The sequence below is a fragment of the Microbacterium sp. ISL-59 genome (assembly GCF_018613945.1).
Classification (GTDB): Bacteria; Actinomycetota; Actinomycetes; order Actinomycetales; family Microbacteriaceae; genus Microbacterium; species Microbacterium oxydans_B.
Genome location: NZ_JAGGPG010000004.1, coordinates 297,454 through 353,037 on the forward strand (window position 1 = coordinate 297,454; position 55,584 = coordinate 353,037).

54 protein-coding genes, 1 tRNA gene and 1 pseudogene (2 of these 56 cut by a window edge) are annotated in these 55,584 nt (G+C 70.5%); 28 read left to right on the top strand and 28 right to left on the bottom strand.

From position 1 onward, the window contains the following. The 3 genes in view from J7E45_RS14960 to J7E45_RS14970 are tightly spaced (at most 10 nt apart) and all read right to left on the bottom strand, a layout consistent with a single transcriptional unit that may run on beyond the window. On the bottom strand, positions 1-91 hold the 5' end (the start) of the coding sequence (locus J7E45_RS14960; protein WP_215070341.1) for a LysR family transcriptional regulator substrate-binding protein. The gene continues 650 nt to the left of window position 1, outside the view; 91 of the gene's 741 nt are visible here — the first part of the coding sequence; it begins with the start codon at positions 89-91; its stop codon lies beyond the left edge, outside the window. Positions 92-101: 10 nt separating this feature from the next. After that, positions 102-410: a hypothetical protein gene (locus tag J7E45_RS14965; protein WP_215070343.1), complete on the bottom strand. Its 309-nt coding sequence runs from the start codon at positions 408-410 to the stop codon at positions 102-104. Then, positions 410-2,023, bottom strand: a complete 1,614-nt coding sequence (locus tag J7E45_RS14970) for a PspC domain-containing protein (RefSeq protein ID WP_215070345.1) — start codon at positions 2,021-2,023, stop codon at positions 410-412. The genes J7E45_RS14965 and J7E45_RS14970 overlap by 1 nt, the downstream gene beginning before the upstream one ends. Before the next feature lie 114 nt (positions 2,024-2,137). Here J7E45_RS14970 and J7E45_RS14975 point away from each other — a divergent pair, with 114 nt between their 5' ends. Next, positions 2,138-3,385 carry an ATP-binding protein gene (locus J7E45_RS14975; RefSeq protein WP_215070347.1) on the top strand — a complete coding sequence of 416 codons (1,248 nt, stop codon included), beginning with the start codon at positions 2,138-2,140 and terminating at the stop codon, positions 3,383-3,385. After that, positions 3,378-4,037 (top strand): response regulator transcription factor, encoded by a 660-nt coding sequence (locus J7E45_RS14980; RefSeq protein WP_215070350.1) that lies wholly within the window; start codon positions 3,378-3,380, stop codon positions 4,035-4,037. The genes J7E45_RS14975 and J7E45_RS14980 overlap by 8 nt, the downstream gene beginning before the upstream one ends. 44 nt (positions 4,038-4,081) lie before the next feature. Here the strand turns inward: J7E45_RS14980 and J7E45_RS14985 are convergent, their stop codons facing one another. The 3 genes from J7E45_RS14985 to J7E45_RS14995 all read right to left on the bottom strand — a co-directional run bounded on the left by J7E45_RS14985 (position 4,082) and on the right by J7E45_RS14995 (position 5,755). Beyond that, positions 4,082-4,489 carry a DapH/DapD/GlmU-related protein gene (locus J7E45_RS14985; RefSeq protein ID WP_091029257.1) on the bottom strand — a complete coding sequence of 136 codons (408 nt, stop codon included), beginning with the start codon at positions 4,487-4,489 and terminating at the stop codon, positions 4,082-4,084. A 217-nt stretch (positions 4,490-4,706) separates the two neighbouring features. Beyond that, positions 4,707-4,859: a hypothetical protein gene (locus J7E45_RS14990; RefSeq protein ID WP_215070352.1), complete on the bottom strand. Its 153-nt coding sequence runs from the start codon at positions 4,857-4,859 to the stop codon at positions 4,707-4,709. Between the two features lie 161 nt (positions 4,860-5,020). After that, a complete protein-coding gene (locus tag J7E45_RS14995; RefSeq protein WP_215070354.1) occupies positions 5,021-5,755 on the bottom strand; it encodes an alpha/beta fold hydrolase in 735 nt (244 codons plus the stop codon). Between the two features lie 73 nt (positions 5,756-5,828). Here J7E45_RS14995 and J7E45_RS15000 point away from each other — a divergent pair, with 73 nt between their 5' ends. Next, positions 5,829-6,530 (top strand): YafY family protein, encoded by a 702-nt coding sequence (locus J7E45_RS15000; RefSeq protein WP_215070356.1) that lies wholly within the window; start codon positions 5,829-5,831, stop codon positions 6,528-6,530. Positions 6,531-6,570: 40 nt separating this feature from the next. On the opposite strand, the gene J7E45_RS15005 is transcribed toward J7E45_RS15000, so the two are convergent. From J7E45_RS15005 to J7E45_RS15025, 5 genes are read right to left on the bottom strand one after another with little or no spacing between them, the layout of a single operon-like run. Then, the gene (locus tag J7E45_RS15005; RefSeq protein ID WP_215070358.1) at positions 6,571-7,344 is read right to left on the bottom strand and encodes a DNA-formamidopyrimidine glycosylase family protein; all 774 of its coding nucleotides are present in this window, start codon (positions 7,342-7,344) and stop codon (positions 6,571-6,573) included. Continuing rightward, positions 7,344-8,192 (bottom strand): EI24 domain-containing protein, encoded by an 849-nt coding sequence (locus J7E45_RS15010; protein WP_215070360.1) that lies wholly within the window; start codon positions 8,190-8,192, stop codon positions 7,344-7,346. Before J7E45_RS15010 ends, J7E45_RS15005 begins: the two co-directional genes overlap by 1 nt. 19 nt (positions 8,193-8,211) lie before the next feature. After that, positions 8,212-8,478, bottom strand: coding sequence for a Txe/YoeB family addiction module toxin (locus J7E45_RS15015; RefSeq protein WP_215070362.1), 267 nt, complete (start codon positions 8,476-8,478; stop codon positions 8,212-8,214). Next, complete coding sequence (locus J7E45_RS15020) at positions 8,475-8,723, bottom strand: type II toxin-antitoxin system Phd/YefM family antitoxin (protein WP_091029280.1); 249 nt, start codon at positions 8,721-8,723, stop codon at positions 8,475-8,477. The genes J7E45_RS15015 and J7E45_RS15020 overlap by 4 nt, the downstream gene beginning before the upstream one ends. Positions 8,724-8,766: 43 nt before the next feature. After that, positions 8,767-13,371: an ATP-dependent helicase gene (locus J7E45_RS15025; protein WP_215070364.1), complete on the bottom strand. Its 4,605-nt coding sequence runs from the start codon at positions 13,369-13,371 to the stop codon at positions 8,767-8,769. 148 nt (positions 13,372-13,519) lie between these two features. Between J7E45_RS15025 and J7E45_RS15030 the strand changes: the two genes are divergently transcribed. From J7E45_RS15030 to J7E45_RS15040, 3 genes are read left to right on the top strand one after another with little or no spacing between them, the layout of a single operon-like run. Further along, positions 13,520-14,281: a DUF998 domain-containing protein gene (locus J7E45_RS15030; protein ID WP_215070366.1), complete on the top strand. Its 762-nt coding sequence runs from the start codon at positions 13,520-13,522 to the stop codon at positions 14,279-14,281. A 35-nt stretch (positions 14,282-14,316) separates the two neighbouring features. Continuing rightward, complete coding sequence (locus J7E45_RS15035) at positions 14,317-15,585, top strand: histidine kinase (protein WP_215070368.1); 1,269 nt, start codon at positions 14,317-14,319, stop codon at positions 15,583-15,585. Beyond that, positions 15,582-16,241: a response regulator transcription factor gene (locus J7E45_RS15040; protein ID WP_215070370.1), complete on the top strand. Its 660-nt coding sequence runs from the start codon at positions 15,582-15,584 to the stop codon at positions 16,239-16,241. Before J7E45_RS15035 ends, J7E45_RS15040 begins: the two co-directional genes overlap by 4 nt. Before the next feature lie 45 nt (positions 16,242-16,286). Here the strand turns inward: J7E45_RS15040 and J7E45_RS15045 are convergent, their stop codons facing one another. The 5 genes from J7E45_RS15045 to J7E45_RS15065 all read right to left on the bottom strand — a co-directional run bounded on the left by J7E45_RS15045 (position 16,287) and on the right by J7E45_RS15065 (position 21,891). After that, positions 16,287-17,978 carry an ABC-F family ATP-binding cassette domain-containing protein gene (locus J7E45_RS15045; RefSeq protein ID WP_215070372.1) on the bottom strand — a complete coding sequence of 564 codons (1,692 nt, stop codon included), beginning with the start codon at positions 17,976-17,978 and terminating at the stop codon, positions 16,287-16,289. A gap of 248 nt (positions 17,979-18,226) precedes the next feature. Next, positions 18,227-19,000 carry an ABC transporter ATP-binding protein gene (locus J7E45_RS15050; RefSeq protein ID WP_215070374.1) on the bottom strand — a complete coding sequence of 258 codons (774 nt, stop codon included), beginning with the start codon at positions 18,998-19,000 and terminating at the stop codon, positions 18,227-18,229. Beyond that, positions 18,997-20,046, bottom strand: coding sequence for an iron chelate uptake ABC transporter family permease subunit (locus J7E45_RS15055; RefSeq protein ID WP_308162146.1), 1,050 nt, complete (start codon positions 20,044-20,046; stop codon positions 18,997-18,999). The genes J7E45_RS15050 and J7E45_RS15055 overlap by 4 nt, the downstream gene beginning before the upstream one ends. Further along, entirely contained in the window at positions 20,043-21,092 is a 1,050-nt protein-coding gene (locus J7E45_RS15060; protein ID WP_215070376.1) for an iron chelate uptake ABC transporter family permease subunit, read from the bottom strand. The genes J7E45_RS15055 and J7E45_RS15060 overlap by 4 nt, the downstream gene beginning before the upstream one ends. A gap of 55 nt (positions 21,093-21,147) precedes the next feature. Further along, entirely contained in the window at positions 21,148-21,891 is a 744-nt protein-coding gene (locus tag J7E45_RS15065; protein WP_208617607.1) for an AraC family transcriptional regulator, read from the bottom strand. A gap of 153 nt (positions 21,892-22,044) precedes the next feature. On the opposite strand from J7E45_RS15065, the gene J7E45_RS15070 reads away from it, so the two are divergent. Beyond that, positions 22,045-23,037 carry an ABC transporter substrate-binding protein gene (locus J7E45_RS15070; protein ID WP_091029311.1) on the top strand — a complete coding sequence of 331 codons (993 nt, stop codon included), beginning with the start codon at positions 22,045-22,047 and terminating at the stop codon, positions 23,035-23,037. 1 nt (position 23,038) lies between these two features. Continuing rightward, entirely contained in the window at positions 23,039-24,793 is a 1,755-nt protein-coding gene (locus J7E45_RS15075) for a siderophore-interacting protein (protein WP_215070378.1), read from the top strand. Positions 24,794-24,863: 70 nt separating this feature from the next. On the opposite strand, the gene J7E45_RS15080 is transcribed toward J7E45_RS15075, so the two are convergent. Beyond that, the gene (locus tag J7E45_RS15080; RefSeq protein ID WP_308162148.1) at positions 24,864-25,520 is read right to left on the bottom strand and encodes an alpha/beta hydrolase-fold protein; all 657 of its coding nucleotides are present in this window, start codon (positions 25,518-25,520) and stop codon (positions 24,864-24,866) included. A 72-nt stretch (positions 25,521-25,592) separates the two neighbouring features. Between J7E45_RS15080 and J7E45_RS15085 the strand changes: the two genes are divergently transcribed. The 7 genes from J7E45_RS15085 to J7E45_RS15115 all read left to right on the top strand — a co-directional run bounded on the left by J7E45_RS15085 (position 25,593) and on the right by J7E45_RS15115 (position 32,946). After that, positions 25,593-26,198, top strand: a complete 606-nt coding sequence (locus J7E45_RS15085) for an NUDIX hydrolase family protein (protein WP_091029320.1) — start codon at positions 25,593-25,595, stop codon at positions 26,196-26,198. Between the two features lie 123 nt (positions 26,199-26,321). Then, a complete protein-coding gene (locus J7E45_RS15090) occupies positions 26,322-27,806 on the top strand; it encodes an APC family permease (protein WP_091029325.1) in 1,485 nt (494 codons plus the stop codon). Between the two features lie 30 nt (positions 27,807-27,836). After that, positions 27,837-28,607, top strand: coding sequence for a gamma-glutamyl-gamma-aminobutyrate hydrolase family protein (locus tag J7E45_RS15095; RefSeq protein ID WP_091029326.1), 771 nt, complete (start codon positions 27,837-27,839; stop codon positions 28,605-28,607). 23 nt (positions 28,608-28,630) lie between these two features. Next, positions 28,631-29,395: an SDR family NAD(P)-dependent oxidoreductase gene (locus J7E45_RS15100; protein ID WP_167634474.1), complete on the top strand. Its 765-nt coding sequence runs from the start codon at positions 28,631-28,633 to the stop codon at positions 29,393-29,395. Beyond that, positions 29,392-30,765, top strand: coding sequence for a glutamine synthetase family protein (locus J7E45_RS15105; RefSeq protein ID WP_215070383.1), 1,374 nt, complete (start codon positions 29,392-29,394; stop codon positions 30,763-30,765). Before J7E45_RS15100 ends, J7E45_RS15105 begins: the two co-directional genes overlap by 4 nt. Position 30,766: 1 nt before the next feature. Further along, a complete protein-coding gene (locus J7E45_RS15110) occupies positions 30,767-32,209 on the top strand; it encodes an aldehyde dehydrogenase (RefSeq protein ID WP_091029339.1) in 1,443 nt (480 codons plus the stop codon). Positions 32,210-32,223: 14 nt separating this feature from the next. Then, positions 32,224-32,946, top strand: coding sequence for a FadR/GntR family transcriptional regulator (locus J7E45_RS15115; RefSeq protein WP_091029342.1), 723 nt, complete (start codon positions 32,224-32,226; stop codon positions 32,944-32,946). Between the two features lie 21 nt (positions 32,947-32,967). Here J7E45_RS15115 and J7E45_RS15120 read toward each other — a convergent pair whose 3' ends face one another. Further along, entirely contained in the window at positions 32,968-34,035 is a 1,068-nt protein-coding gene (locus J7E45_RS15120; protein WP_215070385.1) for a low specificity L-threonine aldolase, read from the bottom strand. Between the two features lie 84 nt (positions 34,036-34,119). Here J7E45_RS15120 and J7E45_RS15125 point away from each other — a divergent pair, with 84 nt between their 5' ends. Further along, positions 34,120-35,568: an MFS transporter gene (locus J7E45_RS15125; RefSeq protein WP_215070387.1), complete on the top strand. Its 1,449-nt coding sequence runs from the start codon at positions 34,120-34,122 to the stop codon at positions 35,566-35,568. A gap of 9 nt (positions 35,569-35,577) precedes the next feature. Here J7E45_RS15125 and J7E45_RS15130 read toward each other — a convergent pair whose 3' ends face one another. Together J7E45_RS15130 and J7E45_RS15135 are read right to left on the bottom strand one after the other, a co-directional pair. Next, positions 35,578-36,237: an SDR family oxidoreductase gene (locus J7E45_RS15130; RefSeq protein ID WP_215070389.1), complete on the bottom strand. Its 660-nt coding sequence runs from the start codon at positions 36,235-36,237 to the stop codon at positions 35,578-35,580. A gap of 131 nt (positions 36,238-36,368) precedes the next feature. After that, positions 36,369-37,808 carry a DUF6421 family protein gene (locus tag J7E45_RS15135; protein WP_215070391.1) on the bottom strand — a complete coding sequence of 480 codons (1,440 nt, stop codon included), beginning with the start codon at positions 37,806-37,808 and terminating at the stop codon, positions 36,369-36,371. A 72-nt stretch (positions 37,809-37,880) separates the two neighbouring features. Between J7E45_RS15135 and J7E45_RS15140 the strand changes: the two genes are divergently transcribed. The 3 genes from J7E45_RS15140 (at position 37,881) to J7E45_RS15150 (ending at position 39,759) form a co-directional block, all read left to right on the top strand. Then, entirely contained in the window at positions 37,881-38,339 is a 459-nt protein-coding gene (locus J7E45_RS15140) for an Lrp/AsnC family transcriptional regulator (protein WP_091029359.1), read from the top strand. Positions 38,340-38,442: 103 nt separating this feature from the next. Beyond that, positions 38,443-38,733 carry a DUF4287 domain-containing protein gene (locus J7E45_RS15145; protein ID WP_091029363.1) on the top strand — a complete coding sequence of 97 codons (291 nt, stop codon included), beginning with the start codon at positions 38,443-38,445 and terminating at the stop codon, positions 38,731-38,733. Positions 38,734-38,784: 51 nt separating this feature from the next. Then, positions 38,785-39,759 (top strand): 1,4-dihydroxy-2-naphthoate polyprenyltransferase, encoded by a 975-nt coding sequence (locus tag J7E45_RS15150; RefSeq protein ID WP_215070393.1) that lies wholly within the window; start codon positions 38,785-38,787, stop codon positions 39,757-39,759. Between the two features lie 15 nt (positions 39,760-39,774). Here the strand turns inward: J7E45_RS15150 and J7E45_RS15155 are convergent, their stop codons facing one another. Together J7E45_RS15155 and J7E45_RS15160 are read right to left on the bottom strand one after the other, a co-directional pair. After that, positions 39,775-40,074: a DUF4229 domain-containing protein gene (locus J7E45_RS15155; RefSeq protein WP_091029369.1), complete on the bottom strand. Its 300-nt coding sequence runs from the start codon at positions 40,072-40,074 to the stop codon at positions 39,775-39,777. A gap of 9 nt (positions 40,075-40,083) precedes the next feature. Then, entirely contained in the window at positions 40,084-41,010 is a 927-nt protein-coding gene (locus tag J7E45_RS15160; RefSeq protein WP_215070395.1) for a hypothetical protein, read from the bottom strand. A gap of 404 nt (positions 41,011-41,414) precedes the next feature. Here J7E45_RS15160 and J7E45_RS15165 point away from each other — a divergent pair, with 404 nt between their 5' ends. From J7E45_RS15165 to J7E45_RS15185, 5 genes are all read left to right on the top strand, one after another. After that, a complete protein-coding gene (locus tag J7E45_RS15165) occupies positions 41,415-42,395 on the top strand; it encodes a glycosyltransferase family 2 protein (RefSeq protein WP_215070397.1) in 981 nt (326 codons plus the stop codon). Continuing rightward, on the top strand, positions 42,392-43,738 hold the full coding sequence (locus J7E45_RS15170) for an alpha-2,8-polysialyltransferase family protein (protein WP_215070399.1): 1,347 nt from the start codon (positions 42,392-42,394) through the stop codon (positions 43,736-43,738). Before J7E45_RS15165 ends, J7E45_RS15170 begins: the two co-directional genes overlap by 4 nt. A 26-nt stretch (positions 43,739-43,764) precedes the next feature. Further along, positions 43,765-44,925 carry an acylneuraminate cytidylyltransferase gene (locus J7E45_RS15175; RefSeq protein WP_251054294.1) on the top strand — a complete coding sequence of 387 codons (1,161 nt, stop codon included), beginning with the start codon at positions 43,765-43,767 and terminating at the stop codon, positions 44,923-44,925. Positions 44,926-45,018: 93 nt separating this feature from the next. Beyond that, positions 45,019-45,891 (top strand): N-acetylneuraminate synthase family protein, encoded by an 873-nt coding sequence (locus J7E45_RS15180; RefSeq protein ID WP_091029383.1) that lies wholly within the window; start codon positions 45,019-45,021, stop codon positions 45,889-45,891. Further along, positions 45,888-47,276 (top strand): DUF6716 putative glycosyltransferase, encoded by a 1,389-nt coding sequence (locus J7E45_RS15185; protein ID WP_215070403.1) that lies wholly within the window; start codon positions 45,888-45,890, stop codon positions 47,274-47,276. The genes J7E45_RS15180 and J7E45_RS15185 overlap by 4 nt, the downstream gene beginning before the upstream one ends. A gap of 9 nt (positions 47,277-47,285) precedes the next feature. On the opposite strand, the gene J7E45_RS15190 is transcribed toward J7E45_RS15185, so the two are convergent. Beyond that, on the bottom strand, positions 47,286-47,891 hold the full coding sequence (locus tag J7E45_RS15190) for a TetR/AcrR family transcriptional regulator (RefSeq protein ID WP_215070405.1): 606 nt from the start codon (positions 47,889-47,891) through the stop codon (positions 47,286-47,288). Between the two features lie 102 nt (positions 47,892-47,993). Between J7E45_RS15190 and J7E45_RS15195 the strand changes: the two genes are divergently transcribed. Together J7E45_RS15195 and J7E45_RS15200 are read left to right on the top strand one after the other, a co-directional pair. Then, positions 47,994-48,704 carry an SDR family oxidoreductase gene (locus tag J7E45_RS15195; protein WP_105710477.1) on the top strand — a complete coding sequence of 237 codons (711 nt, stop codon included), beginning with the start codon at positions 47,994-47,996 and terminating at the stop codon, positions 48,702-48,704. 9 nt (positions 48,705-48,713) lie between these two features. Then, positions 48,714-49,709 (top strand): NADP-dependent oxidoreductase, encoded by a 996-nt coding sequence (locus J7E45_RS15200; RefSeq protein ID WP_215070407.1) that lies wholly within the window; start codon positions 48,714-48,716, stop codon positions 49,707-49,709. A gap of 68 nt (positions 49,710-49,777) precedes the next feature. On the opposite strand, the gene J7E45_RS15205 is transcribed toward J7E45_RS15200, so the two are convergent. Continuing rightward, on the bottom strand, positions 49,778-50,557 hold the full coding sequence (locus J7E45_RS15205; RefSeq protein WP_091029401.1) for an ABC transporter permease: 780 nt from the start codon (positions 50,555-50,557) through the stop codon (positions 49,778-49,780). Further along, a pseudogene (locus J7E45_RS15210) lies at positions 50,554-51,617 on the bottom strand (ABC transporter ATP-binding protein). Before J7E45_RS15210 ends, J7E45_RS15205 begins: the two are co-directional and overlap by 4 nt. A 62-nt stretch (positions 51,618-51,679) precedes the next feature. On the opposite strand from J7E45_RS15210, the gene J7E45_RS15215 reads away from it, so the two are divergent. After that, positions 51,680-52,666 (top strand): YafY family protein, encoded by a 987-nt coding sequence (locus J7E45_RS15215; RefSeq protein WP_215070409.1) that lies wholly within the window; start codon positions 51,680-51,682, stop codon positions 52,664-52,666. 87 nt (positions 52,667-52,753) lie between these two features. Next, a tRNA-Met gene (locus J7E45_RS15220) sits at positions 52,754-52,829 on the top strand. Positions 52,830-52,856: 27 nt separating this feature from the next. On the opposite strand, the gene J7E45_RS15225 is transcribed toward J7E45_RS15220, so the two are convergent. The 3 genes from J7E45_RS15225 to J7E45_RS15235 all read right to left on the bottom strand — a co-directional run. Beyond that, positions 52,857-53,048 (bottom strand): hypothetical protein, encoded by a 192-nt coding sequence (locus J7E45_RS15225; RefSeq protein ID WP_029260876.1) that lies wholly within the window; start codon positions 53,046-53,048, stop codon positions 52,857-52,859. A 71-nt stretch (positions 53,049-53,119) separates the two neighbouring features. After that, a complete protein-coding gene (locus J7E45_RS15230) occupies positions 53,120-54,010 on the bottom strand; it encodes a siderophore-interacting protein (RefSeq protein ID WP_215070411.1) in 891 nt (296 codons plus the stop codon). Further along, positions 54,007-55,584 carry the 3' portion of an ABC transporter ATP-binding protein gene (locus J7E45_RS15235; RefSeq protein WP_215070413.1) on the bottom strand. It continues 240 nt past the right edge of the window, so only the last 1,578 of its 1,818 coding nucleotides appear in the window; the start codon falls outside the window, past its right edge; its stop codon occupies positions 54,007-54,009. Before J7E45_RS15235 ends, J7E45_RS15230 begins: the two co-directional genes overlap by 4 nt.

Consider the following 55,584-nt stretch of genomic DNA (forward strand, 5'->3'; position numbering starts at 1 on the left):
GGGGGAATCGCTCGGCAGGGGCGGCCTTGTTCCGGCGTACGGGCGTGCCGCGGCTTGCGCCCTTCGCGGGCCGTCTTCCCTGATTCGCCATGGGGTCAAGGCTACTCGGCGACGGGCGCGGCCACTTCCTGCTGCGGGCGGGATGCGGCCGCCAGCTTGCGCTGTGCGCGGCGGATGAGACCGGCGGCCCCGCCGACGAGCAGCAGCACGCCGGCGGTGAGCAGCACGATCGCGGTGATCGTCGTGGGCGTCATGGTCATCAGCGCATCCGCGATCGTCTCACGACGGGTGGCGTCGGCGAGCTGGCCGAGCGCGACGGCAGCGATGGCCGCGAACAACAGTCCCCAGATGATGGCGGCCCAGCGGGTGCGCGGCGCGGTGGTCGGCTCGGTGGTCGTGGGAGTGCTCATCACTGGTCTTCCTTCTTCGGCTCGACGACGGTGATGGAGATCTCGCCGCTGTTCTGATCGATGGTGACGGGTTGGATGGTGGTGGTCGACACGTTCTCCGCGGAGATGTTCTCGGCGACGACCGACTCCCCGTCGCGCCGCGTGCCCGCCCAGGTGCCGGAATCGATGATGTTGTAGTACTCGGCGTCGACGCGGGTCCAGGTGATATCCGCCGTGTCGACGGTCGCACGCAGCTGCAGCTGGACACCCGGATCGACGTAGATGTTGGTCGCGCCGGAGCCCTTCTCGATCACGATCGGCCGGGGCGCGTCGTCGTGCTGATTCAGCGACACGTTGAGCTCGCCGAACGGCTGCCGGACATGTTCCGCGCGGTAGTTCGTGACCGACGCCCAGCCGAGGCTGAAGCCCTGCAGGGAGGAGAACCCGCCGACCACGAGGCCGCCCACCAGTGTGAGCACGGTGATGAAGGCCAGGAAGCCGCTGCGTCGGCGGAACGCTCCGGCGACGATCATGCCGAGCGCCAGGATGAGGGCGGCGGCGAGCAACCCGAGGGCTGTGCCGACCACTTCGCCACCCGCGACAAGACCGACAGCGGCCCCGGTGATGATCGCGAGACCGAGGATCGTCGCGGCGAATGCGAAGCCTGCGCGCGGGTTCGATGCGCGGCGGATGCGTCGACGCTCGGCTGCCTCGGAGGCGAAGACGGCGGCCTCGGCCTGGCGCTCACGGCGCAGCTGATCGCGGGCGGCGCGCTCGACATCCTGCTGCTGGCGTCGCCACGCCTGGTCCTGTTCCTTCCACGCGGCGTGCTGGGCGCGCCAGGCCTCGAGGGCGGCGGGGTCCTGTGCGCCGGGGGGAAGGGGTGCGGGAGGTGCGGGCGGAATCGCCGCGGTCGTAGTCGGGTCGAGGAGCGGGGCATCGGCGAGGGCGGCCGGGGCAGGCGTGTCCGCGACCACGGTGTCGGCATCCGCCGCAGCGTATGCGCCGAGCGGGAGTGTGGCGTCCGTCCCCTCGGCGGTACCCGAACCACCGAGGGCGACGGACGCGGCCGGGGCCGCCTGATCTGCGGAAGCCATCGGCAGATCAGGCGTGGAAGCACCCGGGGTGCGGCTCGCAGCACGCACGATCAGGATGAGCAGGACGGCCACGAGGATGAGGCCGATGATCCAGCTCGTGAGAGAGAGGGCTGACCAGCCGTCGTAGCCGAGGCCGAAGAGACGGCCGGCGAGCGGAGCGGTCGGGAACAGGCCGATGACGGCCATCGCGAGGATGCCCCACTGCACCGGCTGGTAGTCGCGGCGGAGCAGATCGCGGACGTGCACGCGTCCGTCGACATCCGGCAGCAGCGCCCAGGCTGCGGCGTACAGGAAGATGACCGGCAGGCCGAAGAGGGCCGCGACCACGAGGACGCCGCGGATGATCAGGGGATCGATGCGCAGGCGGGCGGCGATGCCCGCCGAGACACCGCCGAGCCATCCCTCGGACCGGGCGACGCCGAGTCCGGCGACCCAGAGGAGGAAGCGCTCGGCTCCGCGAGGGATGCCGGTGCCCGGTGTGCCGGTGGCCGGAGCGGCGTGGTCGGCGGGGGGCGGTGGCGCAGTCGGAATCGTCATGCTTCGATCCTGGCGGCATCCGTCTGCTCCCTGCCATGGGGGGAACCCCTGAGCGACCCCTGATTCTGGGCCGGGGAGGACCCGGAGCGGGCACCCGGATGATTGGATTGCCACATGTCCTCTTCGGCGCACGCTTCTGCGCGACCCCCGCGCGTGGCGGCACCGCCGCGCCCGCCGCTGACCCGCGACCGCGACTGTCTGGTGGCCGGCGTGGGCGCCGGTCTCGCCCGTCACCTCGGCGTGCGCGTGGGGCTGGTGCGGGCGCTGTTCATCGCGCTGACACTGTGCGGTGGCGCCGGCATCCTGCTCTACGCCTGGTGCTGGGTCTTCATGCCGTGGGCCGAGGGCGAGAGCGCACCGACGAGGCGGATGCCGGTGGCCTGGCTGCTGCTCGCTCCTGCCGCCGTGGGGATGCTCGTCGTCCTGGTCTGGCGCGGGGGCAGCGACTGGCTGAGCGGGTCGATCCCGCCGGACCTCGCCGCGGTCGTGGTGGGCGGCGCGGCGGCGTTCGCGACCGGCGCCGGGCTGTGGGCCACCCTCATCGATCGGACGGACACGGCCCGCGGGCCGCGGCACACGATGACCGTGCGGGTCGTCGCGATCCTGCTGCTGGCGCTGCTGTTCACGGTGCTGCTCTCCTGGCCCATCGCTCGGTCGGGGGTGGCGCTCGTGCTCCTCCCGCTCGCCGGGCTCGCCGCCGTGGTCTCGTCGGCCCTGATCCCGCGCTGGCGCGAACTCTCCGGTGAGCGGGTCCGCCGCATTCGCGAGGAGCAGCGCAGCCAGATGGCCGCGCACCTGCACGACTCCGTGCTGCAGACGCTCGCGTTGATCCAGAACAGGGCCGGTGCCTCCAGCGAGGCCGCGCGTCTCGCCAGGGCGCAGGAGCGCGAGCTGCGGGCGTGGCTGTACGACGGCGACGCCCCAGCCGACAGCGACCTGCCGACGGATCTGCGTGACTATGCCGGAGCGCTCGAACTCGACTACCCGGTGCGCATCGACGTGGTGTCGGCCGGCCTCTCCGCCGAGCGCGCGAGTGGGGAGCTCGCGGCCGCGGCCAGAGAGGCGATCCTGAACGCGGCCCGGCACGCGGGCGGCGAGATCTCGGTGTACATCGAGGGCAGCGCGACCGGCGTCGACGTGTTCATCCGCGACCGCGGTGCCGGGTTCTCGCTCGACGACGTGCCGAGCGACCGCCTCGGGGTGCGGGAGTCGATCATCGGCCGGATGCGTCGCGCCGGCGGCTCGGGCGGCGTCCGCAGCGACGAGAACGGCACCGAGGTGCATCTGAGCATCAGGTCGGGCGTGCACCAGGATCGGCCCGGCGCGCGCCCCGCGCCCACCCGGGAGGAGAACCGTGGCTGACAGCATCCGCGTCGTGATCGTCGACGACCACTCGATCTTCCGCTCCGGTCTGCGTGCCGATCTCGATGCCAGCGTCGACGTGGTGGGAGAGGCGGCCGACGTGCCGTCCGCCATCGCGGTGATCGGCGCGACGCAGCCCGATGTGGTGCTGCTCGACGTGCATCTGCCGGGCGGCCCCGGCGACGACGCGACCGGGGGAGAAGCCGTGATCCGTGGCTCGGCGCCGACCACCGCGCGATTCCTCGCACTGAGCGTGTCGGATGCGGCGGCCGATGTCGTGCGGGTGATCCGTGCCGGTGCGCGCGGCTACATCACCAAGGGATCGTCCGGCATCGAGGTCAGCAAGGCCGTGCACGCCGTGGCCGACGGCGATGCGGTGTTCTCACCGCGGCTCGCCGGCTTCGTGCTCGACGCGTTCGGGGCCGTCGCGGGAGAGACAGCGACCGCGACGGATGAGCTCGACCGGCTCTCGGCGCGCGAGCAGGAGGTCATGCGACTGATCGCGCGCGGCTACGCCTACAAGGAGGTCGCCTCCGAGTTGTTCATCTCGATCAAGACGGTCGAGACTCACGTGTCATCCGTGCTGCGCAAGCTGCAGCTCTCGTCGCGGCACGAACTCACCGCGTGGGCATCCGAGCGGCGACTGCTGTAGTCAGGCCACGCGACGCGTGACGCGCTCAGGTCGAGCGCGGGGCGTCAGGCTGCGAGCCAGAGGCCCTTCTGGTCCGTCGCGATGGTGAGGCCTGCGGCGACCGTCTCGTCGTCGCCGATCCGGGCGCCACGGACGATGCGCGCTCCGGCGCCGACGTCGGTGCGGACACCCACGTACGCGTGGTCGCCGATCGCGGCTCCCTGGCCGATGTGCGCGTGCGCATCGACGAAAGCTCCCTCACCGACCACGGCGTCTTCGTCGATCCAGGCGCCGCGGGCGATGGTCGCCCCGGCGCCGATTCGCGCGCCCGGTTCGATATAGGCACCCGCCTCGATGTGCGCCTTCGGATGCACCTTCGCGCCATGCGCGACCAGACCTCGACCGTTCGCGTGCTTGCGGTACCGCAGCGTCGCGCCCTGGTCGTTCTCGATGTCGACGTAGTTCTTACCCACGATTCCTCCCGTGCTCCGGAGTTCTCCGGATATATCAACAACCACGGCAGGGGCGGATTCATTCCCGCGGATGGATGTGGGGAGCGCGGGGGTGAGTCCCCCGCCAATCACGTCTGTCGCCTAACGGGTAGCATGTTATTGGGCGGGGTCTAGCAAAGAAGAGAGGTTCGTCGGTGGACTCATCCAATGCTGAACAGCAGCCGCCTGAGGGATCTGCTCAGAACAGCGGCGTTCCGCCGAGGATGAGCACCAACTCCCCACCCGCCATCTTCATCGCCGGCCTTGTGAGCATGCCCGTCGCCTTCATGCTGTGCCTGCAATATGTACCCGCACCCCTCACATGGCCCGCCGCGATCACAAGCGTCATCATGCTCGGCTTCGCCACCCGCTGGCTCACTGCACGTCAAGTACGAAAAGAAGCAGATCGAGCGAAGCGCGCGAAGTCGATCCCCCCGGACTAGACAACTCCTGCGACGATCATGGCGTTCCGACAAAACCCGATCAGGCCTTCAGCGGGTGCAGTTGCACGCATCAGGAGACCGCCGAGGAACCGATCATCTTCGCGAGATCCGCAGGGCGGCTCCACATCGGCCAGTGTCCGGTCGGGAGATCGATGACCTCGAGGTCATCGAGGGCGTCGACCTCGGCGAACATGGGATGCCCGGCGCGGGCGAGTTCCAGAAGCTGTGCGCTGGGGATGGAGCAGCAGACGAGGGTGGTGGGGGCTCGGCGGCGCGCCTCGTTGGTGAGTTCCACGGGCTGCCGGAGCACCGCCCCGGGCTCGGGGACTGCTCGGGCACGGAAGCGCTCGAGCACGTCGGCGCTCAGACCTTCGAGGCTGGCTTGCTCTCCGAGGACCTCGAAGGGCGGCAAGGGCAGCTCTGCCACCGCGTCGGGGAGGTCGGGCGCGAAGACGCCTCCCGGTGAGACGGGGCCGGAGTCGACCCAGATGATCCGGCGGACGTGCTCCGGATGCCGGTCGAGGACGATGCTGAGCGGAGCGTTGGCCCCGCTGTGGCCCACGAGCACCACGGGCCGGTCCGCCGAGGCTCCCGCGCGCGCCATGGCCTCTTCGATCGCGGCGGCCTGATCGTCGAGGGTCCGGGACGATCGCTCGGGATCGTGCGGGTCGAGGCCGGGGAGGGTGATGGCGATCGCATCAGCGCCGAGGGACTCCAGGCCCTCGCGCACCTCGTCCCAGGCCCACGCGCCGAGCCAGTGACCCGCGATCAGGATGATGGTCGGATTCTGTGTTTCTGTCGTCATAACTCGATGCTGGCACCGCCTCCGGACAGGTGTATGGCACTATTTCTGTCATGAATTCAACGAGGTGCCGGCGGTGAAGCGGACCGAGCGGCTCCATGCCCTGACCGAGATGCTGCGCCGCAACGGCACGCGAGGATGCACCGCGGATCGGCTCGCCGCCGAGTTCGAGGTGTCCGTTCGAACCGTGAAGCGCGACCTCGCCGCGCTGGCGAGCAGCGGTGCGGCGGTGTGGTCGCGCCCGGGACCCGGTGGTGGCTACGGGTTGGCGTCGAGTGCGTCCCTGCCTCCCATCAGCCTGTCGCCGGCCCAGGCCGTGGCGCTCCTGGCGGCTGTCTCGGCAGCTTCTGACGCTCCCTACGCCGACCTGGCATCGGCAGGCGTGCAGAAGATCATGGACGTCCTCGATCCCCGCACACGGGAGAGGGCCGCCGACCTGGGGCGTCGAGTGTGGGTCGACGGATCGCCCCCTTCCTCCCGCGCCGTCCGGTCGGTGCTGGAGGAGGCGATGGCCGAGCAGCGGACGATCCGGATCCGCTACACCTCCCTCGCCGGTGTCACGACCGCGCGTGAGATCGAGCCCGTCATGTTCGCCTCCACGAACGGCCAGTGGTACCTGGTCGGCTGGTGCCTGCTGCGCGACGCGATGCGATGGTTCGTCGTGTCACGAATCGAGCAGGCCCGCATGACGAACGCCGCATGCAGCGGTCACTCCGTTCAGGAGGTAGGGACCCCGCCGGCGAATGCCCGGCCGGTGCACGGGCACCGCAGCGAGTGATCGACTCGATCGAGGCGTCTGTGGCACGGCGACGGCGCCGTCAGCGTTGGCAGACCGGGCACCAGAACGTGACGCGCTCGCGCGTCGGATCCGCGCCCTGCTCGCCGCGCCGGATGAGGGTTCCGCAGCGGCGGCACGGGCGTCCGGCGCGGCCGTAGACCCAGGTGCCCTGGCCCGGGCGATCGATGCCCGTGAAGGTGCGGTTGCGGCGATTGCGGTTGGCGCGGATGGTGCGCACTCCGAGGTCGAGGAGGGCGGCGACATCGACCTCGGGCGTCGGTCGCGTCGGCAGGATTCCGCGCAGGAACAGGAGTTCTGCCGCGTACTCGTTGCCGAAACCTGCGACGTTGCGCTGATCGAGGAGGGCGACATGAATGCTGCGGGTGTCGGCTCCGAGCCGCCGGATGGCCTCGGCTGCATCCCAGTCGTCCGCGAGCGGATCGGGACCCAGATAGCCGACGAGTTGGTCTTCGTCGCGAGTGGGCACGACCTCGATCTCGGCGATGTCGACCCCGACGGCATCGCGCTCGGAGGTGCCGACGATCGCACGCACCTTGAAGGCCGGATGCCGCCACTTCTCCCCGGGCCGGTACACGAACCACGCGCCGTCCATGCGCAGATGCGAATGCAGGGTGCTGTCGCCGATGCGCATGAGCAGATGCTTGCCGCGGGGAACGACGCCGTGCACGGGCTGCCCGGTCAGGTCGATCGTCGCGAAGCGAGGGACACGGAGGTCGAAACGCGTGACCTCCGCACCGGCGATGGCCTCGTCGAGGCGCCGCGCGGTGCGGAAGACGGTATCGCCCTCGGGCATCAGGAGGCTCCGGATCCCGCCCCGAGATGCGGGGGCGGCGGAAGCGGCGACGATACGGCGTTTGGTGCAGGCGGCGGAGGTGTCATCGTCGCTCCGGACGCCGACGGCGCCGAGGTGCCGGTGCGCGCGAGCAGGTCGCGCGCGAGCATCGTGCTGCCGGCGACGGCGGCCGGCATGATCGCGACGGCCCCACCGGGGATCAGGAAGCAGAGCTGCGTGGCGACGCCGAAGCCGAGCACTCGTGCGCGGCTGCCCGAGAAGAGCGCGGCACGATCGGCGGGGCTGAGGTCGCGCGCGTCGAAGGCGCGGCCGGTGAGCTCGCGCGCCAGCAGTCGGCCGGTCAAGACGACGCCGGCGACGGCGCCCAGGAAGCCGCCGATGCCGGGGACGAGGCCGATCAGCAGGACGGAGATGGCGATGAGGATGCCGAGGAGGACCAGTCGCAGCCCCTCGCCGAGCGTGGTCCAGAAGCTGCCGCCGTCGGCGGGCGCGGGTGAGCCGAGGTCGACCTCGACCGCGTGCCAGATGCGCTGGTAGAACGGGTCGCCGATGGTCAGGGTCAGTGCGCTGAAGACCACGCTGGCGAGAGCCAGAGCGGCAGCGACGACGACGAGGCTCACCGCGGTGCGCAGCAGACCGCGCCACGGCTCGATCCATCCGTCGGCGAACGGGGTGAGCCACGTGGACAGCGACGGCATGCCGATCACCAGCGGCACGAGCAGGGCGGCGAGCACGATGACGGCGATGATCGCCGGGATCAGGCCCAGCGCCATGAGACCGGGGCGGGTGCGCCACAGGCCGAATCCCCGCAGCAGGGTGCGGATGCCGGCGGCGAACTCTCGGATCATGGCTTCCAGCGTAGGTGTGTCAGTAGTGGTAGCGCGCCTGCAGGATGATGACCTGATGGTCGTTGGCTGTGTAGACCAGTCGGTTCGTCTCGTCGATGCGCCGAGACCAGGCTCCGGCAAGAGCGTGCTTGAGCGGTTCCGGCTTGCCGATCCCCTCGAAGGGGTCATCGCGCAGGAGATCGGTCAGAAGGAGGTTGATCCGCTTGAGAGTCCGGCGATCCTCGGTCTGCCAATGGACGTAGTCCTCCCACCCCTGCGGCGTCCAAACCAGCACTCGCGAGGTCATGCCTCGTCGAGTGGATGTTCTGCGACGTCGCCTGCCTGTGCGGCGGCGAGAGCGACAAGCAGCCGGTTGGCATTCGCGGGGGAGCGCAGAAGGTGGCTGGTCTCGATCAGGGAGTCGTACTCGGACTTCGACATGAGGACGGCGGCGCCTCGGCGGGAGACGATCTCGATCTCGGAATGATCGAGGTTAACGCGCTCGATCAGGCCGAAGAGGTCGCGGCGCGCTTCGCTCGTGGTGATGGCCATGTGCATCCCTTCTGGTACCACTTATGGTACCACTCTGGATGGATCAGACGACCTTGCGGAGGGTGTAGCCCCGCGGGGTGGCCACGAAGCCCGCCTCCTGCAGAGCGAGTGCGAGGTCGGTGCCGTAAACGCCTTCGCCGTTGATCTTCTCGACGGTCAGGGTGTCGAGTCGGCGGGCGCGTGCTGTGGCCGCGAGATCGGATGCGGCGGCGCGGAGCACTTCGCCGTCATCACTGAACGACAGCACCGTACGGCCGCCGCGTTCGAGGGAGAGCACGAGGACGCCGTCGACCAGCACGACCAGGCCGCCCGCCTTGCGGCCCGGGCGATGCGAGACCCCATCGAGCTTGGGCCAGCCGAGGGCCGCGCCATAGGGGTTGGCGGGGTCGGTGGCCGCGAGGGTCACGGCCTTGCGTGGCGGAGGATCGGCGAGTCCGGCGTAGGTGCGCAGCCGGTCGACCGTGCCGGAGGCGGCGAACTGCGCGGCCCCGAGCTTCTCGATCACGTAGCCGCGACGGCAGTGGCCCGCCTCTTCGAACCCGGCGAGCACGCGGTACGCCTGGGCGAAGCCACCGGGAACACCCTCGGCCTGCACGGCGCCGCGGGTGACAACGCCGTAGCGGTCGAGCAGGAGGCCCGCGGTGACGGTGGCGCGGCGGGCGGCATCCGTCTCGAGCGTCGGCAGCAGGGACCAGCGCCCGCCGATCGACGTCGGCCGAGGCGCAGGGGAACCGGTGAAGGACACCCCGCGATACGTCCGAGCGCGGGGAGCCCGGCGCTTGACCTTGTGCGCCTGCGAACCGCCGGCGAGGAGTGAGCGGATGGGGCCGAACGTGTCGTTCGTCACGTAGCCCGACCAGGTCAGCGACCACAGCGCCTCGAGCACGGACTGCTCGTTGTCGGCCGCGGCCATATCCTTCAGCTGCGCCGCGAAGTACGCGCCGCCGACGTCGAGCGCGATGAGGATGCGCGACTCCAAAGAGTCGGAAGCGATCTCGGCGTCGCGCTCCGGCAGCGTGAACGGCGCGAGGTCGACCGGATGCAGCGACACCCAGCCGTCGCGCCCCGGGAGCGTGCCGTGGCCGGACCAGATGACCTCGCCCGCTGCCGTGAGCTCGTCGAGCATGGCGGGGGCGTAGTCGCGCACCCGCGAGGGCAGGACCAGCGATTCCCACGCGCTCGCCGGGATCGGCACTCCGGCGAACTGCTCGATCACGTTCAGCACGCCGTCGACGCCCTCCAGCGGTCGGCCCACGTGCTGCCAGTCGGGCAGGAAGCGCGCATACGCCTCGGGAGAGACCGGCTCCACCGAGCCGCGGATGGCAGCGAGCGAGCGCATCCGCAGGCGTCGCAGCACCTCGCTGTCGCACCACTCGATCGCGTCGCCGCTGCCGGCGGCCTCGGGCAGGAAGTACCCGCTCGTGAGGCGCCCGCCGGTATCCAGCCGCTGCAGGGTGTGGCGGGCGACCGCGGCGCCGAGCCCGAACCGGGTGGCGACGGCATCCGTCGTGAACGGGCCGTGCGTGCGGGCGTGCCGGGCGACGAGGTCTCCGAGCGGGTCGGCCAGCGGTTCGAGGAACGCCACCGGGATGCCCGTCGGGAGAGCGACCCCGAGCGCATCGCGCAGTCGGCCCGCGTCTTCGATCGCGGCCACCCGGCTCACGCCGCCGATCGTCACCGGAATCGCGCGCCGGGCGGTGATCAGGTCGTTGAGCAGTGCGGCGGCGGTCGCGGTGTCGACGGCCTCGGCCTCCGCTTCGAGCACACTCGCGGGGTCGAGGCGAGCCGCGACCTCTTCCGCGTCGAGCGGTCCGAGCATGCGCAGCAGGTCGGCGACGCCTTCGAGTCCGCGGGCGCGGCGGTCCGGATCGAGTCGTTGCGCCTCCCGCTCGAACTGGGCGATCACCTCGGGGTCGAGCAGCTCGCGCAGCTCGACGGTTCCCAGCAGCTCGCCCAGAAGGGCGGGGTCGACCGAGAGCGCGGCGGCCCGACGCTCGGCGAGCGGCGAGTCGCCCTCGTACATGAAGGCGCCCACGTAGCCGAACAGCAGGTCGCGGGCATACGGCGAGGGCTGGCCGGGCTCGGTCTCGACGAGGCGGATCCGGCGATCGGCGATGTAGGTCGCGAGCTTGCGCAGCGAGGGCAGGTCGTAGACGTCTTGCAGCACCTCGCGCAGCGTCTCGAGGATCACCGGGAAGGTCGGATGCCGCCGCGCCACCTCGAGCAGCTGCGCCGACCGCTGCCGCTGCTGCCAGAGCGGCGTGCGCTTGTTCGGGTTCATGCGGGGCATGAGCAGCGCCCGCGCCGCGCACTCGCGGAACCGCGAGGCGAACAGCGCGGAGCCGCCCACCTCCTCGGTGACCAGGTGCTCCAACTCGTCGGGCTCGAACACGAACAGCTCGGCTCCGGGCGGCTCGGCTTCGGCATCGGGGATGCGCACGATGATGCCGTCGTCGCTCGCGACCGCCGATCCTTCGACACCGAGGCGCTCGCGCACCCGGGCGTTGATGGCCAGCGCCCACGGGGCGTGCACCTTCATGCCGTACGGGGAATGCAGGATGACCCGCCAGTCGCCGACCTCATCGCGGCCGCGCTCCACGGTGAGCGTGCGGTCGGTGGGGAGGGTGCCCGTCGCCTCGCGCTGCTCGGTCAGATGCGCCATCAGGTTCGCCCGCGCCTGCTCGTCGAGCCCGGCGTCGATCAGTCGCTGGGCCGCCTTCTCGGGGGTCGCCGCCGACACCTCTCGGGAGAACGCTCCGAGCGCCTCGCCGAGCTCGAAGGGGCGACCGATGCCGTCGCCGTGCCAGAACGGCACCTTGCCGGGTTGGCCGTACGCGGGGATCACGTTGACACGGTCATGGGTGATCTCGGCGATGCGCCAGCTGGTGGTGCCGAGCGTGAACACGTCGCCCACGCGCGACTCGTAGACCATCTCCTCGTCGAGCTCGCCCACGCGCGCGCCGGTCGTCTCGCCGGCCACGAACACCCCGAACAGGCCGCGGTCCGGGATGGTCCCGCCGCTGGTCACGGCGATGCGCTGTGCGCCCGGACGCCCGGTGAGGGTGCCCGCGTCGCGGTCCCACACCAGCCGCGGCCGCAGCTCGGCGAACTCGTCGGAGGGGAAGCGTCCGGCCAGCAGGTCGAGCGTCGCTTCGTAGGCCGAGCGGGGGAGCGACTGGAACGGCGCGGAACGACGGACCGTCTCGAACCACTCCTCGACGCTGATGGCACCGAGGGCGCTCGCGGCGACCGTCTGCTGGGCGAGGATGTCGAGCGGATTGCGCGGCACCTGGATCGCCTCGATCTTGCCCGCCAGCATCCGCTCGGTGACGATCGCGGTGTGCAGCACGTCGCCGCGGTGCTTCGGGAAGAGGGCGGCACGGCTGATCTCGCCCACCTGGTGCCCGGCGCGGCCGACGCGCTGCAGCCCGGAGGCCGCAGACGGCGGGGCCTCGACCTGGATCACCAGGTCGACCGCGCCCATGTCGATGCCGAGTTCGAGACTGCTCGTCGCCACGACACAGCGCAGCACGCCCGACTTGAGTTCTTCTTCGACCTGGGCGCGCTGCTCTTTCGACACCGAGCCGTGGTGCGCCTTGGCGAGCACGGGATCGGCGCCCGCGGTCGCCCCGGCCTGCGCCATCATCGCGGCAGGCACCGTCGCGGCCGGAAGCTCGACCCCGATCCGCTCGGAGTAGATCTCGTTCAGACGGCCGGTGAGGCGCTCGGCGAGCCGACGGGAGTTGGCGAACACGATCGTGGAGTTGTTCTGCAGGATGCGGTCGACGATCGCCTCTTCGACGTGTGGCCAGACCGACCCGGTGACCTCGCTGTACTCGGCATCCGCCGCCTCCCCTGGCACCCCGGGCGGCGGTGGCGGGTTGGTCATGTCGTCCATCGGGACGACCACCCCGAGCTCGAAGGTCTTCGATGCCGGCGGTGCGACGATCTCGACCGGGGCTGAGCCGCCGAGGAACCGCGCAACCTCGTCGATGGGGCGGACCGTGGCCGAGAGGCCGATCCGCTGAGCCGGGGTCTCGATGCCGTTGAGTCGGCGCAGCGCGTCGAGGCGCTCCAGGCTCACGGCGAGGTGCGCTCCGCGCTTGGTGGCGGCGACCGCGTGCACCTCGTCGATGATCACGGTGTGCACCCCGCGCAGAGTCTCGCCCGCGCGGCTCGTGAGCATGAGATACAGCGACTCGGGCGTCGTGATGAGGATGTCGGGCGGATCGGAGACCAGCTTGCGGCGGTCGCTCGACGTCGTGTCGCCCGAGCGCACGCCGACCGTCACCGCGGGGGCGGGCACTCCGAGCCGCCGGGCCGACTGTCCGATGCCGATCAGCGGGGACCGCAGGTTGCGCTCGACGTCGACGCCGAGGGCCTTCAGGGGGGAGATGTAGAGGATGCGGGTGCGCGGCTCGCCCTTGGCCGGTGGGGCGGTCTCGGTCATTCGCTCGCGGAACACGCTGTCGATCGCCCAGAGGAACGCCGACAGCGTCTTGCCGGAACCGGTCGGCGCAACTACCAGTGCGTGCTTGCCCGCGGAAATCGCGTCCCAGGCACCCGCCTGGGCGGGAGTGGGCGCGGGGAAAGCACCCCGGAACCAGTCCTGTGTGGCGGGGGTGAAGCGTTCGAGCACGTCGCTCATCCCTCCATCTTCGTCGAGGCCGGGGACATCGGGGCGAAAGGGGCGTGAGGAGAGCTGGCGAGGGGCGTCGTACTGAGGTACGACGCCCCTCCGGAGTGGGCACTTCGGGCCGACGCGACGCGGATGCCTCCGCTCATACCGTCTCCTTATGCCCACCGAACAGACCGCCTCCGCTCCTGCCCGAACCGCCCTCCGCGCTCTCATCGCGATCGCCGGAAGCGTCCTCGTCGCCGTCGCCCTGACGATCATCTGGATCGCCCGGCTGAGCATCGACCGCGTCCTCTACGTGAGCGGGCTCGGGGCTGCCGGCGAGCCGACGGCCGGGTGGTTCGAGCTCGCGCTGCTCCTGCTCGTCGCCGGCGGATTCTCGGTCGCCTGGGCCGCGCGCGGCCTGCGTTCGACGGCGCCGTGGCTGAGCGTCGGGTCGCCGTCCCTTTCGGTGGCGATCGCCTCGTCGCTGTTCCTCGTCGCCTCGCAGGTGCCGTGCACGACCGGATGCCCGCTGCCGGTCGGCCCCACGTTCACCTGGCAGGATCTCGTGCACACGACGGTCGCCGTGCTCGCTTTCGCGCTCGCCGCGTTCGCGATGCTGCAGGTGTCGTTCGTCAAAGACCGCCCGATGCTGCGGATCCTCTCGCTGGGCGCGGGCATCTCGACCGCGGTGATCGCCGCGGCCGGCGGCATCCTCTCGCTCCTGCAGTTCCGCACCGACATCGGCAGCATGCTCGAACTCGTCGCGACGACGATCGGGATGGGGTGGCTCGCGATCCTCGGCCTCGAGACGGCCGTCTCGCAGCGACCGCGTGCGGTGCGCAGGCAGACGTGGGAGCCGGTGCCACGGGGGCGCGCCGTCGACCGGACCGCCGTGCGTCGCCCCGCCACGGGAGCGCTCGTCGCCGTCGCCGGCTGACGGAACGCGACGAGTGCGGTGCGTAGAGTCGTCCCATGCGAGAGTCAGCACCCGCCGATGGCGAGGTCCGCGCGATGAATCTGCCGCGGCCTCCCGGAGTGGTGCGGCGGTTCTGGAGCCGGCATCCCTGGCTCTTCGACGGGCTGCTCGCCTTCCTCTATCTCCTCCTCAGCACCTTCCTGGCGCTGATCACCCCGCTGTCGTCGGGAGTCTGGTCGCCGGACGCGTCGATCATCGTCCCGCTCGTGCTCGGTGTGATCGCCGCCGCCGGACTGCTCCTGCGCCGCCAGCGGCCCTGGCTCACGTTCGCGGTGTTCGCCGTCGTCGCGGTCGTCGCCTTCGTGTCGGACACCCCGGCGGAGCCGTTCGGACTCGGCCTCGCGCTCTACGCCCTCTTCGTCTACCGGTCGAACCGCAGCGGATGGCTCGCGTTCGGAGTGACGGTGCTGGCCGGCGTCCTCGTCTTCCCGGCATTGGACTGGGTGCGTCGCGGCGCACCGGAGAGCGCCTTCACCTCCGTGCCGGGGAGTCTGCTGTTCCTCGTCGTGATGCTGATCGCGGCGCTCCTCGGGGTGACCGTGGGTGATCGACGCCGATACATCGGGGCGATCCTCGACCGCGCCAACCAGCTCGCGCGCGAACGCGACCAGCAGGCGCGTATCGCGACGCTGGCGGAGCGCGCCCGGATCACCCGCGAGATCCACGATGTCGTCGCGCACAGCGTCTCGGTCATGGTGTCGCTCGCCGACGGCGCGAGCGCCCTGGCCGAGAAGGATCCGCAGCGGTCTCGCAGCGCCATCCAAGAGATCGGCGAGGTCGGTCGACAGTCGCTCGTCGAGATGCGGCAGCTGCTCGGTGCTCTCGGTGACGACGGCGGCGACGGCGAGGAGCAGAGTCCGCTGCGGCCGAACCCCGGCCTCAGCGAGCTCGCATCGCTCGTCGAGACGTTCCGCGCCGCCGGGCTGCCGGTGACGGTGCGGATGGAAGGGGCCGTGCCATCGTCGCCTGCCCTGCAGAACACGATCCACCGCATCGTGCAGGAAGCCCTCACGAACGCCCTCCGCTACGCGAAGGAACCGCGGGAGGTTCTCGTGAACCTCGACTTCCGCGCCGACCTGTTCGTCATCGAGATCACCGACGACGGGCGGCAGGGGCCACCGGCGGCGTCGGTCGGGTCGGGACGCGGCCTCGTCGGCATCCGCGAACGCGCCCGCCTCGCGGGGGGAACGGTGGAAGCGGGCCCCGTATCCGGCGGCGGCTGGCGAGTGCGGGTGGAGATCCCCGAACAGGAGGAGAACTCATGAGTGAAGAGCAGATTCGCGTGCTCCTCGTCGACGACCACGAATTGATCCGTCGCGGGATGCGGATGGTGCTCGACGCCGAGGATGACATGCGCGTGGTCGGTGAGGCGGCGTCCGGCGCGGAAGCCGTGCACATGGCGGAAGATCTGCAGCCCGATGTGATCCTGATGGACATCCGGATGCCGGAGATGGACGGCATCGAGGCGACCAGACGCATCGTCCGTGGGACGCCGTCGAGCCGCGTCCTGGTGCTGACGACGTTCGACCTCGACGAGTACGCGTTCGGGAGCCTCCGGGCGGGGGCGAGCGGATTCCTGCTGAAGAACACGCCTCCCGCGCAGCTGCTCGCCGCCATCCGTTCGATCGCGGCGGGTGACGCCCTGGTCTCCCCGCGGGTCACCCGAGCGATGCTCGACCTGTTCGCCACCCGCCTGCCGCGGCAGACCGAGACGGTCGATCCGAGGTTGGACGTGCTGACCGAGCGTGAGCGGGAGGTGTTCCTCGCGATCGCGAAGGGCTTCAACAACACCGAGATCGGTGAGAGCCTCTTCGTCTCGGAGTCGACCGTGAAGACCCATGTCGGACGCATCCTTCAGAAGCTCGACCTCCGCGACCGGGTGCAGGCCGTGATCCTCGCTTACGAGGCCGGGCTGGTGTGAGGGGCCGGGCCGGGACGGATCCCGGGCCGGCACCGATCGCCCCGGTCATGACCCCAGCGAGGCCTCCTGCAGAGCCCCCTCGCCGTCGATCTCGAGCGTCAGATCGAGGTCGAGTCGGCGCAGGAACGCGTCGTCATGGCTGACGACGAGCACCGCTCCCCGATAGGAGCGCAGCGCCTCGACCAGTTGATCGACCGTGTCGACGTCGAGGTTGTTGGTCGGCTCGTCGAGCACCACGAGGTGCGGTGCGGGATCGGCGAGCAGCAGCTTCGCCAGCGCCACCCGGAAGCGCTCGCCGCCGGAGAGGGCGGACACCGGGCGCTCCGCCGTCGCGCCGCGGATCAGGAACCGGGCGAGCCGGTTGCGCAGCTCCTTCTCGGGAACCTGGGGCGCCGCGGCCGCGATGTTCTCGAACACCGACCGCTCCTCGTCGAGGCCGTCGACCCGCTGCGGCAGGTAGCCGATCAGGTCGGTGTGGGCCTCGATGTGCAGGGTCGGCCGTTCATTACTCCTCAATCCTTCGGCTGAATCGGCCGAAGAGCCCTGTTCCGGGCCGTCGGCCGTCGTTTCTGAGGAGTTGTGAACACCGCCCGCGACCAACCGCTCCAGCAGCGTCGTCTTGCCGGCGCCGTTCCGGCCGATCAGGGCCACACGCTCGGGACCCTGGATCACCCAGGCCCGCTCCTCGTCTCCGATCGTCGCGATCCGGCGGCTCCGGGACACCTGCGGATCGGGCAGCTCGATCTTCATCGACGAGTCCGAGCGCACGCGGCGCCCGGCCTCCTCGCGAGCGTTGTGTGCGGCCTCCTCCTTGGCGCCGACCTCGGTGCGGAGCCGGCCCGCCGACACCTCGGCCGCCATCTTGCGGCCGTGCGCGATGATCTTCGGTACCCGCTTCTCGATCTCGGCCTTCTTCGCCGTGCGGGCGCGGTGCGCGAGTTTGACCTCGGCTTCGATCCGCTGGCGCTTCTCCTTGCGGAGCACCTGTGCGGCGGTGACCTCGGCCTGCTTCGCAGCATCCTGCTCGGCATCCAGCCAGCTACGCCACTCGGAGTACGGACCGCCGAACACGCTCAGCGTCTGGGCATAGAGCTCGGCGGTGTCGTCCATCAGCTCCAGCAGCGACAGGTCATGACTGACGACGATGAGCGTGCCCTTCCACGCGCGCACCATCGCCGCGAGCTTCGCCCTGGCGTCGCGGTCGAGGTTGTTGGTCGGCTCGTCGAGGAGCGTGATCGGCGCGCGACGCAGGCGGATGCCGGCGATCGCCACGAGCACGGCCTCCCCTCCGGAGAGCTCGCCGATGCGGCGGTCGAGGAACTCCGGCGCGAGGCCGGCTTCGGCGAGCGACGCCTCGGCCCGCGCCTCGATGTCCCAGTCGTCTCCGACCGCGTCGAAGTGGGCGGGGTCGACGTCGCCGGCGCTGATCGCCCGCACGGCGTCGAGCGCCTCGGACACGCCGAGGAGCTCGGCGACCCGGCGGTCGACGTCGAGGGTCAGCTGCTGCGGGAGGTACGCGACCTCGCCGGACGCTGTGACGACGCCCGACGTCGGTTCGAGTTCGCCGGCCATCAGGCGCAGCAGCGTCGATTTGCCGGCGCCGTTGCGTCCGACGAGGCCGGTGCGTCCGGACCCGAAGGCACCGGACACGCCGTCGAGCGCGACCGACCCGTCGGGCCAGGTGAAGGTGAGCCGGTCGAGGATGACCGACGCGTGAAGAGTGGTGGGTTGTGACATGAGTGTCTCCTGTCGAGTGCGAGGGTGCACTGACACCGAGCCCCGGCCGGGCGTGAACGCGTCACGGATGCGGAGGGGAGGGTCTGCCGTGGAGTCGGCGATCGTCGGTTCAGCGCGCGGAAAGAGGAGCGCGGAGGCGACGGATCAGATCAAAGGACTTCCAGACACGGCGGACAGGACCCCCGACGATACCCGGGCGTGTCGGCGTTTCGCAACCCCGGGCGTGTCGCGTCCGAGGCGGCTTGGACTCAGCGACCGGGCAGCACGACGGGAGCGCCGGTGTCCGGGTCGGCGATCACGCGCGCCTTCAGGTCGAACAGCTCGGTGAGCAGCCGTGCATCGACGATGTCCCGCGGTGCGCCCTCGGCGACGATGCGCCCATCCTTCATCGCGATCAGGTGCGAGGCGTAGCGGGCGGCCTGATTGATGTCGTGCAGCACCACGACGACCGTGCGCCCCTCCTGGTGTAGCCGCGTGACGAGTTCGAGCACCTCGATCTGATGCCCGATGTCGAGGAACGTCGTCGGCTCGTCCAGCAGCAGGATAGGGGTCTCCTGGGCGAGCGCCATCGCGATCCACGCGCGCTGGCGCTGTCCACCGGAGAGCTCGTCGACGTTGCGCTCGGCGAGGTCGGTGACGTTCGTCGCCGCCATGGCCTCCGCGACCGCCCGCTCGTCTTCGGCCGACCAACTCGAGAGCACGCTCTGATGCGGGTAGCGGCCGCGTCCGACGAGGTCGGCGACCGTGATGCCCTCGGGGGCGAGCGGGCTCTGCGGCAGCAGTCCCATCCGCCGCGCCACCTCCTTGGTCGACAGGCGGGTGATGTCGCCGCCGTCCAGGAGCACGCGGCCTCCGGTGGCGGGGAGCAGTCGGGAGAGTGCGCGCAGCAGCGTCGACTTGCCGCAGGCGTTCGGCCCGACGATCACGGTGAGCTCGCCGTCGGGGATCCGCACGTCGAGTCCGTCGAGCACCCCTCGTCCGCCGTAGCCGGCGCGCAGTTCCTCGGTCGCGAGTCGTGTCATCGTCGTCCTCCTCCGGTGAAGCGCCTGCTCTCGCGCATGAGCAGCACGAGCAGATAGAGGCCGCCGATGCAGATCGTCACCGCGCCGGTCGGCAGGGTCACGTCGGGGATCGCATGCTGGGCGATCACGTCCGCGACCAGCAGCAGCACCGACCCGGTCAGTGCGGCCCCGACGAGGTCGACCGAGGTGCCGCGCCCGGTCAGCCGCTGCCCGATCTGCGGGGCGGCCAGGGCCACGAACGCGATCGGCCCGGCGGCGGCGGTCACCGCGGCGATCGCGGCGACGCCGAGCAGCATGAGCATGCCGCGCGTGCGTTCCAGCGAGATGCCGAGCATGGCCGCGGCGTCGTCGCCCAGCTCGAGCCGCCGCATCCGGCGCTGAGCGGCCGGGGCGCACAGCAGCACCGCGGCGATCGCGATCGCGGCGAATCCGAGAGTGGTCCAGTCGACCGCCGCGAGGGATCCCGCGCCCCAGACGGCCGCACGCAGCGCGAGGTCGACGTCGGCCCTGGTGCTGAACCACGTGTTCAGGGACTGCAGGAGCGCGCCCATCGCGATGCCGACGATGATGAGCCGGAACCCCTGCATGCCGCGGCGGAACGCCAGCATGTAGACGATCGTCGCGGTCAGCACGCCGCCGATCAGCGCCCCGGCGGCGTAGGCGGCATAGCCGGTCGCGCCGGTCAGCATCATCAGGATCACGCCCGAGTACGAGCCGGTGCTGAAGCCGATCACATCCGGGCTGCCCAGGGGGTTGCGGGTGAGGGACTGGAAGATGCTGCCCGAGATGCCCAGCGCCGCGCCGAACAGCAGCGCCGCGACCACCCGGGGCGCCCGCCACTCGATGACGACCTTGCGCACCGGCCCTTCGGACTGCCCGAGGAAAGCACCGATCACCTCACCGGCGCTGACTCCGTAGCTGCCGAGCGTCATCGCCCAGACCGCGAGGCCGAGGGCGAGGGCGGTGAGAGCCGCGCAGACCAGCAGCATCCGGCGAGTGGTGCGCACCGAGAGCGGGCCGGCGCGCAGGACGAGGGTCACGCTCACAGGGCCTTCGCCTTCCCGCCGCGGACGAGCGCGATGAGCACCGGTGCGCCGATCAGCGGCAGCATCACGCCGACCTGCAGCTCGGCGGGGATCACGAGGATCCGGCCGAGGATGTCGGCGCCGAGCACCAGGGCGGGTGCGAGCACGGCGGAGTACAGCGTGATCCAGATCCAGTCGGGTCCGGTGATCCAGCGCACGGCGTGGGGGACGACCAGTCCGACGAACACCAGGGGTCCGACGGCCGCCGTCGCCGCACCGCACAGGAGCGCGACGGCCAGGATGATCGCGACCCGTGTGACGCCGAGCCGTACCCCGACGGCCCGTGCGGTGTCCTCACCGAGCGCGAGGGCGTTCAGCGGACGCACGCAGAACGCCGCGATCAGGAGTCCGACGGCGATGGGCACGAGAACCGCGTCGATCGTGCCGCTCGGGCGATCGGCGAGCGTGCCCGCGCCCCAGAAGCGCATCCGGTCGAACGTCTCCGTGTCGATGAGGGCGAGTGTGTGCGAGAACCCGGTGAGCACGGCCGCGAACGCCACACCGACCAGGGTCAGGCGCACCGGAGACCCCGCACCCCGACCGGCGCCGGCGGCGAGGTACACGAGAGCGGATGCCGCGATGGCGCCGACGAACGCGAACGGCAGGTACTGGTCGATCCGGGTGATCCCGAGGAAGGCCACCGCGAGCGTGACCGCGAAGCCCGCCCCGGCGTTCACCCCGAGGATGCCGGGGTCGGCGAGCGGGTTCCGGGTGAGAGCCTGGATGAGCGCCCCCGAGACTCCGAGCGCGGCGCCCACGAGGAGGCCGAGCACCGTGCGGTCGACGCGGGCGCTGGTGACCGTGACCTGGCTCACCGATCCGTCCGGGGCCACGAACGCCCGCCAGACCACGTCGAGCGGCAGTGCGGCCGATCCCACGACCACGCTCAGCACGCACAGCGCGGCGAGGAGCAGCAGCGAGACGACGAGTCCGAACACCCGGCGCCGGGTACGCGTCTGCCGAACGCCGGCTCCGGTGGCCGGCGCGGTGTGCGTGGCGGTGGTCATGGGGCTCCTCTGAACGCCGAAACGCTAACAGCTTCCGGCGGTCGCGCCGTGCGGTTCAGGCGTCGGCGAGGGCGCCGCGGGCATCGGTGGTGAGGCGGTCGGCGGGGATCCCGGTCTCTCGGCTGAGGGCCTTCACGAGGCCCGCCCTCGTGCGGAAGCCCGAGAGCCGTGCCGCCGCGGTCAGATCGCCGCCCCCGACCAGGTGCGCGACGGCGGCGTTCATGCGAGCCCGACCCCGCCAGCGCGAGAACGACCAGCCCGTCTCGGTGACGAAGATGCGCTGCACCTGGCGCGCGCTCATCCGATGGCGCGCCGACAGTTCATCGAGGGGGAGCGGCAGGCGCAGAGCATCCTTCGCGAGGCGTCTGGCGGCCGGATGCTCGGGGTACACGACCGGGAAGTAGGGGCGCGACACGGTCTCCAGCACGCGGGCGATCGCCCGGCGGAACGGCAGGATCTGCTCGTCGGTGCTGGGCGCTGCGACGAGCGCGGTGGTCATGACGTCGACGAGCGCGGGGACGACGCCGAGCACACGGACGCGCGTCGAGGGCGCTGCGGCGTCCTCGAGGATCGGCCCCAGCACCGTCCCGCCCTCGCGGACGCGGACCGCGTGCGGGACGTGCGGCTGCAGCCACGCGGCCTCGTGCCGGCCGAGCGGGATGTCGACGCCGTCGACGGTCAGCACGGCCGAGCCGGTCACGACGTAGACGACGTGCGGCTCGTCGTGCTCGTGGGTGTCGTGTCCGAGGAAGCGGATCGAGTTCTCCGGGACGGTGCCGGCGAGAGCGGTGGATCGCACGCTGTTCCCCTCCGAGACATGTCGCATCCGTCCGTGTCGATGTCGCATGCGTCACGATTCGACCGGTTAGTGAGAATAGCCTTACCTTACCCGAGCAGCGCCGTCCGCCGCCTGCCCGCCGGTCCCTGCACCCGTCGAACCCGAGGTCTCTCCATGTCCAGATCCGTCCGTCTTCTCGCCGCGCTCCCCGTGGTCGCCCTGTTCGCCCTGGCGTCGTGCGCCGCCGATCCCGCCCCCGAGTCGGGAGCCGGCGCGTCCGAAGAGGCGACGACCCGCGTCGTCACCACCGAGCAGGGTGACGTCACCGTCCCCGCCGATCCGCAGAAGGTCGTGGTGCTGAACTACGCACTCGCCGGCTACCTCTACGACCTCGACGTGCCGGTCGCGGCAGTGACCTCGGAGGACTTCGGCTACGAGGCGTCGTACTCCGACTTCTGGGCAGAGGATGCCGAGAAGCAGGGCACCGAGTTCATCACGTGGAGCGGCGACGGCTTCGACCTCGAGGCGATCCTCGCACTCGAGCCCGACCTGATCGTCGGCGGTGGCATCGGCTTCCCGCTGTTCCTCGCCACCGACGCCTACGACGACCTCAGCGACATCGCGCCCACCGTGCTGGTGAGCGGCGACAAGGCGACCTGGCAGGACCAGTACTCGTTCCTTGCCGAGGACGTCTTCGGCAAGGGCGAAGTGTACGACGAGGCGCTCGCCGCCTACGAGGACCGCGTGGACGAGGTCGCCGCGAACATCACGGTGCCGGCCGCCCCGGCCGCGTTCCTCTCGATCCTCCCCGACGGCACGGTGTACGTCGCCCGCGAGGACATGGGCCTTCCGGTGGTGTTCGACGCCGTTGGCATCGAGGCCGCGCCGCTCTTCGCCGACGGCGACTACGAGCCCTACACCCCGGGTGGAGACTCGTTCGAGCTGTCGACCGAGCAGGTCGGCCAGGTCATCACGCAGCCCACGGTCTTCATCACCGGCTTCAACACCGACATCGGCGACGTCGACACGCTGTCGGAGAACCCGGTCCTCGCCGCGCTCCCGGCGTTCCAGAACGACGCGGCCTACGTGCTGCCGTATTGGGTCGCCCGCGGCGACTACGACGAGGCGCTGGCTCTGCTCGACATCATCGAGGAGCTGTTCGGCTGAGATGGCACAGCGCGCATTCACCTCGCATCCGCTGGTCGTGCGCCGAGTGACCGTGCGCCGCATCGAGGAGATCACTCCTCGGATGCGGCGCATCGTCGTCGGCGGAGAGGGCCTGGGGGAGACCGTCGTCGACGGGCACACCCACCGGGCCTTCGCGGCCCCGGGATTCGACGACCACATCAAGCTGATCTTCGCCGCAGACGGCGACCTCGATTCGGCGCTGCCGATCCAACTCCCGCACGGCATCGAATGGACCGCCGCCGAGAACCGGCTCGCCCGCGACTACACGCCGCGCTGGGTGGATGCCGAGGCCGGCGAGATGGCGCTCGACTTCGTGCTGCACGGCGACGGACCGGCAGCATCCTGGGCGCAGGGGGCCGCGATCGGCGACGAGCTCTGCTTCGTCGGACCGAAGTCGTCGCTGCGACTGCCGGAAGAGCTCGACTGGATCGCGCTGATCGCCGACGAGACGGGCCTGCCCGCGGTCGGTCGGTTCCTCGACGAGCGTCCGACCGACGCGGCGGCGCACGTGCTGCTGCTGGTCGAGGACGACGTCGCCCGCCAGGAGCTGAACCTGCGCCCCGGCGACACCGTGACCTGGGTGACGGCACCCGGCGGCGACGCGGCGGCGGTGGAGGAGGCCGTCCGGAACCTCGCGCTTCCGGCCGACGGCGAGGGCTACGCCTGGGCCGCCGCGGAGAGTCGTGCACTGCTGCCGGTGCGACGCTACCTGCAGCGCGAGCGGGGCCTCGCGAAGGACCGCCTGAACATCACCGGCTACTGGCATGCGGAGACGGTCTCGGTGGGGGACGACGCGTCGGCGCCGGAGATTCCACCCGTGGTCGAGCCGGCGTCTCCCGTGCCGTGGCTCGTCGTCAGAGCGGCCGTCCGACTGGGTGTGGTGGATGCCCTCGCCGACGGGCCGCTCCCGCTGTCGACGCTCGCCGCGAGGCTCGGGGTGGCTCCGAGGTCGCTCGAGGCGCTGCGCGGCATCCTCACCTCGGCCGAGGTGATCGCCGGCGACGTCGACGCTCTCTCCCTCGGCCGCTTCGGGGAGGAGCTGCTCGAGGAGCATCACCGCGAGGAGTTCGACGGCCTGGAAGCGGAGGCCGTGCTGGCGCTGCGCGATCTCGATCACGCGCTGCGCGAGGGCGTGTCTCCCTGGCAACGGGCGTACGGCGACTCCCTCGCGGCGCAAGCGCAGACGGATGCCGCGCACGTCGAGACACTCGTGGAGGATGCCGGCCGACTCGCGTACCTGCTCGACGGCTTCGTCGCGAACCCGATGTGGGACGAGGTCTCCCACCTGCTCATCGTCGGTCCGGGTGCTCCTGCGGTCCTCGGCGCCTTCGAGGACGGGGGCCGGGGCGGCATCGACATCGCGCTCCACGAGAGCGGCCTGGTGCGCGACGCGATCGTCGAAGATGCCGGTGGGTCCGCGACCGTCTGGGACGGCCGACTCGTCGATGTCGCGGTGGCCGCTCTCGCCCTCGCCCATCGCACCGATGCCGAAGCGGTCGCGCTGCTCGACGAGCTCGCCCCGCACACGTCGCGCCTGATCCTGCTCGAGTCGAGCAGGCCCGATGCGCTCAGCCCCGACGCCGAGGAGCATCAGGTCGTCGGCTTCGCGATGACCGGTGCGCCGTTCCGCTCCAGCGAGCGGCTCGGCGAACTGGCCGCGGCGGCGGGATGGACGTGGGAGCGGGCGGAGCCGCTCGGCTGGGGGATCGAGGCGACCGTCCTCGTCCGCGCCTGAAACGGTCTCGGCGGCGGCACCGCGCTCCTCGGAGGGTGCGCAGCGGTGCCGCCACCGAACGCCGACCGGCTCAGCTCTTCGCGATCCCGTCGATCCACTTCGTGAGGAAGCGGTGCACGTCGGTCAGCTCTTCTTGGGAGATGCTGTGCGTGAGCCCCGTGTAGACCCGGCCGGACAGGTCGGAGTGGCCGGGCAGCCACTGCGCGGTGTGATCGACCAGCTCGGGCGGGATGACGTCGTCGTGCGTGCCGCGCCCCCAGAAGACCGGCGGGCGCAGCTCGGCCAGTGCCTCATCGTGCGGCAGTTCGCCGGATGCCACGTAGCCGCTGAGCGCCGCGACCGCGCCGAAGCGCTCCGGTGCGAGTCGGAGAGCCTGCAGCGACACCGCCGCGCCCTGTGAAAAGCCGAGCAGTGCGACCGAGGGAGCATCTTCTGCCGCGGCGTCGAGCCAGCGCAGGAAGGCCTCGGCGGCGACCGTCACCGCCTCGGGGCTGCGTCCGTCGAGTCCCTCGATCGCGTACCAGGACCGCCCCGGCATCGGCCACGGTGGTGCGAGGGGAGCGGCGACGGATGCGACGGCGATGCCCTCGGGGAGGTAGGGGACGAGCCCGAACAGGTCGTGCTCATCCGCCCCGTAGCCGTGCAGCAGCACCAGCAGCGGCATCCGTCCGCGGTCGGAGGTCGACCAGCGGGTCGCGGTGTCGTCGATCGTCAGGTTCTCGCTCACACCGTCATCCTGCCAGGGACGACCGACGTGCACGCGGTGTCGGTCGGGAGAGACGGCTGGTAGAAAGGACACATGTCGGTCCGCACACCTGATCCCGATCCGGAGCCCGAAGACGATGGTCTCGGCGCGTTCTCGGATTCGAACCCGCCGGCGCCCGACGGCAACCCGGGCTGGCTGAGCGAGTTCGAACTCGAAGAGGCGCGGCGCCGACTGCCGATGCTCTACGTCGAGGCGATCCCGGTGCGTACCGACGGCTCCGGGCAGGTCATCGAGATCGGCATCCTCCTGCGTTCCACCCCGATGGGGGAGATGACGCGCACGATCGTGTCGGGTCGCGTGCGCTTCGGCGAGACCATCCGCGACGCCCTGTTCCGGCACGTCGAGAACGATCTCGGGCCGATGGCGTTCCCGATCATGCCACCGCAGCCGCTGCCGTTCACGGTGGCCGAGTACTTCCCGATGCCCGGTGTGAGTGCGTTCCACGACGACCGGCAGCACGCCGTGTCGCTGGCGTTCGTCGTGCCGGTGACCGGCACGTGCGAGCCGCGTCAGGATGCCCTCGAGGTCACCTGGTTCTCGCCGGAGGCCGCGGGGTCGGATGCGGTCGCCGCCGAGATGGAGAACGGACGAGGCACCCTCATCCGTCAGGCTCTCGCCTACCTCGGCCTGCTCCGCTAGTCGCCTCCGCACCCTGCACTCCCTCCGGCCGCCCTGGGCCTTTCCGAGGGTGACTCTTGCGTCGACGAATCTAATGGGCTAGAAAGTAGACCATTAGTCCAATCGGCAAAAGGATGCTTCGACATGGATGCTTCGACAACGACGTCGCGCAGCACGGCAGCACCCCAGGAGCGCAATCTCCGCGGGAACCTCGGGGCGGTGTCCGTCACCTTCATGGTGATCGCGGCAGCAGCCCCGCTCACGGTCGTCGGCGGGCTCGTGCCCATCGGCTTCCTCGTGGGCAACGGCATCGGCTTCCCGGTCATGTTCCTCGTGGCCACCGTGATCCTGCTGCTGTTCTCGGTGGGCCTCACAGCGATGAGCCGCTTCCTCCCCAAAGCAGGATCGTTCTTCGTGTTCGCGACCCACGGGCTCGGTCGCACGCCCGGGCTCGCCACCGCCTACCTCGCGCTCGTCTGCTACACGACCGTGCAGATCGCGGTGTTCTCCTACCTGGGCGCGACGATCAGCTCGAGCATCGTCCTCCTCGGTGGCCCCGAGATCCCGTGGTGGCTGCTCACCCTCGCCTCCGTGGCGCTCGTCGGCGCGCTCGGCTATCGGCAGATCGAGCTCAGCTCCCGCGTCCTCGTGGTCGTGCTGCTCGCCGAGATCGGCATCGTCGTGCTGCTGGGGATCGTCATCCTCGTCACCGGCGGCGCGGAGGGTGTGACCTTCGGGTCGTTCCTGCTGCAGAATGTCCTCTCCGGTGCTCCCGCGCTCGGCCTGATGTTCGCGATCGCGAGCTTCATCGGGTTCGAGTCGACCGTCGTCTACCGCGATGAGGTGCGCACGCCGGAGCGCACGATCCCCCGTGCGACCTACGCGTCCGCGATCGTGATCGGCGTCTTCTACGCCTTCGCCGCCTGGGCCGTCGTGGTGGGTGTCGGCGAGGGAGCGATCATCGAGGAAGCGGCCGCCGACCCGACCACGCTGATCACCCGTGTCACCGAGCAGTACCTCGGCCCGGTCGGCTCGATCGCCGTCGCCGTGCTGTTCCTCGGGAGCATGTTCGCCGCGGTGCTGTCGCTGCACAACGTGCTGACCCGTTACCACCACGCCATGGCCAACGCCCGGGTGCTGCCCGACCGCGTCGGCACGGTGCACGCGCAGCACGGTTCGCCGCACGTCGCCTCGATCGTGCAGGTGGCGACCTCGGGCATCGCGATCATCGTGCTCGCCCTGATCGGCTTCGCGCCGGAGAACATCTTCTCCTGGTTCGCCGGCATCGGGACGCTCGCGATCGTGATCCTGATGGCGGTCACGTGCCTCTCGGTCGTGGTCTACTTCGCCCGCACCCGGGTGCTGCGCAGTCCATGGCACACCGTGATCGCCCCGATTCTGGGCTTCGTCGGTCTCGCCGTTTCCGCCGTTCTCATCGCCGCCAACTTCCCGCTGCTCGTGAGTGACGTCGACGCCGAGGGGAACCCCGCCTGGGGCCCGATCAGCATCACCCTGGTCGGAGTCGTGGTCATCGCCCCGGTGATCGGGCTCGTGCAGGCCGCGATCATGCGCGCGAAGGCGCCCGAGGCGTACGCCCAGATCGTGCGCCGATTCGACGAGAACGCCTGACCCTCGACACACCCGCCCCGCACCCGAAGGATGGACATCATCAGCACCCCCGCCCTGCCCCGACCCCTGATCGGCATCTCCGGACGACGCTTGCGCGGCGCGGCGATCGGCGCTCCGCACGGTTTCGCCGACGCTCCGCTCGAGGCCTACCTCAGCGAGTACTCGACCTCGGTGCTGCACGCCGGCGGGCTGCCGGTGCACCTGCCGATGGATGCCGTGCCGGCCGAGCTCGTCGAGCGCCTCGACGGCGTCGTGATCGTGGGCGGTGACGACGTCGATCCTCGCCTCTACGGGCAGACCCCGGGACCGTTCACCCCTCTGATCGACCCGCAGCGCGACGCGTTCGAAGCCGGGCTGATCGAGGCCGCCATCAGCGGCGGCATCCCGCTGCTCGGAGTCTGCCGCGGTGCACAGCTCCTCAACGTCGTCCGCGGCGGCACGCTCCATTCGCACCTGCCGCCGGGCGAGGGGGAGTCGCACGGTTCCTACGCCTACCCGCGCGCCCATCGGGTGCACGAGGTGCGCACGGCGCCGGGCAGCGTCGCCCAGACGCTCTATGGCGAGACGACCCGTGTCAACTCGTTCCATCACCAGGCGGTCGATGTGCCCGGCCGCGGAGTCGTGGTGACCGGGTGGGCGCCGGACGGCGTCGTCGAGGCCATCGAGCTCGAGGGTCTTCCGGTGATCGGGGTGCAGTGGCATCCCGAGACCTTCGGAGCCGACCCGGTCTTCGGGTGGCTGGTCGCACAGGCCGCCGCCCGTGCGACGCTCACCCCCTCCGCCACACAGAACATCGCCTAGGCGTCACCGAACAAGGAGAAGAAATGCGACACGCAGACAAGAACGCCCTCATCACGGGCGCAGGCTCCGGCATCGGGCGGGAGACGGCCCTCCGGCTCGCCGGTGAAGGAGCGCGCATCCTCGTGACCGACGTGTCCGCCGATGGTGCGGCCGAGACGGTCCGCCTCATCGAGGAGGCAGGCGGCACCGCCCTCGCGGCCGTGGTGGACGTGCGCTCGCGGGAGCAGATCCGCGCGGCGGTCGACGTCGCCCGTGCGGCGTGGGGGGCGCTGCACCTCCTGGTGAACAACGCCGGGGTCGTCACCGAGCACTCGTTCGAGACCCTCACCGAGGAGGCATGGGACTTCGTCTTCGACATCAACCTCAAGGGACAGTTCCTCGTCGCGCAGGAGGCCGCCCCGCTCATCGCCGAGTCCGGCGGCGGGGCGATCGTGAACCTGTCGACCGTCGAGGCCCTCGTCGTCGTGACGAGCACCGGCACCGCGCAGCCTCACTACAACGCGAGCAAGGGCGGCGTGCCGATGCTCACGAAGGCGCTCGCGGTCGAGCTCGCGGCGAAGAACATCCGCGTCAACTGCGTGGCGCCCGGCCCCATCGCGACGGACTTCTTCGACTACGAGAGCGTCACGAGCCCCGAGGCTCTGGAGTTCATGAAGCAACGCCTCCTGGTGCCGCGGGTGGGCGTGCCCGCCGACATCGCCTCCGCGGTCTCCTGGCTGCTCAGCGACGAGGCGTCCTGGATCGACGGCATCCAGCTCCCCGTCGACGGAGGGTGGCTGACGCGATGATCGACGACGTGCGCCTGGCTCCGGACGAGCTGGAGGCTGCCGGCATCCGCACCGTGATCGTCGCGACGCCCGACCTGCAGGGTCGACTCGTCGGCCGCCGCATCCCGGTCGAGGGCTTCGGCCGCGTCGTGGAGAACGGTGTCGACATCTGCACCTGTGCCTGGGCGTGGGACATCGACCAGGGCCTCGAACTGATCGATGCGAACAAGTTCGCGCTGTGCGGCATGCACAACGGCGTCCCCGACGTGACGCTGATCCCCGACCTCGAGACCCTCCGCCCTGCGGCCTGGCTCGAGGGTGTGGCCATCTGCCTCGCCGACCCGGTCGACGTGCACACGCACGAACCGATGCCGCTCTCGCCCCGCGTGCTGCTGAAGCAGGAGCTCGCTCGCATCCGGGAGCTCGGGCTCACCCCGCTCGCGGGGACGGAGCTGGAGTTCTATCTGTTCCGCAACGACCCCAGGGAGCTGCGCCGCTCGGGATTCCGTGACCTCGACCCGACCACCCTCACGCCGTCGGACTTCATGATCCACGAGGGCAATCTCTACGAGCCCTTCTTCCAGAAGCTGCGCGCCGACCTCCGCGCCAGCGGCATCCTCGTCGAGGCCGCGCAGAGCGAATGGGGACTCGGGCAGTGGGAGATGACCTTCGAATACGGCGACCCGCTGGAGATGGCCGATCGGCACGCGCTCTACAAGCTGGCGGTGCGCGACACCGCCGCTCGCGCCGGCATGTCGGCGACGTTCATGGCGCGGCCGCTCAATGACCAGCCCGGATCCTCCTGTCACGTGCATGTCTCGTTCGTCGACCAGGAGGGCACGGCGGTGTTCTGGGACGAGTCGGCTTCCGATCGCCTCAGCGGACGGATGCGGTCGGCGATCGCCGGCGCGCTCGAACACGCACCCGCGCTGATGGCCTGGTACGCGCCGACCGTCAACTCCTACCGCCGCAGCAACTCGTCCGACGTGGCGGGGAGCGGGCAGACCTGGGGCTTCGACAACCGCACCACGACGGTGCGCGTGGTGGGGCACTCGCCGCAGGCGCTGCGCTTCGAGTTCCGCCTGCCCGGCGCCGACACGAACCCGTACTTCACCCTCACCGGGGTCCTGGCGTCGGCGCGCGACGGCATGGAGAAGGACACCGTGCTGGGCGACGCCGTGGTCGGAAGCGCCTACGACCTTCCCGCCGACGGGGCCATGCCCGCGGATCCTCGTCAGGCGAGCATCCTGTTCGGCGAGAGCCCGCTCGTGCAGGAGCTGCTCACTCCCGAGCTGATCTCGCACCAGCAGGTGCTGCTCGACCACGAGTGGACGACGTTCATGGCCCGCGTCACCGACTGGGACCTGCACCGCTACTTCGATCGGATCTGACATGACGTACCCCGCCCTGCGCACCTGGATCGCCGGCGTCGCCGAGGACAGCCCCGAGAGCGACGGCACCTGGCTGCACGACCCGAACACGGGGGAGGCCCTGGTCGCCTCCGCGTCGAGCTCACTCGACCAGGTCGGCCGCGCCGTGACCGCGGCGCAGCAGGCGCACGACGACGGGCGCTGGCGCGGCCTCGCCCCCGAGCGCCGCGCGCAGAAGCTGGAAGCGCTCGCCGACTGGCTCGACGAGCGGGCCGAGGAAGTCGCGCGTCTCGACGCACTCAACAGCGGCGTGCCGATCTCCGTCACGCGGCTGTTCGGCGGGGCGAACGGCGCGACCCTGCGGGATGCCGCCCGGCGCGCGGTCGCGGTCGGCGACTCGCGGGCGCTCGCCGCCGAGCACGGACCCGTGCGACTGTATCGAGTGCCCTGGGGTCCCACCGCGCTGATCCTGCCGTGGAACGCCCCGTCGGCCATGGCGGTGAAGAAGACGGCGTTCGCGCTCGCCGCCGGTGCGACGGTCGTGCTCAAGCCCTCCTCGTTCTCGCCGTGGAGTGCGCAGCTGCTGCTGGAGGGTATGCACGCGGTCGGCATCCCCGACGGGGTGGTGGGTCTCGTGCAGGGCAGCGGGGGCGTCGGACGCAGTCTCGTCGCCGACGAGCGCATCGCTGCCATCTCGATGACCGGTTCGACGCCGACCGGGCGCGCGATCGCCGCGACGGCCGCTCCGCGCTTCGCGAGACTGCAGCTGGAGCTGGGCTCGAACAACGCCGCGATCGTCCGCCCCGATGCCGACCTGGAGCAGGCGGCGAAGGCGCTGACCGATGGTGTGCTGAAGCTGTCGGGCCAGTGGTGCGAGGCACCCCGCCGGGTGCTCATCGACCGTGCGCGCCGGGACGAGTTGGCAGGTCTCCTGATCGCCGAGTTCGGCCGCCGGGCGATCGGGTCGAGCCTGGACGATGCGACCGAGGTAGGGCCGGTCGCGTTCGCCGGGCGCCGCGACGAGCTCGCCGAGCAGCGGGAGCGGCTGGCGCAGGCCGGTGCCGAGCTGCTGCGCGTCACGCAGGTGCCCGCACAGGGATGGTTCTTCGAGCCGACGGTGGCGGTGCTCGACGGTCCCGGCCTCGCGGACGAGGTCTTCGGACCCCTGCTGCTCGTGGGCGGCTATGCCGACGAGGACGAGGCGGTGGCCCTCGCGAACACCGGGCAGGTCGGACTCGCCGGCTACGTGTTCGGCGCCGACGAGCACGCAGCGGCCGCACTCGGCACACGGCTCGTCGCGGGCGAGGTCAAGGTCAACGGCACGAGCGTGCTCGACATGTCGCCGGAGTCGTCGCAGAGCTTCTTCGGTGCGAGCGGGCTGGGAGGGCACGGAGACGCCGATGTGCTTGACTTCTTCGTGGGGAAGCAGATCGTGGGCTCCGACCGCCCGGGTCTGCCCCTCTGATCGGAGGAGCACGGATGAGCGAGCGTGACGACGCGCCGCACGACTTCTCCCGTGCCGCGCTGCAGCCGGTCTCCGGCTATCAGGCGGTCGCCGGGTTCCTGCGGCGCGAGATGGCGCTCGGCCGCATCCGCCCCGGCGATCGGCTCCCGCCGGAGCGTCGGCTCGCGGAGCAGCTCGGCGTCTCGCGCGAGACCCTGCGTCAAGCCTTGCGGATCCTCGAGGGCAGCGGGCAGATCGTGATCTCGCGCGGTGCGTCCGGTGGGGCGTTCGTGCAGGATGCCGCCCTCGACCCGCGGCTCATCCGCGAGGAGGTGCGCACGCGTTCGGCCGAGATCGGCGAGCTCACCGAGTTCCGCTCGATCGTCGAGTCCGGTGGGGCGGCGCTGGCTGCGAACCGCCGCAGTGACGCCGACCTGGAGGCGATGGCGCTGGCGCAGCGCGATCTCGCCGCCGCCGGCACGAAGGCCGAGTCCCGCATCGCCGACACCGACTTCCACATCGCCCTCGCCGAGGCATCCGGCAACTCCTTCGTCCGTGATGCGGTCGAGGAGGCGAGGGTTCGCATGTTCGAGCCCGTCGACCTGATGAGCTTCGACTTCGTGAAGGAATCGAGTTGGCAGGCGCACGAGCAGATCCTCGACGCGGTGCGTCGGGGCGACGCCGAGGCCGCGGATGCCGCGATGCGCGCGCACCTGCTCACCACGCGCGAGGAATTCACGCGCGTCGTCGAATCCTGACGCCCGAGGGGCTCGGGCAGGTCAGCGCGTGGTGAGGCGGGAGAGCTCGGCGACGAACGCGTCGACGTCGGCCTCTTCGGTGTCGAAGCCGCACATCCAGCGCACTTCCTTGCGCGCGGCATCCCAGTCGTAGAAGCGGAACGAGTCGCGAAGCTGGTCGGCGACGCCGTCGGGCAGGATCGCGAAGACACCGTTGGACTGGGTCGGCTGCGTGAAGTCGACGCCCTGGATGGATCCGTCGGCGATGCCGGCCTCGATCTCGGAACGCAGACGCGCGGCCATGGCGTTCGCGTGCTTCGCGTTGCGCAGCCACAGGTCGCCCTCGAGCAGCGCGATCAGCTGCGCCGAGACGAACCGCATCTTCGACGACAGCTGCATGTTGAACTTGCGCGAGTACTTCAGGCCGTCGGCCGCGTCGGGGTTCAGCACCACGATCGCCTCGCCGAGCATCGCGCCGTTCTTGGTGCCGCCGAAGGTGAGCACGTCGACGCCGGCGTCGCGGGTGAACGCACGCAGCGGCAGGTCGAGGGCGGCGGCGGCGTTCGACAGGCGCGCACCGTCGAGGTGCAGCTTCATGCCGCGCTCGTGCGCATGGTCGGCGATCGTGCGGATCTCGTCGGCCGTGTACAGCGTGCCGAGCTCGGTCGACTGGGTGATCGAGACCACCAGTGGCTGCGCGCGGTGCTCGTCGCCCCAGCCCCAGGCCTCGCGATCGATGAGTTCGGTGGTGAGCTTGCCGTCGTCGGTGGGGACCGTCAGCAGCTTGAAGCCGCCGATCTTCTCGGGTGCCGCTGCCTCGTCGACGTTGATGTGCGCGGTGGATGCCGCGATCACCGCGCCCCAGCGGGGCAGCATCGACTGCAGGCCGGTGACGTTCGCACCCGTGCCGTTGAACACGGGGAACGCCTCGACGCCCTCGCCGAAGTGCGCCTGGAAGACCTCCTGCAGGCGCGCGGTGTACGCATCCTCGCCGTAGGCGCTCTGGTGTCCGCCGTTCGCCGCCGCGATGGCCGCGAGGACCTCGGGGTGGATGCCGGAGTAGTTGTCACTGGCGAAGCCCCGGATCGCGGGGTCATGCTGGATGCTCACCGACCCAGCCTAATTGTCTGCATCGCCCTCGCGGTCCGGCGGAGGGTCTTCCGGATGTCGGATGCCGGATCTACCCTCATAGCCATGGAGCGCACCGCCGCCACTCGGGCATTCGGCAACGTCCTCGTCAACACGCTCATCGCCAACGTGACGACGAGCTTCCTCTGGTTCGCGCTCACCTTCTGGGTGTACATCGAGACGCAGTCCGTACTGGCCACGGGCATCATCGGCGGGGCGTACATGCTGTTCGTCGCGTTCTTCGCGATGGCGTTCGGCACGATCGTCGATCGCAATCGCAAGCACACCGTCATGGTGATCTCCAGTGTCATCTCCGCCGCCGCCTTCCTGGTGGCCGGGTTGCTCTATCTCTGGCAGCCCGAGGCCGCGCTGCTCGATCTGGGCGGCCCGTGGTTCTGGCTGTTCTCCGGGGTGATCCTGTTCGGCGGCGTGATCGAGCAGTTGCGCAACATCGCCCTGTCCACGACCGTGACGCTGCTGATCCCCGAAGAAAAGCGCGCGAACGCCAACGGACTCGTCGGCACCGTGCAGGGCATCGCCTTCCTCGTCACGAGCGTGTTCTCGGGGCTGTCGATCGGGTTCCTCGGCATGGGCTGGACCCTCGCGATCGCGATCGCCGCCATGGCACTCACGTTCGCGCATCTGCTGTTCATCCGCATCCCCGAGGGGACGCCTGAGCCCGACCCCGACGCATCGAGCGCACTCGACTTCCGCGGCAGCGTGCGGGCGATCCGACTCGCTCCCGGCCTGTTCGCGCTGATCATCTTCTCGACCTTCAACAACCTCATCGGCGGCGTCTACATGGCGCTCATGGATCCCTACGGGCTGACGCTCTTCGACGCGCAGACCTGGGGCTTCGCCCTGGCATTCGCCTCCACCGGCTTCCTGGTCGGCGGTGGCCTGGTGGCGAAGTTCGGGCTCGGCCCCAAGCCCATGCGCACGATGCTGCTCGTCGTGATCGCCATGGGGCTGCTGGGCTCGGTGTTCATGCTGCGCGAGTGGTGGCCGCTGTACGTGATCGGCATGTGGGCGTACATGGCGCTGGTGCCGCCGGTCGAGGCGGCGGAGCAGACCATCATCCAGAAGGTCGTGCCGTACGAACGGCAGGGGCGCGTGTTCGGCGTGGCCGCGGCGATGGAGGCGGCGGCGGCCCCGATCACGGCGTTCCTGATCGCCCCGATCGCCGAGTTCCTGATCATCCCGTACATGAACACCCGCGAGGGGCAACAGAGGTGGGGCTGGCTTCTCGGCGAGGGTGAGGCTCGAGGCATCGCACTGATCTGCCTGTTCGCGGGGCTCATCATGGTGGTGGCCGCGACGCTGGCCTTCTTCACCCGTTCGTACCGCAAGCTCACCGAGCTCTACGCCGAGGCGCCGGAGCAGGAGATCGACCACGGAGATACCGACGGGGGCGAGCAGGGGGTCGAGGCGGGCGCGCAAGAGGAGCGGGCGGGCGAGCGACGGCATGCCGATGCCCCGCCCATCGTGCCGGGAATGCCGCCCGAGTCCCGCTGAGCGTCGGGCTCAGTCGAGGTCGAACACCCGGTCGTTGAGGGCGGTGGCGTCGGTGTCCCAGAGGGTGAGGATCCGTGCGGCCAAGACGTCGGGATCGAGTGACTTGGCCCGGAACACGACGGATGCCGTGCGCAGCTGCTCGCCGGAATCGCGTGCGGACTTCGCGTACCCCTGGGCGACGGCCCGGGTCCAGGCCTCGCTCGCCGCCTTCACCGCGGCGTAGTTCGCCCCGCCGGCGAGGGGCCGCGCGACCGCCGTCGACGACACGATCGCGAACCGACCCGCCCCCGACGCACGCAGTGCCGCGTCGAACGCCCGGCTCGTCGCGCGAACTGCCTCGAGCGCGGGCAGCAGTGCGGCGAAGTCTTCGTCGGACTGCCCGGCGAGGCCGCCGCCCCCGCGCCAACCCCCGACGAGGGGGACCACCGCGTCGACGGAGCCGATCTGCGCCGCCAGAGCCGTCATCTCGTCGAGCGAGGTCGCATCCGCGAGGAAGACCTCCGCGCCCGCATCCGCCAACGGCTGCAGCCCTTCGGGGGTACGGCCGGTCGCGATCACGCGTGCCCCCGCGCTGTGCAGGGCGTGTGCCACCGCCCGCCCCGCCGCACTGGTCGCTCCGGCGAGCACCACCGTGCGGCCGGACAGTCTCGAGTCGATGAGTTCATCCATGTCGCTCACTCTTCCGGTTCGGAGGGGCTTCTGCGGCCGGAACCCGCGGAGATATCCGCAGAACAGGTTCCGGCCGCAGCGCGGTGCGCCCCAGCGTCACACTCGGAACGCGCGCTATGCGCGCGTGGTCATCAGTCGTCCGTGCCGCGGATGCCCACGGTCGATTCGATGACGGGCTTCATCTTCTTGTGAAGGGTCTCGAAGAACATCGACAACGGGAACTCGTCGTCCATCACGGCATCCGTGTAGCCCTTCGGCGCCCCGGCGAGGATCTCGTCCGACAGCCCGCGGGCCCACTGCGAGGCCGGATGCGGGGTGAGCGTGCCGCGGACGAGGTCGTAGGCGGCGAGCCAGTGCGCGACCTTGGGGCGGTCGATCGAGTGCCAGTACAGGTCGTCGATCGCGTCGCCGAGCGCCACGACGGCGTCCGGCACGGCCTCCCAGTCGAAGGTGAGAGCGGTGTCGGTCCAGTGCAGCACGCCGCGCTGGTGCAGCCACGCGAACAGCAGCTGTCCGCCCACCGCGTCGTAGTTGCGCGTGCGGGTGCCGGTGATCGAGAAGCGGAAGATGCGGTCGAAGATCACCGCGTACTGCACGAGGTTCGCGTAGTCGTGCATCTCCTGCTCGGTCTCGGTGAGCTCCTCACCGGCGTCGATGCGGGCCGCGAGGGCGCGCTCGATCTTCACCGACTCGCGGAACGCCGTCATGTCGCAGCGCATCTCCTCGAGCGAATAGAGGAAGAACGGCATCCGCTGCTTGATCATGAACGGGTCGAACGGCAGATCGCCGCGCATGTGGGTGCGGTCGTGGATGATGTCCCACATGACGAAGGTCTTCTCGGCCACCTGCTGGTCGTCGAGCATCGCGGCGGCCCGCTCGGGCAGGTCGAGGTTGGTGATCTCGGCAGCAGCACGGGTGACGCGACGGTAGCGAGCGGCCTCGCGGTCCTGGAAGATCGCGCCCCACGTGAAGGTCGGGATCTCGCGCATCGCGACGGTCTCGGGGAAGAGCACAGCCGAGTTCGTGTCGTAGCCGGGCGTGAAGTCGACGAGGCGCAGTGAGACGAACAGCTTGTTGCCGTAGTCGCCGGCCTCGAGGGCGGCGATGAACTCCGGCCAGATCGTCTCGACGATCAGCGCCTCCACCAGGCGGTCGCTCGAGCCGTTCTGCGTGTACATCGGGAACACGACCAGGTGACGGATGCCGTCGACGCGGGTCTGCTGCGGCTGGAAGGCCATCAGCGAGTCGAGGAAGTCCGGCACGCCGAAGTCTTCGGATGCCCAGCGGTCGAAGTCGACCACGGAAGCGGCGAGGTAATCGGCGTCGTGCGGGAAGGCGGGGGCGAGGGCGCGGATCGCGGTTGTGATCGCGCCGACGAGCTCGCGGGCCGCGGCGTGGTGCGCGGCATCCGGGATCGAGCCGTCCTTGATCTGCATCTCGCGGATCGCGATCGCGGCGTCCTTGAGCTGGGCCCAGGCGGCGGACTGCTCGGCGGTCGACGCGTCCTCGACGACCTCGGGTTCGCCGACGATGGCCTGGACAGCGGAACTGTTGGCGGAAAGAAGGGACATCGGGACCTCCGATCGGAGTTTTCAACGGAAAGATTCCGGTATAAACGGAATACTCACGATAATCTTACAGCCATGGATGATTCTGTCGACCGTGCAATCCTGACCGCGATCTCCCGTGACGGGCGCGCCACGCTCTCCCAGCTGTCGGATGCCGTCGGGCTCTCGGTCTCGGCCGTCCAGTCGCGGCTGCGACGACTCGAGACGAGGGGTGTCATCGCCGGATATCAGGCGATCCTCGACCCCGAGCAGGTGGGCACCCCGCTCTCGGCGTTCATCGAGATCACTCCGCTCGACCCCGCCCAGCCCGACAACGCCCCCGAGCTGCTGGAGCACCTCGACGCGATCGAGGCCTGCCACTCCATCGCCGGCGACGCGAGCTACATGCTGTTCGTGCGGGTCCCGTCTCCGCGCGCGCTGGAGGAGCTCGTGCGCGACGTGCGGCTCGCCGCCAACGTCAGCACCCGCACCACCGTGGTGCTGCAGACCTACTACGAGCACCGGCCGATCATCCCGGTCGGCTCGGCCGAGTAGAACGAAGGACAAGGCCTCCCGCGATGTCGGGGTGCGGTGCTAGGTTTCGGGCAGATCCCCGGCCACCCCTGTTCCTCTACGAGGACTGAGCACCAGGAGCACCATGTCCTTCCAGGCATACCTCGACAACATCGAGACCAAGACGGGGCTGACCCCGCGACAGTTCATCGAGCTCGCGACCGAGAAGGGTTTCGACCAGACGACGAAGGCCGCTCCCATCGTCGCGTGGCTCAAGGAGGACTACGCGCTGGGGCAGGGGCACGCGATGGCCCTCGTGCATGTGATCACCAAGGGCCCGCAGATCAGCAGCAAGCACGTCGGTACGGGCGGTGCCCACGGCGACGCCTCCGACACGCTCTGGCTCGACGGCAAGGACAGCAACCCGAATCCCTGATCCGTCGTCCCGCTGAGGTCGGGCATCGCCCCGGCCAGTAGGATTCCCTGCGTGGCAGCATCCTCCCAGCGCAAGAAGAAGAGTCGGACCGCGAAGCACGCCCCGGCCCGCACCAGCGGCAACCCGGCGCGGCGTCCGGTCGTCGAGGCGGGCCCGGTCACCGCGTCCGATTGGATCGGGGCCGCGCGGCTGCGCACCCTCCCGCTCGCGATCGCCCCGGTGATCATCGGCACCGGTGCGGCGCGCAGCACCGGACCCGAGTTCCACTGGGTGATCGCGCTCGCGTGCCTCGCCGTCGCGGTGTTGCTGCAGATCGGCGTGAACTTCACGAACGACTACAGCGACGGCGTCCGCGGCACCGACGCGCACCGCGTCGGGCCCGCGCGCCTGACGGCATCCGGGCGGGTGAAGCCACGCACCGTCCTGATCATCGGCCTGATCTTCTTCGCCCTCGCCGCGGTCGTCGGGCTCGCGATCGTCGTGCGCACCGAGCAGTGGTGGATGCTGGCGGTCGGTGCGGCGTGCATCGTCGCGGCATGGTTCTACACGGGCGGCAAGCGGCCATACGGGTACTACGGCCTCGGCGAGGTCTTCGTGTTCGTGTTCTTCGGGCTCGTCGCCACGCTCGGCACCACCTGGGTGCAAGTGTTCGAGCTGCCGCTGCAGGCGTGGCTCGGAGCCATCGCGGCCGGCCTGTTCGCCTGCGCCGTGCTGCTCGCCAACAACCTGCGTGACATCGACCAGGACCGCGAGGTCAGCAAGCGCACGCTCACCGTTCTGATCGGGCGCCGGGCCACTCAGGTGCTGTTCACCCTGTTCGTCCTGGCGCCGTTCGGCATCGCCGTGTCCCTCGCGCTGCTGTTCCCGATCGCGTGGATCTCGCTTCTCGCGCTGCTGGCCGGGCTTCCTGCCATCGTGATCGTCTGGGCGTACCGGCAGCCGAGGGAGCTGGTGACCGCACTCGCCCTGACGTCACTGACATCACTGCTGTACGCCGGCGCCCTGTTCTGGGCCTTCGTCGGCTGAGCGCCAGCGCGGCGGTCAGGCCCTCGGGTCGTCGGTGGGCTCGTTCGCGTCGATCGCCTGGTCCTCGGCGTCCGCATCGGCCTGGCTGCCGGACGACCGGCTCTCGCGGCGCTCCGCGAGTCGGGCCGAAGCATCGGTGAGCGGCGTGCGCAGGAACAGCATCGAGATGCTCATGCCGATGAGCGCGGCGAAGATCGCGGCGAGCCACCAGTACTCGCGGAAGATCGGGAAGAAGAACCAGAGGATGGCGAGCGGGACGAGGAACGCCAGCAGCCGCAGCACGGTGTAGACGAGGAAAGGCGCGGGCTTCTTCACCCTTCCAGTCTACGTTCGCCGCGGGGGTGGCTCGGCGCCGGTGCCCTCGATGCCGAGCCGAGCGAACGGGATGCCGCGCACCACCCGATGCCACGGGTGCTCCCCGAGTGACCACAGCAGCTTGGCGTCGATGTCGAGCGCCAGGTCTTCGCAGCCGACCGGGAGGGGCATGTCATCCCGCTCCAGCGCCGACCGCGGCCCGCTCCACAGCGCACCGGGGCGCAGGCCGTCGGACTGTGAGACGAAGTGGCGGTCTCCCCACCGCACGGCGCCCTGCATGCGGGGGATGCCGGGGCTGAAGACGTGCTCCTCCGTGAACCGGCCGTCGGCGTCCTCCGGGATCGAGAACTCGCCGATCCGGCCGCGGTCGTCGGTGCGGTGCTCGCCGATGAGGACACGCCGGAGGGGAGTGCCGTCCTCGTCGAACACTCGACCCAGATACGAGCAGCGCAGCGCGACGGGGTGCACGCGCGTGCGGACGGCGACGAGCGCCGTGGTGCGACCGCGCCGAGGCTGCCTGCCGGCGATGCGCTGAGCGGTGGCACCGCGGACCGTCCGCACATCCGCGAGATCGAACTCCCAGATACCGCGTCCGGTCGCCGCGACGAACAGCCGGTCGTCGAACCAGGCGAGGCCCCCGGCATGGATCGGAGCCGGCTGCAGCTCTCCGTCGTCGTCGGCGATGGCGAGCAGAACGTCGAGATGGCGGGAGCGCTCGAGATCGACGAACGTCACGCGGGAGGCGAGGTGCACGCCGTCGAGCTGCTGCCGGAACCAACTCACCGCCACGGTGCGCCGCCCGCGCCACTCGCCGAGATCGATGCCCTGCGGGTACCAGCGTCGAGTCCAGGTCCGGGCGGTCAGCCAGCGCAGATCCAGGGTGTCGCGCTGCTTCTGCCGCACCGGACGCCACGTCGATCCGAACGGCCAGAGCATGCTCCCATCGTGGCCGATCGAAGGCGTCGTCGCGAACTCGACAACGAACCGTGCGTCGGATCTCGGCCGATGTACAGCTTCACGAAATGCGACATGTATCATGTTACGTGTCGTCGCGTTGATCTCTAGGGGGAGGGAGCGCGACGACACGGAACGTCCCGGGTCCGGCTGATGGGGGTCAGCAGGGCACGAGGCGGGCGGGGCCATCATCGGTGGCCCCGCTCTCCGAACGCCTCGCGTTCGGCAGTGCGTAGCACTGGGAGGTGTGGCTCCGTTCGGGTACGGGGCCACACCTCACTGCGTGCCTCCGCAGCTTCTGCGGACACCGGTCGTTCACCTCCGCGTCGCCGCGCGGCAACGGCAGCCTGGCACGATTCCGGGACACCGCCTGTCCCTGGAGTTCCGTGCGCACACCCCTCGTCACCGTCATCCTGCCCGCGAAAGACGCCGGCACGTACATCGGGACGACGCTCGAGACTCTCACCCGCCAGTTCGACGATCCTTCTGCGCTCAAGCTCGTCGCCATCGACGACGGCTCGCGTGACGACACTGGTGCACTCATGCGCGCGTATGCCGAGCGCCTCCCGAACGTCGAGCTCATCCAAAACCCGATCGCCCGCGGGCTGGCGACCGCCCGGAATCAAGGGCTCGAACGGGTCGAGGGCGACGCCTTCTGCTTCCTCGACGGCGACGACTGGATGCAGCCGCGCCGGCTCGAGGTGCTGGTGTCGCGGTTGCGCGAGCTGGACTGCGACTTCCTCCGCACCGACCACGTCACGGTCACCGGGTCGCGCAGGGCGCTCGTGCGTGCGCCGCACCCGTGGCGCGAACGCGTGCTCGTTCCGAGGGAGGCGATCCTGCCCGAGAGCGAATCCACGATGGTCGACTACCCCTACGCGTGGGCGGGTGTCTTCCACCGCCGCGTTCTCGACGACGGGCTGGCATCGTTCCCGGAGGGGCTGTTCACGGCGGAGGACCGGCCCTGGATCTGGCGGCTCCACCTACAGGCTCGGTCGTTCGCGGTGGTGGATGCCCCCGCGCTGCTCTACCGACGCGGCGTCGCGACGTCGCTCACCCAGGCCAGGGATCGCCGTCAGCTCGACTTCGCCAAAGCGATGGGCGAGGTCATCGCCGTCGTCGAGCAGGATCCCGAGGCGGAGCGCTTCCTGCCCAAGGTCGTGTGGACCGCGCTCGCGCTCAGTTCCCACCATCTGGTGCGTGCGCGTCGCATGCACCCGCGGCTGCGCGCCGAGATGCGCAGCGGCATCCGGGACATGCTCCGCCGGCTGCCCGATGACGAACTCGACGAGACGCTCACGCGCTTCGACGGGCCGCGCCGGCGGGTGCTGGCGCGTGTTCTCCGGCAGGCAGGGCGCACGGCATGACCCAGATCTTCGCGCTGCACAGCGCATACGGATTCGCCACGGCCGCCGCGGCGATCGACGCCGGGCTCCTCGGCCGTGACGGCGGGGCGGAGCGCATCCTCGTGCCGTTCACCTCGAGCCGGGTGCCGGAGACCGCGGTCGGCATCGCCGACGACCCGGTCGTGGCGCCGCTGCGCGCGCGGTTCGACCGCATCGAGCCGCTGGAAGACGTTCTCGGCCCGTTGCATCCGAGCTCGTGGGAACCCGCAGAGGCCGACCTCCCGATGCTGGAGCGCCTGCTCGTGCGGGCGTGGCGACTGGATCCGCGGGACCTGGAACTCTTCGTGCAGAGCCCGCAGGTCGCGCCCGCTCGCACCCTGATGACGCTGTTCCCGCACGCGCGGATCACGATCGTGGGGGACGGCCTCATGACGTACTCGCCGATGCGGGTGCGGCTGCCGTATGCGGTCGCGGCGCGCATCGAACGTGTAGTCCATGCGGACGTGGTGCCCGGAGTGCGGCCGCTCGTCGGATCCCCTCGTGCCGAGATCGTGCCGGTTCCTCCCGTTGCGTTCGCCGCGGCACTGCGGGAGATGGATGCCGGCGAATCGGGCACCGCGGACGATGCCTCCAGCGTGCTCGTCCTCGGCCAGTACCTGTCGGCGCTCGGGCTCATGACGCCCGCCGAGGAGATCGACTTGCAGAAGCAGCTGATCGACCGCGCCGCGCGGTGGGCTCCGCAGCGCATCGTCTTCAAGCCGCACCCCGCCGCGCCGCCCCTGGTGACCGCGGCGGTCCGTGACCGGGCGCACGTGCACGGGATCGACTTCGTCGAGTATCGCGGCCCGCTCGCGGCGGAGCTGCTCGCCGAACGACTGGATGTGCTGGCCGTCGTCGCCGGGTTCTCGACCGCGCTGCCGACCGTGCACACGCTCTTCGGCAGGGCGATCGGATCAGCGGGCAACGACCGGCTGCTGGCGGCACTGACGCCGTTCGAGAACAGCAACCGCATACCCGTGACCCTGGTCGACGCCCTCACCCGCGACGACTCGCCCTACGGTGCCCCTGCCCGGCTGCAGCTGCTGGTCGACGCGGTCGGCTACGCGATGCAGCCCGAGAACGCCGGCCACCTGCGCGGTCGCGCCGAAGAGCTGCTGCGGGGGCTCGATGCGTTCGAGCGGGATCGATACTTCGCCCCGCGGCGGCTGGCGGAGCTGCGGCTGCCGGGCGCGCCGCAGGAGAGTGCGCTGCGCCGGGCTTTGCGCCCCGCCGGGGGGGTGGGCAGGGTCGAGGAGTGGCGGCTCCACGCCCTCGGCGCGCGGCGACGCGTCGGCCGAGCCTGGCGCGCGCTGCGCGGGCGATGATGACGATGAAGACGAGGATGGACGACATGGACGAGCAGCGGCCCCTCACGGTGGCGATCATCCCCGCGCGCGGTGGATCGAAGCAGGTGCCGCGCAAGAACCTGCAGCGGGTGGGCGGGGTGCCGCTGGTCGAGCGGGCCGTGCGGGCGGCCGCTGCCGCAGCCGGCATCGACCTGGTCGTGGTCTCCACCGACGACGACGAGATCGCCGCGGTCGCGACGGCCGCGGGGGCCCGCGTCATCCGCCGCCCGGCCGAGCTTTCCGGCGACACGGCGACCTCGGAGAGTGCGATCCTGCATGCCCTGGACGAGCTCGAGGTGGGTGGGGGCCGGGTCGAGATCGTGGCGTTCCTGCAGGCGACGTCGCCGTTCATCCCGAGTGACGCGCTCGCCGCGGCCGTGGAGGAGATTCGTGCCGACCGCGCCGACAGCGTGTTCGCGGCCCATGAGACCTACGGATTCCTGTGGCGGGAAGACGACCGCGGCGAGGCGGTCGCGATCAACCACGAGGCCGCGCACCGCCCGCGCCGGCAAGACCGGGAGCCGCACCACCTCGAGACCGGCGCCTTCTACGTGTTCCGGGCCGCGGGGTTCCGTGAGAGCCGGCATCGGTTCTTCGGCAGGATCCGCATCGCGGCGGTGCCGGAGTGGACGGCGATCGAGATCGACGATGCGGATCAGCTCCGGGTCGCCCGGGCCCTGGCGGCACTGCACGAGGTCCCAGGGCGCATCCCGGTCCGGGCGGTCGTGACCGATTTCGACGGCGTGCACACCGACGACACCGCGATCATCGATGCCGACGGCGGGGAACGGGTGCGGGTCAGCCGCGAGGACGGGATGGGGGTGGCCCTGCTGCGCCGCGCCGGCGTGCCCCTGCTCATCCTGTCGACCGAGGTCAATCCGGTCGTCCGCGCTCGTGCCGACAAGCTCCGCGTGCCGGTCCTGCACGGCATCGACGACAAGGAGACGGCGCTGCGGAATTGGGCGCGGGAGAACGACGTGCCCCTCGCCGACATCGCCTACCTCGGCAACGACGTGAACGATCTGCCGGCGCTGCGGATCGTGGGATGGCCCATCGCCGTCGCGAACGCGCATCCGCTCGTCATCGAAGAGGCCCGCGTGGTGCTGCGCCGCCGCGGTGGCGAGGGCGCCGTACGGGAGCTGATCGAACGAGTGTTGTCGAGCTGACCGATGCCGGTAACCCGGCCGTCGCCCGGTGTTCATCCTCGGCCCGTAGTCAGGAGGGAGGGGTTGCACCAGCGCTCGACGACCGGAGGAATCATGACTGTCAGCATCGGCTCACGAGTGATCGGCGGCGGGCGTCCTGCCTACGTCATCGCCGAGATCGGACTCAACCACAACGGCGATGTCGACATCGCGAAGAAGCTCATCGACGTCGCGGCCCGCGCCGGCGCCGATGCCGTGAAGTTCCAGAAGCGCACGCCCGAGATCTCGACTCCCGAGCACATGCGCGACGTTCCGCGTGAGACACCGTGGGGCGTCATGAGCTACCTCGACTACCGCCGTCGCGTCGAGTTCGGCCGCGACGAGTACGTCGAGATCGGCGACCACGCCACGATGCTCGGCCTCGACTGGTTCGCATCGCCCTGGGATGTGCCGAGCGTCGCCTTCCTCGAAGACCTCAATGTGGTCGCGCACAAGGTCGCCTCGGCCAGCCTCACCGACACCGAGCTCCTGGTCGCCCTGCGCGAGACCGGCAAGCCCGTCATCCTCTCCACCGGCATGTCGACCATCGAACAGATCGACCGGGCGCTCGACACGCTCGGCACCGACCGGGTGGTCCTCATGCATGCGACGTCGACCTACCCGCTCGAGCCCGAAGAGGCGAACCTGCGCGTGATCGCCACCCTGCGCGACCGCTACCCCGGTGTGCCCGTCGGCTACTCGGGGCATGAGCGCGGCCTGCAGATCTCGCTCGCCGCGGTGGCCATCGGCGCGGTCGCGGTCGAGCGCCACATCACGCTCGACCGCACCATGTGGGGCTCCGACCACGCGGCCTCCCTCGAGCCGACGGGTCTCGAGCACCTGGTGCGCGACATCCGGGTGATCGAGCGGGCGACCGGCGACGGTGTCAAGCGGGTGTTCGACAGCGAGCGTGCGCCGATGGCGAAGCTGCGCCGCATCTCGGCATGACCGAGGCCCCCGGCATCCGCGTCGTCGCCATCGCGGACGCCGACTCCTTCGTGAAGTGGGCGGCCTCGCTGCTCGGGGCGGTGCCGGGCCTGCGTCCGCACCTGCTGCTCGTGCGCACCCCGCTCACGGCCAGTCTCGAGCAGCAGCGCACCGCGCTGGCCGGAACGACACTCGGTCCCGACGACATCACCCGGATCGGGTCCGCGGAGACGGCGGCCTGGCTGGCCGGGCAGCGCCCCGACGTGGTGCTGCTCGCCGGGCGCGGACCGTTCGTGCGGCTGATGGGGCGGGTCATCGACACGCTGGAGCATCGACCGGTCACCGTCTCGGGGCTTCCCGGCATGGCGATCCCCGCCCAGCGCGGGGCGCTCGACTACCGCCGTCACACCGACCTGTTGGTGGTGCATTCCCATCGAGAGGTGCGGGCGTTCGAAGAGCTCGGGCGACGCATCGGCGTGCAGACGCCCGTGGCGCTCGCGACCCTGCCGTTCGCCCGGCGCCGGCAGCGGATGCTGCACCCGGAGCGGATGCGGGTCGACGCGGCGGCCGGCGGTCGCGGTGGCATCGCGGTCGCCGAGCGCCCGGCACCGGCTGCTCCGGCACGTCCGCCTGCGACCGACATCGTGTTCGCCGCGCAGGCGCTCGTGCCCGTCGGGAAGGACGAGCGTGCCGAGATCGCGGCCATGCTGCTGCGGGCGGCCGAGGCCGAGCCCGCGCGACGCGTGGTGGTGAAGCTGCGGTCGCGCCCGGGGGAGTCGGAGACCCACCTCGAACGCGAACCCTACGCGGGGTTGCTGCCGTCGCGCCTTCCGCAGAACCTCGTGTTCTCGTACGACTCGATGAGCACCGCGCTGCAGACGGCCGCCGGTCTCGTCACGGTGAGCTCGACCGCGGCGATCGAGGCCACCGCGCTCGGCGTGCCCGTGATCGCACTGGACTCGTTCGGGGTGAGCAAGAGCCTGTTGAACACGGTGTTCGTGGGAAGCGGTCTGCTCGGCGGTCGCAGCGAGGTCGTGGCCGGGCGGTTCCGGCATCCGCATCCGGACTGGCTCCGCGACAACTACTTCCATCCCGAGGGCGAGTCGACGTGGTGGGAGCGGGTCGAGCAGCTCGTGGCTCTTCGGCGTTCCGGGGCATTGCCGGCGCGTCGTGTGCCGGCGGCTCGCGGGGGAGCCTTGCACGAGGCGTGGCATCGGGCGAGCGTGCTCGGCGCCGAGGATCGCACGGTGCCGGGTGCTGTCGCGCTCGCTGTGGGGGCTCCCGCGACCCGCGCGCTCTCCGCGGTCCGCGCGCGGCGAGCTCCGTCCGGCGGAGGCACCTGGTCCGACGCGTCGACCGACTACACGCTCGAGCCGAACCCGTTCGACGACTCCCTCCGGCGCTGACCGGCCGTCTCAGCCTCCGAGGAGGGCGACGATCTGACGGTCGATGTCGTCGACGAGCTCGTCGACGGTCAGGTCGACGTTCGTGCTCGCCGTCAGGGTGAGGAACATGATGGCGGACACGATGCGGGCGAGGGCGGCGGCACGCTCCTCGCTCGTCTTCGGGTCGCGGCGGAGGATCGACGCCACGGCGTCCTCGGTCTCGCCGACGATGCGGAGCGCCTCGGCATGGTGCCCGTCAGAGGGCTCGGCGAACACCATCTCGCGCAGGTAGGTGCGACCGTTCTCGACCTGGACGCGGTTGCACTCGACGATCGGTCGCAGCAGCGTGACGATCGCCGCGCGCGCATCGGGAGTCGCCGTACCCGCAGCGATGCCCTTCTCGAGGGCGACGGCGTAGTGCGCGTTCTGCACGAGCAGCAGCAGCTCGCCCTTGGTCTTCGCGTAGAGGAACAGGGTGCCGGTGCCGACGTCGGCCCGCTCGGCGATCTGCTGGGTGGTGACGTCGTCGATGCCGTGCTCGGCGAAGAGCTCTGCCGCCGCGGCCGTGATCCGCTCGAGCTTCAGCTGCTTGTTGCGCTCGCGACGACCGAGGGTGTTCGAGGCGGAGGTCGACATGCTCTTCCTTCGGGAATAGAAACTGATTACGCTCAGTTATGACGAGAGTCGCTTATGCGCACACTCAACTATTCATCATTGTCGCAAAGAAGAGAGCAGTCCATGCCTTCACTCCACGGAGCCGTCGTCCTCGTCACCGGAGCGAACGGAGGCATTGGCACGCAGTTCGTCCATCAGGCGCTCGCACGCGGAGCCGCCAAGGTCTACGCCAGCGCCCGCACGCCGCGCACCTGGGACGACGAGCGCGTCGTTCCGCTCGCCCTCGACGTGACGGATGCCGCGTCGATCCGAGCCGCCGTCGACGCGGCGCCCGACGTGACGGTGCTGATCAACAACGCGGGCGCCTCGGTGCCGACCGCGGGGATCCTCACCCACTCCGACGAGGACATCCGCCGGAACGTGGAGACGAACTTCCTCGGGCCGCTCTTCCTGACGCGGGCCTACGCCCCGCTCCTCGCCGGACGCCAGGGAGCGGCGATCATCGACATCCACTCCGCCCTCGCCTGGTACGCCGTGGGCGGCATCTACAGCGCGACCAAGGCGGCGCTGTGGTCGGCGACGAACTCGCTCCGTCTTGAGCTCGCCCCGGCGGGAGTGCACGTCGTAGGTGTGCACGTCGGGTACGTCGACACCGCCATGGCGGAGCACGTCACCGACCCCAAGACCGATCCGGCCGATCTCGTCCGCGCCGTGCTGGATGCGACGGAACGCGACGAGTACGAAGTGCTCGCGGATGAGATCTCGGTGCAGGTCAAGGCGGGGCTGAGCGCGCCGCTGGAAGCGGTCTACCCGCAGCTGCGGGCGAACGCCTGAGACGCCGTCATGCGTGCATTCGTCGTCGATAAGTACAAGCAGCCGCTCGAGGAGCGGGAGGTCGCCGAACCCGAAGTCGGTGACCGAGACGTCCTCGTGCGGGTGGAGGCCGCGGGGCTCAACCAGCTGGACGAGAAGATCCGCCAGGGGGAGTTCGCGCAGATCCTGCCGTACGACCTGCCGCTGGTCCTCGGCAACGATGTGGCGGGGACGGTGATCCGCGTCGGTCGGCTCGTCGACGGATTCCGGCCCGGCGACCGCGTGTACGCCCGTCCCGACGCCGCCCGCATCGGGACGTTCGCCGAGCGGATCGCCGTCGCCGAGAAGGATCTCGCGCCCGTGCCCGCCGGTCTCTCGATGGCCGAGGCGGGGTCGCTCCCGCTGGTCGCGCTCACGGCCTGGCAGGCGCTGGTCGAGCGCGGTGGGGTCACGACGGGGCAGAAGGTGCTCATCCACGCCGGCGCCGGTGGGGTCGGATCCATCGCCATCCAGCTCGCGGCGCACCTCGGGGCCACGGTCGCCACGACAGCCAGTGCCGCGAATGCCGACTTCGTGCGTGAGCTCGGTGCCGACGTCGTGATCGACTACCGTCGGCAGGACTTCGCCGAGGAGCTGTCGGGCTACGACTTCGTGTTGGACAGCCTCGGTGGCGAGAACCTCGAGAAGTCGCTGCGGGTGCTGAAGCCGGGTGGGTTGGCCGTCGGGATATCGGGACCGCCCGACCCCGCCTTCGCCCGCACCCAGGGGCTGAACGCTCTCGTGCGGCTGGCGGTCGCGGCGCTCAGCCGCAAGATCAGACGGCAGGCGAAGAAGCTCGGCGTGCGGTACGAGTTCCTCTTCATGCGTGCGGATGGCGACCAGCTGCGCGAGATCACGGCGCTCGTCGACAGCGGCGCGATCCGCCCCGTCGTCGCGAAGACGTACCCGTTCGACCGTCTGCCGGAGGCCCTCGCTGACCTCGCCGCGGGGGTGAGCCGGGGCAAGCTCGTGGTCACGAACGACTGAACCCTCGGGGTCGACGGTGCGCCGCTTCGTCTGCGATTTCGCAGGCAGCGGCGCACCGTCGGGTCTGGTCAGTTGCTGCGGCGGATGGCGCGCACCCCGACGATCAGCCCGACCACCGCGACCGCGAGAGCCGAGACCCACCCCCACAGGACAGTCACGTCGCCGAGGTCTCCGGCGAACAGCGCCCGTTCGGCCTGCACGACCCAGTTGACCGGATTGACCGACGCCACGGCGCGCATCCATTCCGGAGCATCGTCGAGCGGCAACAGCATCCCGGACAGGATCAGCAGCGGGAAGATCAGCGACTGCTGCACGCCCCAGAACAGCCACTCCCGGTCCTTCGTCGCCAGCGCCAGCGAGTACGACAGCGAGCCGAGTCCCACCCCGAACACGGCCAGCAGTGCGAGTCCGATGAGCAGCCCGGGGATGTCGGCGGCGAAGCCGAACGGCCAGGCGATCAGCACAATCACGAGCGCCTGCACCACGATCGGTGCGATCTCCTTGAGAGCACGCCCGACCAGCAGCGAGGAGCGGGCGAGCGGGGCGACCAGGGTGCGCTCGTGCGAGCCGGTCATCATCTCGTACTGCAGGTTCGACCCGGTGGCACCGGTGCCGAACAGCACGATCATCACGAGCACGCCGGGCACGAACCAGGCCAGGGTCTCGCCGGCCGGCTGCCCCGAGTCGCCGATCAGCAGTGGAGCGAACAGCCCGAGGAAGACGAGCGGCTGCAGCAGGCTGAAGATCAGGGTGAACGGATCGCGGACCACGGGCTTGAGCTCGCGCGTCAGCACGTTGCGGGTGTCGCGCGCGAGGTTCGGGCGCACGAGCGTGTCGGTGGTGGTCATGAGAGGACTCCTGTCGTGCTGTTCGCAGCGGTCGTGCTGTTCGCGGAGGTCGTGCTGGTGTCGGCGGAATCGGATGCGTCGCCGGCGGCATCCGCTCCTTCGCCGGCGTCGCGCAGGGTGCGTCCGGTGAGTGCCAGGAACACGTCGTCGAGCGTGGGCGGGACGCCGGTCGCGCGGCGGACGAGGATGCCGGCGGCGTCGAGCTCGCGCACGATCACCGGCAGCAGCCGGTCGCCGTCCTGCACCGCGAGCGAGATGGACTCGCCCTCGACCGTGACCTCGGCGGAGCTGAGGCGGGCGACCACGGCGCGGGCGCTCGCCGCTTCGGCAGCATCCGCGAACCCGAAGGTGAGCACGTCGCCGGCCAGCGTCGCCTTGAGGGAGGCGGCGTCGTCGTCGGCGATGATGCGGCCCTTGTCCATGACCATCACGCGCTCGGCGTAGCGGTCGGCCTCTTCCAGGTAGTGCGTGGTGAGGAAGACCGTGGTGCCGTGCTGCGTGCGCAGGTCGAGGATGTGCTCCCACAGGTTCGCCCGGCTCTGCGGGTCGAGTCCGGTGGAGGGCTCGTCGAGGAAGATCAGCGGCGGTGCGTGCATGAGCCCGAGCGCGATGTCGAGTCGGCGCTTCTGCCCGCCGCTCAACTGCTGCACGGTCCGCGTCGCGAAGGAGGTGAGGTCGAGCGACTCGATCAGTTCGTCTGCGCGCTTCGCGCTGTCCTCCGCGTCATCCCGTAGAAGGCACCCTGGCTCAGCAGCTCGTCGCGCACCCGTTGCGAGAAGCTTCCGCTGGTGAGCTGGCCGACGTAGCCGATGCGGGCGCGGACCCCGGCGGCGTCGGTGCGGATGTCGTGCCCCACCACGCGTGCGCTCCCCGAGGTGGGCGGGATGAGGGTGGTCAGCATCCGCAGCGTGGTCGACTTGCCGGCGCCGTTCGGTCCGAGGAAGGCGACGAGTTCGCCGCGCACGGCGGTGAAGGAGACGTCGGTCACGGCATGCACCGGCGTCTTCTTGACGGTGAAGACCTTGGTCAGGCCTTCGGTCTCGATGAGGGATTCGTTCATGGGGAGAGCGTACGAAGGCATGCGGACAGATCCTGTCCGCATGATCTGGCACTCTGAGACGCATGACCGACACCACCTCGCGTGCACTGGCTCTGCTCAACCTGCTGCAGACGCACCGGCACTGGCCGGGGACCGAGCTCGCCACCCGGCTGGGCGTGACCGAGCGCACCGTGCGCCGTGATGTCGATCGCCTGCGCGAGCTCGGGTACCGGGTGGAATCGACGCCGGGCATCGCCGGTGGCTATCGGCTGGAGGCGGGGAGTGCCGTGCCGCCGTTGCTGCTCAACGACGACGAGGCGGTCACGATGGCGATCGGTCTGCGGGTCGCCGCCACGCAGCAGCTCGTCGGCGGTCCCGAGGTCACGCTCACGGCACTCGCGAAACTCGAGCAGGTGCTGCCGTCGGCGCTGCGTCAGAGGGTGAACGCGCTCGCCGCGTCGGTGCAGGCGCCGCGCATCGGCGACGGCCCGGTCGTCTCGCCCGAGGTGCTGGGGGAGATCGCACTCGCCACCCGCGACACCGAGCGGCTGCGGCTGCGGTATGTGGACGGCAAGGGGCGCGAAAGCGTGCGCCGGGTCGAGCCCCATGCCCTGGCGCCGGCCGGGCGCAAGTGGTTCCTGCTCTGCTGGGACCTCGACCGCGAGGACTGGCGCACGTTCCGCGTCGACCGCATCGCCGCGGTGGAGCACGCGCGCGTGCTGTTCGCCCGCCGCGACATCACCGAGGAGGAGATCGAGGAACGCGTGCTGATCGCCTCGTCGTGGTCGCCGCAGAAGGTCGAGGCAGCGGCCGTGATGGAGCTGCCGCTCGCCGAGATGCAGGATCGCTTCGGCCCCTGGTCGCAGGGAGCGACGGCGGTGGGCGACGACCACACGCGGTGGCCGTTCGGAGGCTCGGACTGGCGCGAGGCCATGTATGCACTGCTCTGGATCCCCGAGGGTGTCGAGTACGCGGTGGCGCTCGCCGAACCGTACCGGAGCGAGTTGCGCGAGGCCGTCGCTCGGCTGCTGCGCGCCCTCGACGCCCCGGAGCCCGATGACGCCGCGTGACCGGCATCCGTCATCCTCAGACTCATAGGGTTATCCCAGGCAACGGTCCTGGCGGGTCAGATCACGGCCGGGTAACGTCATTCCCATCGCGGCGATCCGGGCGGTCCCGGGCCTCAGCTCATACCTGATGGCGTTGCGGGTTCGACTCCCGCCGTCGCGTCCACTTCAGGTCCGCCGTCGGGCGGCACCGTCAGCGGTTCCGTCGCTTCGAACGGATCGTGAGCGCCTGGGACAGCACCACGCAGGCCATCGCGACGACGGTGAACCATAGGGTCGGGCTCAGCACCTCCGTGAGGATCAGCACCGCGCAGGTCAGCCCGAAGAGGGCGCCGAAGGCGAGCAGTCCCCAGTGGATGCCGGTGCTGGTTCCGTTGCCTCGCATCACTTCACCCTGCCAGTCGAGTGCGTCGATGTCGACCGACGAGGCTCTTAGGGGGCGTCGACCTCGGCCCCTCACAACCCCAACTGATCCAGCCGCTCCTCGAAGCGCACCTGCACGTCTTCGGGCTCATCGCCCTCGGCATCGGCCCAGATCGCGTCCAACTCCTTCTGCACCGAGTCGGGGAGCGCGGCGAACTTCTCGTCCCAGGCGGCGACGGGGGTCCAGTAGCCGACGACCTTGAAGCGGGTCGCGGGCAGGCTGAGCTCCTTGCGCAGGTACTTGCGCACGTCGCGCAGCGCCACGGTCTCGCCGGCCACCCACACGTACCCCTCGTCGAGCGGGAGCCGGTCGTCGACGATGCCGCGCACGAGCGGGCCGAGCGCGCTGGGGCCGTGGCCGTTGCCGCCGACCACCCAGGTGACCTCGACGTCGGGGCCGACCTCGAGCGGCACACGGTCCGCCTCGCTCGGCACCTCGAGCACGACCCGGGTGCGCACGCCCGACGGCACCTCGGCGATGATGCGCGCCACGGCGGGAAGCCCGGTGAGGTCGGCGACGAGCACCTGCCATGTGATGTCTTCCGGCGGCGAGTACAGGCCGGTCGGTGAGTTCAGCCCGAGCACGTGCCCCGGCTCCGCGCGCGCGGCCCACGGCCCCGCGACACCCGCCTCGTGGATCACGAAGTCGATGTCGAGCTCGCCGGCATCCGGGCGCACACCGCTGATCGTGTACGTGCGCATCGGGGCTTCCGGCGCGCCCTCTGGCGTCTCCCACCAGTCGCCCGCGGGCACGGGAAGCGAGACGTCTTTCGGGTCCTCGCCGTGCGGGAAGAACACCCGCACGTACTCGTCGCCGATGCCGGTGCTGAGGAAGTCGGTGATGCCGTCACCGCCGAGTGTGACGCGGACCAGGGTCGGAGTGAGGGTGGTGGTGCTGCTGACGATGCCGCGGTGGATGCTCACGGAGTCTCCGTCTCTGTGGTGGGGATCTGGCCGGTGGGGGTCTGGCCGGTGGGGGTGTGCGGATGGGGAGCGCTGCGGGTCTGGGCGAGCCAGGAGTCGCGGTAGAGCCCTTCGGCGGCGACGAGCTCGTCGTGCGTGCCGCGCTGCGTCGGCCTGCCGTCGGCGAACACGACGATCTGCTCGGCGGTGACGGCCTGCTGCAGCCGGTGCGCGATGAGCACGGCGGTGCGGCCCTTGCGCAGCGCCGCGATCGCGTCTTCCACGGCTTCGCGGTGATGGAGACCGACGTCGGCGGTGGCCTCGTCGAGGATCACGACGTCGGGGTCGGCGAGGAACGCCCGCGCGACCGCGAGCTGCTGGATGCGTCCCTCGTCGAGCGGCACGGCGGACTCGGATGCAGCACCGCCGTCCCGCTCGAGGACCATCGCCTCGACCGCCCACTCCGCTCCGACCGCTCGCAATGCGGCGACGATCTCATCGTCACTCGCCTCCGGGGCGACCAGCCGCAGGTTGTCGGCGATCGTGCCGCGGAAGTGGTGCAGCTCCTGCGACAGGTAATACGGGGCATCCGCGCTCGACGCGAGGTGCACGCTGCCCGAGGTCGGCGGATGATGCCCGGCGATCACACGCGCGAGCGTGCTCTTGCCCGACCCCGAGGTGCCGACCAACGCCGCCGTGGTGCCCTGGTCGACCCGCAGGTTCACATCGCTGATGCCGCGACCGGTGGTCGGATAGTGGAAGGTCAGGTCCCGCACCTCGATGCCGACCGATGCCCGTGGTGCCGCATCCGTCTCCTCGTCCCGCGGGGCCGAGGCGGGCGCGAGGTCGATGACCCCGACGAGTCGCGCGAGCCCGATGGCCGCACGCTGGATGTCGTTGAGCCCGAAGATCAGCTGCCCGACCGGGCCGAACAAGCGGTGGAACAGCAACGCGGCCGTGGTGACGGCTCCCACCGTGATCGCGCCTGCGGACTGCAGGAGGAACCCGGTGCCGAGGATCGCAGCCAGCCCGACGAGCTCGCCGCCGTTGATCCACCGGAACAGCCGGTTCGTCACCCGCACGCCCTCGATCTGCATGTGGATCGATGCTTCGGCGCGCTCACGGACCCGCTCGAGCGCGGGCTCCTGCTCGTTGAACGCGGTGAGCGTCTCGATGCCCTCGACTGCGTCGAGCACGGCCTGACTGCGCGCGGCCTCGCGCACCCGTACTTCGCGGAACACCACGCGTGACCGCCGCAGGAACGCGCGGGTGCCGAGCACATAGAGGGGTGCCGAGGCGATTCCGGCGAGGGCGAGCCACGGGTCGAGGGCGGTCAGTGCGACCACCGAGACCCCGATCGCGAAGCCCGCCGACAGGAGGGTCGGTGCGACGTTGCCGCCGGCCTCGGCCACGGCATCCACGTCTCCGGTGACGCGGGAGAGCAGGTCGGCGCTCTCGCCATCGTCGACCTCGCTGACCGGCAGCCGCATCGCCGAGGCGAACACGTCTTCGCGCAGGGTGGCGAGCATGTCCTGCACCAGACCGGTGAGCACTCGTACGGCCCACAGCATCATCACGGCCGCGCCGATCGCACC

Bases quoted from the DNA above. Each gene is read 5' to 3' on its own strand.
- J7E45_RS15185 (WP_215070403.1), top strand. From the start codon at position 45,888: ATGACCGAGGCCCCCGGCATCCGCGTCGTCGCCATCGCGGACGCCGAC.
- J7E45_RS15050 (WP_215070374.1), bottom strand. From the start codon at position 19,000: ATGACACGACTCGCGACCGAGGAACTGCGCGCCGGCTACGGCGGACGA.
- J7E45_RS15135 (WP_215070391.1), bottom strand. From the start codon at position 37,808: ATGTCCCTTCTTTCCGCCAACAGTTCCGCTGTCCAGGCCATCGTCGGC.
- J7E45_RS15205 (WP_091029401.1), bottom strand. From the start codon at position 50,557: ATGACCACCACCGACACGCTCGTGCGCCCGAACCTCGCGCGCGACACC.
- J7E45_RS15095 (WP_091029326.1), top strand. From the start codon at position 27,837: ATGGACATCATCAGCACCCCCGCCCTGCCCCGACCCCTGATCGGCATC.
- J7E45_RS15190 (WP_215070405.1), bottom strand. From the start codon at position 47,891: ATGTCGACCTCCGCCTCGAACACCCTCGGTCGTCGCGAGCGCAACAAG.
- J7E45_RS15085 (WP_091029320.1), top strand. From the start codon at position 25,593: ATGTCGGTCCGCACACCTGATCCCGATCCGGAGCCCGAAGACGATGGT.
- J7E45_RS15140 (WP_091029359.1), top strand. From the start codon at position 37,881: ATGGATGATTCTGTCGACCGTGCAATCCTGACCGCGATCTCCCGTGAC.
- J7E45_RS15005 (WP_215070358.1), bottom strand. From the start codon at position 7,344: ATGCCCGAGGGCGATACCGTCTTCCGCACCGCGCGGCGCCTCGACGAG.
- J7E45_RS14995 (WP_215070354.1), bottom strand. From the start codon at position 5,755: ATGACGACAGAAACACAGAATCCGACCATCATCCTGATCGCGGGTCAC.
- J7E45_RS14965 (WP_215070343.1), bottom strand. From the start codon at position 410: ATGAGCACTCCCACGACCACCGAGCCGACCACCGCGCCGCGCACCCGC.
- J7E45_RS15105 (WP_215070383.1), top strand. From the start codon at position 29,392: ATGATCGACGACGTGCGCCTGGCTCCGGACGAGCTGGAGGCTGCCGGC.
- J7E45_RS15015 (WP_215070362.1), bottom strand. From the start codon at position 8,478: ATGACCTCGCGAGTGCTGGTTTGGACGCCGCAGGGGTGGGAGGACTAC.
- J7E45_RS15180 (WP_091029383.1), top strand. From the start codon at position 45,019: ATGACTGTCAGCATCGGCTCACGAGTGATCGGCGGCGGGCGTCCTGCC.
- J7E45_RS15200 (WP_215070407.1), top strand. From the start codon at position 48,714: ATGCGTGCATTCGTCGTCGATAAGTACAAGCAGCCGCTCGAGGAGCGG.
- J7E45_RS15030 (WP_215070366.1), top strand. From the start codon at position 13,520: ATGCCCACCGAACAGACCGCCTCCGCTCCTGCCCGAACCGCCCTCCGC.
- J7E45_RS15025 (WP_215070364.1), bottom strand. From the start codon at position 13,371: ATGAGCGACGTGCTCGAACGCTTCACCCCCGCCACACAGGACTGGTTC.
- J7E45_RS14975 (WP_215070347.1), top strand. From the start codon at position 2,138: ATGTCCTCTTCGGCGCACGCTTCTGCGCGACCCCCGCGCGTGGCGGCA.
- J7E45_RS15090 (WP_091029325.1), top strand. From the start codon at position 26,322: ATGGATGCTTCGACAACGACGTCGCGCAGCACGGCAGCACCCCAGGAG.
- J7E45_RS15045 (WP_215070372.1), bottom strand. From the start codon at position 17,978: ATGTCACAACCCACCACTCTTCACGCGTCGGTCATCCTCGACCGGCTC.
- J7E45_RS15225 (WP_029260876.1), bottom strand. From the start codon at position 53,048: ATGCGAGGCAACGGAACCAGCACCGGCATCCACTGGGGACTGCTCGCC.
- J7E45_RS15100 (WP_167634474.1), top strand. From the start codon at position 28,631: ATGCGACACGCAGACAAGAACGCCCTCATCACGGGCGCAGGCTCCGGC.
- J7E45_RS15160 (WP_215070395.1), bottom strand. From the start codon at position 41,010: ATGCTCTGGCCGTTCGGATCGACGTGGCGTCCGGTGCGGCAGAAGCAG.
- J7E45_RS15040 (WP_215070370.1), top strand. From the start codon at position 15,582: ATGAGTGAAGAGCAGATTCGCGTGCTCCTCGTCGACGACCACGAATTG.
- J7E45_RS15145 (WP_091029363.1), top strand. From the start codon at position 38,443: ATGTCCTTCCAGGCATACCTCGACAACATCGAGACCAAGACGGGGCTG.
- J7E45_RS15060 (WP_215070376.1), bottom strand. From the start codon at position 21,092: ATGACCACCGCCACGCACACCGCGCCGGCCACCGGAGCCGGCGTTCGG.
- J7E45_RS15020 (WP_091029280.1), bottom strand. From the start codon at position 8,723: ATGGCCATCACCACGAGCGAAGCGCGCCGCGACCTCTTCGGCCTGATC.
- J7E45_RS14970 (WP_215070345.1), bottom strand. From the start codon at position 2,023: ATGACGATTCCGACTGCGCCACCGCCCCCCGCCGACCACGCCGCTCCG.
- J7E45_RS15170 (WP_215070399.1), top strand. From the start codon at position 42,392: ATGACCCAGATCTTCGCGCTGCACAGCGCATACGGATTCGCCACGGCC.
- J7E45_RS15035 (WP_215070368.1), top strand. From the start codon at position 14,317: ATGCGAGAGTCAGCACCCGCCGATGGCGAGGTCCGCGCGATGAATCTG.
- J7E45_RS15075 (WP_215070378.1), top strand. From the start codon at position 23,039: ATGGCACAGCGCGCATTCACCTCGCATCCGCTGGTCGTGCGCCGAGTG.
- J7E45_RS15115 (WP_091029342.1), top strand. From the start codon at position 32,224: ATGAGCGAGCGTGACGACGCGCCGCACGACTTCTCCCGTGCCGCGCTG.
- J7E45_RS15215 (WP_215070409.1), top strand. From the start codon at position 51,680: ATGACCGACACCACCTCGCGTGCACTGGCTCTGCTCAACCTGCTGCAG.
- J7E45_RS15175 (WP_251054294.1), top strand. From the start codon at position 43,765: ATGGACGAGCAGCGGCCCCTCACGGTGGCGATCATCCCCGCGCGCGGT.
- J7E45_RS15070 (WP_091029311.1), top strand. From the start codon at position 22,045: ATGTCCAGATCCGTCCGTCTTCTCGCCGCGCTCCCCGTGGTCGCCCTG.
- J7E45_RS15110 (WP_091029339.1), top strand. From the start codon at position 30,767: ATGACGTACCCCGCCCTGCGCACCTGGATCGCCGGCGTCGCCGAGGAC.
- J7E45_RS15010 (WP_215070360.1), bottom strand. From the start codon at position 8,192: ATGATCCGAGAGTTCGCCGCCGGCATCCGCACCCTGCTGCGGGGATTC.
- J7E45_RS15195 (WP_105710477.1), top strand. From the start codon at position 47,994: ATGCCTTCACTCCACGGAGCCGTCGTCCTCGTCACCGGAGCGAACGGA.
- J7E45_RS15125 (WP_215070387.1), top strand. From the start codon at position 34,120: ATGGAGCGCACCGCCGCCACTCGGGCATTCGGCAACGTCCTCGTCAAC.
- J7E45_RS14990 (WP_215070352.1), bottom strand. From the start codon at position 4,859: ATGATGACGCTTGTGATCGCGGCGGGCCATGTGAGGGGTGCGGGTACA.
- J7E45_RS15130 (WP_215070389.1), bottom strand. From the start codon at position 36,237: ATGGATGAACTCATCGACTCGAGACTGTCCGGCCGCACGGTGGTGCTC.